General features: G+C 72.5%; 42 protein-coding genes and 1 riboswitch (2 of these 43 only partly in view). Of the genes, 27 read left to right on the top strand and 15 right to left on the bottom strand.

The features are described 5' to 3' along the window. The 8 genes from ACFY9S_RS09785 to ACFY9S_RS09820 form a co-directional block, all read left to right on the top strand. Window positions 1–271, top strand: the 3' end of a protein-coding gene (locus ACFY9S_RS09785; protein ID WP_391124999.1) for a protein kinase. 1,784 nt of this gene lie to the left of the window's left edge; only the last 271 of its 2,055 coding nucleotides appear in the window; its start codon lies off the left edge, out of view; it ends in the stop codon at window positions 269–271. A 153-nt stretch (window positions 272–424) separates the two neighbouring features. Further along, window positions 425–2,908, top strand: coding sequence for a protein kinase (locus tag ACFY9S_RS09790; protein ID WP_391125002.1), 2,484 nt, complete (start codon window positions 425–427; stop codon window positions 2,906–2,908). A 167-nt stretch (window positions 2,909–3,075) separates the two neighbouring features. Next, window positions 3,076–4,788, top strand: coding sequence for a protein kinase (locus ACFY9S_RS09795; RefSeq protein WP_391125005.1), 1,713 nt, complete (start codon window positions 3,076–3,078; stop codon window positions 4,786–4,788). A 93-nt stretch (window positions 4,789–4,881) separates the two neighbouring features. Continuing rightward, window positions 4,882–6,123, top strand: a complete 1,242-nt coding sequence (locus ACFY9S_RS09800) for a protein kinase (RefSeq protein ID WP_391125008.1) — start codon at window positions 4,882–4,884, stop codon at window positions 6,121–6,123. A 129-nt stretch (window positions 6,124–6,252) separates the two neighbouring features. After that, complete coding sequence (locus ACFY9S_RS09805; RefSeq protein WP_391125010.1) at window positions 6,253–7,908, top strand: protein kinase; 1,656 nt, start codon at window positions 6,253–6,255, stop codon at window positions 7,906–7,908. 71 nt (window positions 7,909–7,979) lie between these two features. After that, on the top strand, window positions 7,980–9,773 hold the full coding sequence (locus ACFY9S_RS09810) for a protein kinase (RefSeq protein WP_391125014.1): 1,794 nt from the start codon (window positions 7,980–7,982) through the stop codon (window positions 9,771–9,773). A 136-nt stretch (window positions 9,774–9,909) separates the two neighbouring features. After that, the gene (locus tag ACFY9S_RS09815) at window positions 9,910–11,547 is read left to right on the top strand and encodes a succinic semialdehyde dehydrogenase (RefSeq protein ID WP_391125017.1); all 1,638 of its coding nucleotides are present in this window, start codon (window positions 9,910–9,912) and stop codon (window positions 11,545–11,547) included. Between the two features lie 36 nt (window positions 11,548–11,583). Continuing rightward, on the top strand, window positions 11,584–13,371 hold the full coding sequence (locus tag ACFY9S_RS09820) for a GMC family oxidoreductase N-terminal domain-containing protein (protein ID WP_391125020.1): 1,788 nt from the start codon (window positions 11,584–11,586) through the stop codon (window positions 13,369–13,371). A gap of 94 nt (window positions 13,372–13,465) precedes the next feature. On the opposite strand, the gene ACFY9S_RS09825 is transcribed toward ACFY9S_RS09820, so the two are convergent. Continuing rightward, window positions 13,466–14,452, bottom strand: coding sequence for an LAETG motif-containing sortase-dependent surface protein (locus ACFY9S_RS09825; RefSeq protein ID WP_391125023.1), 987 nt, complete (start codon window positions 14,450–14,452; stop codon window positions 13,466–13,468). Between the two features lie 222 nt (window positions 14,453–14,674). On the opposite strand from ACFY9S_RS09825, the gene ACFY9S_RS09830 reads away from it, so the two are divergent. Beyond that, a complete protein-coding gene (locus ACFY9S_RS09830; RefSeq protein ID WP_391125025.1) occupies window positions 14,675–15,817 on the top strand; it encodes a hypothetical protein in 1,143 nt (380 codons plus the stop codon). A gap of 536 nt (window positions 15,818–16,353) precedes the next feature. Here ACFY9S_RS09830 and ACFY9S_RS09835 read toward each other — a convergent pair. Beyond that, a complete protein-coding gene (locus ACFY9S_RS09835; RefSeq protein WP_391125027.1) occupies window positions 16,354–17,043 on the bottom strand; it encodes a chorismate mutase in 690 nt (229 codons plus the stop codon). Here ACFY9S_RS09835 and guaA point away from each other — a divergent pair. After that, on the top strand, window positions 16,964–18,544 hold the full coding sequence (gene guaA, locus ACFY9S_RS09840; protein WP_391125030.1) for a glutamine-hydrolyzing GMP synthase: 1,581 nt from the start codon (window positions 16,964–16,966) through the stop codon (window positions 18,542–18,544). The two genes, ACFY9S_RS09835 and guaA, sit on opposite strands and share 80 nt — an antisense overlap. Before the next feature lie 9 nt (window positions 18,545–18,553). Here guaA and ACFY9S_RS09845 read toward each other — a convergent pair whose 3' ends face one another. Then, window positions 18,554–19,027: a pyridoxamine 5'-phosphate oxidase family protein gene (locus tag ACFY9S_RS09845; RefSeq protein WP_391125033.1), complete on the bottom strand. Its 474-nt coding sequence runs from the start codon at window positions 19,025–19,027 to the stop codon at window positions 18,554–18,556. Window positions 19,028–19,216: 189 nt separating this feature from the next. Here ACFY9S_RS09845 and ACFY9S_RS09850 point away from each other — a divergent pair, with 189 nt between their 5' ends. The 3 genes from ACFY9S_RS09850 (at window position 19,217) to ACFY9S_RS09860 (ending at window position 22,286) form a co-directional block, all read left to right on the top strand. Continuing rightward, window positions 19,217–20,011, top strand: coding sequence for a class II aldolase/adducin family protein (locus ACFY9S_RS09850; protein ID WP_391125036.1), 795 nt, complete (start codon window positions 19,217–19,219; stop codon window positions 20,009–20,011). A 242-nt stretch (window positions 20,012–20,253) separates the two neighbouring features. After that, entirely contained in the window at window positions 20,254–21,618 is a 1,365-nt protein-coding gene (locus ACFY9S_RS09855; protein ID WP_391125039.1) for a hypothetical protein, read from the top strand. 137 nt (window positions 21,619–21,755) lie between these two features. Then, the gene (locus ACFY9S_RS09860) at window positions 21,756–22,286 is read left to right on the top strand and encodes a DoxX family membrane protein (RefSeq protein WP_391125042.1); all 531 of its coding nucleotides are present in this window, start codon (window positions 21,756–21,758) and stop codon (window positions 22,284–22,286) included. 14 nt (window positions 22,287–22,300) lie between these two features. On the opposite strand, the gene ACFY9S_RS09865 is transcribed toward ACFY9S_RS09860, so the two are convergent. Beyond that, window positions 22,301–22,525: a hypothetical protein gene (locus ACFY9S_RS09865; protein WP_391125044.1), complete on the bottom strand. Its 225-nt coding sequence runs from the start codon at window positions 22,523–22,525 to the stop codon at window positions 22,301–22,303. Then, window positions 22,512–24,005 carry a PspC domain-containing protein gene (locus tag ACFY9S_RS09870; protein ID WP_391125047.1) on the bottom strand — a complete coding sequence of 498 codons (1,494 nt, stop codon included), beginning with the start codon at window positions 24,003–24,005 and terminating at the stop codon, window positions 22,512–22,514. Before ACFY9S_RS09870 ends, ACFY9S_RS09865 begins: the two co-directional genes overlap by 14 nt. Before the next feature lie 177 nt (window positions 24,006–24,182). Here ACFY9S_RS09870 and ACFY9S_RS09875 point away from each other — a divergent pair, with 177 nt between their 5' ends. Both ACFY9S_RS09875 and ACFY9S_RS09880 read left to right on the top strand, forming a co-directional pair. Further along, window positions 24,183–25,475: a PspC domain-containing protein gene (locus ACFY9S_RS09875; RefSeq protein WP_391125050.1), complete on the top strand. Its 1,293-nt coding sequence runs from the start codon at window positions 24,183–24,185 to the stop codon at window positions 25,473–25,475. Then, complete coding sequence (locus ACFY9S_RS09880; RefSeq protein WP_102910328.1) at window positions 25,472–26,212, top strand: response regulator transcription factor; 741 nt, start codon at window positions 25,472–25,474, stop codon at window positions 26,210–26,212. Before ACFY9S_RS09875 ends, ACFY9S_RS09880 begins: the two co-directional genes overlap by 4 nt. Before the next feature lie 9 nt (window positions 26,213–26,221). Here ACFY9S_RS09880 and ACFY9S_RS09885 read toward each other — a convergent pair whose 3' ends face one another. After that, window positions 26,222–27,280 (bottom strand): NlpC/P60 family protein, encoded by a 1,059-nt coding sequence (locus ACFY9S_RS09885; RefSeq protein ID WP_391125055.1) that lies wholly within the window; start codon window positions 27,278–27,280, stop codon window positions 26,222–26,224. A gap of 423 nt (window positions 27,281–27,703) precedes the next feature. Between ACFY9S_RS09885 and ACFY9S_RS09890 the strand changes: the two genes are divergently transcribed. Further along, window positions 27,704–28,057, top strand: coding sequence for a hypothetical protein (locus ACFY9S_RS09890; RefSeq protein ID WP_391125058.1), 354 nt, complete (start codon window positions 27,704–27,706; stop codon window positions 28,055–28,057). On the opposite strand, the gene ACFY9S_RS09895 is transcribed toward ACFY9S_RS09890, so the two are convergent. Continuing rightward, the gene (locus tag ACFY9S_RS09895; protein ID WP_391125061.1) at window positions 28,035–28,976 is read right to left on the bottom strand and encodes a hypothetical protein; all 942 of its coding nucleotides are present in this window, start codon (window positions 28,974–28,976) and stop codon (window positions 28,035–28,037) included. The genes ACFY9S_RS09890 and ACFY9S_RS09895 overlap by 23 nt on opposite strands. A gap of 95 nt (window positions 28,977–29,071) precedes the next feature. Further along, window positions 29,072–30,253: an NlpC/P60 family protein gene (locus ACFY9S_RS09900; protein WP_391125064.1), complete on the bottom strand. Its 1,182-nt coding sequence runs from the start codon at window positions 30,251–30,253 to the stop codon at window positions 29,072–29,074. A gap of 8 nt (window positions 30,254–30,261) precedes the next feature. Continuing rightward, window positions 30,262–30,434: riboswitch (cyclic di-AMP (ydaO/yuaA leader) on the bottom strand. Between the two features lie 313 nt (window positions 30,435–30,747). Here ACFY9S_RS09900 and pcrA point away from each other — a divergent pair. Further along, the gene (pcrA, locus tag ACFY9S_RS09905; RefSeq protein WP_391125067.1) at window positions 30,748–33,225 is read left to right on the top strand and encodes a DNA helicase PcrA; all 2,478 of its coding nucleotides are present in this window, start codon (window positions 30,748–30,750) and stop codon (window positions 33,223–33,225) included. 245 nt (window positions 33,226–33,470) lie between these two features. Continuing rightward, window positions 33,471–34,517 (top strand): DUF2332 family protein, encoded by a 1,047-nt coding sequence (locus tag ACFY9S_RS09910; protein ID WP_391125070.1) that lies wholly within the window; start codon window positions 33,471–33,473, stop codon window positions 34,515–34,517. A gap of 178 nt (window positions 34,518–34,695) precedes the next feature. Here ACFY9S_RS09910 and ACFY9S_RS09915 read toward each other — a convergent pair whose 3' ends face one another. Together ACFY9S_RS09915 and ACFY9S_RS09920 are read right to left on the bottom strand one after the other, a co-directional pair. Further along, window positions 34,696–36,366, bottom strand: a complete 1,671-nt coding sequence (locus ACFY9S_RS09915; protein WP_391125073.1) for a peptidoglycan DD-metalloendopeptidase family protein — start codon at window positions 36,364–36,366, stop codon at window positions 34,696–34,698. A gap of 105 nt (window positions 36,367–36,471) precedes the next feature. Next, the gene (locus tag ACFY9S_RS09920; RefSeq protein WP_391125076.1) at window positions 36,472–37,335 is read right to left on the bottom strand and encodes an alpha/beta fold hydrolase; all 864 of its coding nucleotides are present in this window, start codon (window positions 37,333–37,335) and stop codon (window positions 36,472–36,474) included. 524 nt (window positions 37,336–37,859) lie between these two features. Between ACFY9S_RS09920 and ACFY9S_RS09925 the strand changes: the two genes are divergently transcribed. Further along, window positions 37,860–38,276: a cobalamin-dependent protein gene (locus tag ACFY9S_RS09925; RefSeq protein WP_391125079.1), complete on the top strand. Its 417-nt coding sequence runs from the start codon at window positions 37,860–37,862 to the stop codon at window positions 38,274–38,276. 345 nt (window positions 38,277–38,621) lie between these two features. Here the strand turns inward: ACFY9S_RS09925 and ACFY9S_RS09930 are convergent, their stop codons facing one another. After that, complete coding sequence (locus ACFY9S_RS09930) at window positions 38,622–40,301, bottom strand: DUF5691 domain-containing protein (RefSeq protein ID WP_391125082.1); 1,680 nt, start codon at window positions 40,299–40,301, stop codon at window positions 38,622–38,624. A 136-nt stretch (window positions 40,302–40,437) separates the two neighbouring features. Continuing rightward, entirely contained in the window at window positions 40,438–41,793 is a 1,356-nt protein-coding gene (locus tag ACFY9S_RS09935) for an SWIM zinc finger family protein (protein WP_391125085.1), read from the bottom strand. A 145-nt stretch (window positions 41,794–41,938) separates the two neighbouring features. On the opposite strand from ACFY9S_RS09935, the gene ACFY9S_RS09940 reads away from it, so the two are divergent. From ACFY9S_RS09940 to sucD, 5 genes are all read left to right on the top strand, one after another. Next, on the top strand, window positions 41,939–43,069 hold the full coding sequence (locus tag ACFY9S_RS09940; RefSeq protein ID WP_391125088.1) for an AAA family ATPase: 1,131 nt from the start codon (window positions 41,939–41,941) through the stop codon (window positions 43,067–43,069). Between the two features lie 85 nt (window positions 43,070–43,154). Next, a complete protein-coding gene (locus ACFY9S_RS09945) occupies window positions 43,155–45,551 on the top strand; it encodes a DUF5682 family protein (protein WP_391125091.1) in 2,397 nt (798 codons plus the stop codon). 139 nt (window positions 45,552–45,690) lie between these two features. Then, window positions 45,691–46,857 (top strand): VWA domain-containing protein, encoded by a 1,167-nt coding sequence (locus ACFY9S_RS09950; protein ID WP_391125094.1) that lies wholly within the window; start codon window positions 45,691–45,693, stop codon window positions 46,855–46,857. 1,848 nt (window positions 46,858–48,705) lie between these two features. Further along, window positions 48,706–49,884, top strand: a complete 1,179-nt coding sequence (gene sucC / locus ACFY9S_RS09955) for an ADP-forming succinate--CoA ligase subunit beta (protein ID WP_102913453.1) — start codon at window positions 48,706–48,708, stop codon at window positions 49,882–49,884. A 21-nt stretch (window positions 49,885–49,905) separates the two neighbouring features. Beyond that, window positions 49,906–50,790, top strand: coding sequence for a succinate--CoA ligase subunit alpha (sucD, locus tag ACFY9S_RS09960; protein WP_391125097.1), 885 nt, complete (start codon window positions 49,906–49,908; stop codon window positions 50,788–50,790). 215 nt (window positions 50,791–51,005) lie between these two features. Here sucD and ACFY9S_RS09965 read toward each other — a convergent pair whose 3' ends face one another. Then, window positions 51,006–52,304 (bottom strand): helix-turn-helix domain-containing protein, encoded by a 1,299-nt coding sequence (locus ACFY9S_RS09965; protein ID WP_391125100.1) that lies wholly within the window; start codon window positions 52,302–52,304, stop codon window positions 51,006–51,008. A gap of 96 nt (window positions 52,305–52,400) precedes the next feature. Between ACFY9S_RS09965 and ACFY9S_RS09970 the strand changes: the two genes are divergently transcribed. After that, on the top strand, window positions 52,401–54,296 hold the full coding sequence (locus ACFY9S_RS09970; protein WP_391125103.1) for a DUF6350 family protein: 1,896 nt from the start codon (window positions 52,401–52,403) through the stop codon (window positions 54,294–54,296). A gap of 4 nt (window positions 54,297–54,300) precedes the next feature. Here ACFY9S_RS09970 and ACFY9S_RS09975 read toward each other — a convergent pair whose 3' ends face one another. Then, window positions 54,301–55,101 (bottom strand): hypothetical protein, encoded by an 801-nt coding sequence (locus ACFY9S_RS09975; protein WP_391125106.1) that lies wholly within the window; start codon window positions 55,099–55,101, stop codon window positions 54,301–54,303. Window positions 55,102–55,406: 305 nt separating this feature from the next. Between ACFY9S_RS09975 and purN the strand changes: the two genes are divergently transcribed. Both purN and purH read left to right on the top strand, forming a co-directional pair. Next, window positions 55,407–56,045, top strand: a complete 639-nt coding sequence (gene purN / locus ACFY9S_RS09980) for a phosphoribosylglycinamide formyltransferase (protein ID WP_391125109.1) — start codon at window positions 55,407–55,409, stop codon at window positions 56,043–56,045. Further along, on the top strand, window positions 56,042–57,607 hold the full coding sequence (gene purH, locus ACFY9S_RS09985; protein WP_391125112.1) for a bifunctional phosphoribosylaminoimidazolecarboxamide formyltransferase/IMP cyclohydrolase: 1,566 nt from the start codon (window positions 56,042–56,044) through the stop codon (window positions 57,605–57,607). The genes purN and purH overlap by 4 nt, the downstream gene beginning before the upstream one ends. 50 nt (window positions 57,608–57,657) lie before the next feature. On the opposite strand, the gene ACFY9S_RS09990 is transcribed toward purH, so the two are convergent. Then, window positions 57,658–57,671: the 3' portion of an ALF repeat-containing protein gene (locus tag ACFY9S_RS09990; protein WP_391125115.1), read on the bottom strand. 724 nt of this gene lie beyond the right edge of the window; the window shows 14 of its 738 coding nt (coding positions 725–738); the start codon falls outside the window, past its right edge — the gene reads right to left on this strand; it ends in the stop codon at window positions 57,658–57,660.

The raw sequence follows: 57,671 nt of genomic DNA on the forward strand, positions 1-57,671 counted from the left end.
GGACTGGAGGAGTCAGGAGCGCTACATGGTGCGCGCGCAGTACCAGAAGATCCGCATAGCGAAGGTGGACTACCGCGGCTGGAACACGGCCGACTGGGAGTTCACCTACACGGACGGCGGCACCAAGTACCGGACGATCGACCGGGGTTTCGTGGTCGACGACCGGCAGGGATACGCGCTGATGTACACGGCGAAGGCGGCCGGCTGGGACAGCGCGTCGCGCAAGGAGACCTGGCGGACGCTGACGAAAACCTTCGAACCCAAGTCCTGAGCATGGGGCGCCCCGGGTTTGGGGAGTGAGATCTGGCATCCCCCCGTTGCGGGTTGCCTGCGGCACGTATCGTGAATATTTGCGGACCGTGCGCAGCCGAAACGGACCGCGGGGCGAACGGATGTGACCGAACGGGCTGCCGGGGGAGGCAACGTGGACGACTACGCGGGCCGGGTACTCGCCGACCGCTACCGCCTGCCGCTGCCGCCCTCCGACGAGTACGAACTCACCGAGACCCGGGCCTTCGACACCTACAGCGGACAGGAAGTCCTGGTCCGTCAGGTGCCGTTGCCGGAAGTGGTCGAGGCCGAGGTCCTCGACGCGGAGGGGCTTCCCGACGGTTTCACGGCGCGTGACGGCGGTGGGCGGCGCTCCGGCGCCCGCGCGGGCACCCGGCGGCCCACGGACCCGGTGGTGCGGCGCGCGGTCGAGGCCGCGCAGGCCGCGGCGGCCATTCCCGACCACCCCCGACTCGACCAGGTCTTCGACGTGTTCGCCGAGGGCGGTTCGCTGTGGATCGTCAGCGAGCTGGTGGCCGCGCGCCCGTTGGCGGCGCTGCTCGCCGAGAAGCCGCTGACGCCCTACCGGGCCGCCGAGGTGGCCTCGGACGTCCTGATGGCCCTTCGGGTGCTGCACGCGCACGGCTGGGTGCACCGGAACATCACCGCGCGGACGGTGCTCGTCTGCGACGACGGCCGCGTGATGCTGACCGGGCTGGCCGTGGGCGCGGCGGAGGAGGCCCTGTGCGGGTACGACCCGGTTCCGGAACCGCCCTTCGAGGAGTCCGGGCAGCGGCCGGGGCAGGAGGGCGGCGCGGGGCCGGCCGGTGGCCTCCGTGGCGCGGGTGATCCCGAGGCCGCGCGGCGCGCTGCCATAGAGGCCCGGGAAGCCAGGGGACTGCCCTCCGCAGGGGGCGAGACCACGGGTGAGGCCCCGGTCGTACCGGTGCGCGGGCCGGTGCGGGAGAGCGGGGACCCCAGGGCGGCGCGGGCCGGGGCGATCGCGGCCTACCGGGCCGGTGCCCGGGCTGCCGCCCGGGTGCAGGAGGCGCAGCAGGGCGGGCCGGCGGCCCTGCCCGGAGCCCGCCCCGCACCGGACGGCGGGACCGCGCCCCACGGCGACGGGCCGGCACAGTCGCCGTACATCCCCGGGCAGGGCACCGCCCCCGGGGCCGTACCGCCCGGGCGGATCGCAGACCCCTACGGCGTGGGCGGCAGCCCACGGACCACGGCATGGCATGGCGCCACGCCCCGCGGCACGACCGGCGGGGCGTCGGTGCCGCAGGGCCGGGAGCAGGCGGCGCTCCCCCCGGCCACGGACACCGCGGTCCACGGCGAACCCACCCGCTGGGACGACCTGGTCGCCGACACCCCGGCTCCCCGGCGCGGTCCGGCCACGGCGCTGGCCGCGGAGCGGGCGCGGCAGGCGCGGATGGCCGTGGTCGGGCCCGTCACGGAACGCTGGGCGCCGGAGCAGGCCTATCCGGTGCACGAAAACTGGCAGTTGGCCGCCCCGATCGGTCCCGCGACCGACCTGTGGGCGCTCGGCGCCCTGCTCTTCAGGGCCGTGCAGGGGCACGCGCCCTACCCGGAGGAGTCCACGGCCGAGCTGGTGCAGATGGTGTGCGCGGAACCGCCCGCGTACGCCGAGGAGTGCGGGCCGGTGCGGCCGGTCGTGGAGTCGCTGCTGCGGCAGGACCCCACGGAACGCCTCGACTTCGAGGAGGTACGCGGCTGGCTGCGCTCGCTGGTGCGCTCCGCCCCCGAACCGGAGGCCGGGGTGCACGTAGTCCCGGCGCCGCCCGTGGACGCCCGCCGGCTGCCCGTCGTACGGCGCCGGGGCGAGCTCGTGCGCAGGCGGAAGGCCGGGCTGCCCGCACATCACGGGCGGCACAAACGGGCCCGGAAGGAGTCCGGTTCACCGCACCGCCTCGGCCGCACCCTGCTCCTGCTGGTCCTGCTCGCGATGGCAGCGGCGGTCGCCTACGCCATGCTCTTCATGCCCAAGTCGGGGACCGGCGGCGCGGACGGCGCGGACCGTACCGGTGCCGCCGGTGAGGTCAGCCAGGCCCCCGAGCCGGACGCCAGCAGTGAGCCCCGGCCCGACCAGACGTCTCCCGAGCCGGAGAAGAGCCCCTCTTCGTCGGCCGGCACCACCGAGACGCAGACCACCGGCCCGGACGTCGGCGACGGCTTCACCCTGCGCAAGGACTCGGCGGGCTTCCAGGTCGCCGTCGCCAAGGGCTGGGACCGCGCCGCGCGGAGCGGCAGCGGACAGGTCGTCTACTCCAAGGGTGACTTCGAGCTCATCGTCGTGGCGGGACGGGACAGCGCGTCGGAGTACGGCAACGACCCGATGGCCTACCAGCGGGAGAGGGAGCGCGAGCTGCAGCCGTACCGCGACTCCAGCTGGGCCACCTCCACCGGTCTGAAGACGATCGAGGTGGGCGGACGGACCATGGCCGAGGGCCAGTTCACCTGGACCGGCGGCGACGGGGGCGAACTGTACGTCCGCAACCTCGCGATGCTGGTCGACGGCCGCTACCACGTGGTCCAGGTGCGCGGCCCGGAGTCCGAACGCGACGAGGTGACGCGTCTGTACGAGCAGGCGGCTGCCACGTACAAGGCGACGGGGTGATCGACCGGCGCGCCGCCTGTACCCCGCGGTTCACGCTCTGGTTGCCTCCCGTCCCGGCAGTCGACAACCGTCACAGTGCGGTCACCGTGGTACCCCGCTTGTTCCCAGGGTGAGGGCGGGTCCTTACGCTGACCCTGTCAAGACCATTGCGGGGCAACGTGAATCAGATGCAGGGCCAGCTCGTCGCGGGCCGCTACCGGCTGGCCGAATCCATCGGCAGTGGCGGCATGGGCCGGGTCTGGCGCGCACATGACGAGGTGCTGCACCGGTCGGTCGCCATCAAGGAGTTGACGGCCGCCCTCTACGTCTCCGAGAGCGAGCAGGCGATCCTGCTGGCACGCACCCGGGCCGAGGCCAGGGCCGCCGCACGGATCAACCACTCCGCGGTCGTCACGGTGCACGACGTACTGGAGCACGACGGCCGCCCGTGGATCGTGATGGAGCTGGTCGAGGGCCGCTCCCTGGCCGACGCGGTCAAGGAGGAGGGGCGTGTCGAGCCGCGCGAGGCCGCCCGCATCGGTCTCTGGGTGCTGCGGGCCCTGCGCGCCGCGCACACCGCCGGGGTCCTGCACCGCGACATCAAGCCGGGCAACGTCCTCCTCGCCCGGGACGGACGCGTGCTGCTCACGGACTTCGGCATCGCGCAGATCGAGGGGGACACGACCATCACGCGCACCGGAGAGGTCGTCGGCTCGGTCGACTACCTGGCGCCCGAGCGGGTGCGCGGCCACGACCCGGGCCCGTCCTCGGACCTGTGGGCGCTCGGCGCGACGCTCTACACGGCGGTGGAGGGCCGGTCGCCGTTCCGCCGCACCACACCCCTGACCACCATGCAGGCCGTGGTCGAGGAGGAGGCCGCCGAGCTCCGGCACGCCGGCCCGCTCGTGCCCGTCATCACCGCCCTGCTGCGCAAGGACCCCGGCACCCGGCCCGGCATGCCCGAGGCCGAGCACATGCTCGCCGAGGCCGCGGAGGGGCGGCGACCGAACGGGGCGCAGGCCTATGTGCCGACGCAGTACGGGGGGCCGTCGCCGTACCGGGACGCACACAGCGGTACCGCCCCGGGGACGGCCACCCCGGGCACCGGCTACAGCACCGGTTCGGGTTCGCACACAGGCACACCCCTCCCGCCACTGGCCGGCAACCCGGCCCCCGGGACGTCCACGGCCGGTACCCCGCCCTACGGCCCGACCGGTCCGACCGTGCTGGGACCGGTGACGGGTTCGCAGCCGTCCGGTTCGGGTAAGCGCCGTCGGCTGCGCACCCTCGCCCTGGTCGTCGCGCTCGCGGCCATCATCGGCGGGGGCACGGCCGTGGTGCTCCAGCAGTGGAACGAGAGCCGGGCGTCGCAGGCCGGCGGATCCGGCTCGTCGACGTCCACCGGCACGAAGCGGCCCGGAGGATCGGTTCCGGCCAGCTGGATCCGCTACGACGATCCCGCGGGGTTCAGCCTCTACCTGCCGAAGGGGTGGAAGCGCAAGCCCTACGGCCCCCAGGGCGAGCTCAAGCAGATCGACTACTCACCGGACGGCGGCCGGCACTTCGTCCGCATCGCCGTCGACAGGTCACCGGACTTCGCCGACCCCTACGAGCACCAGCTCGACCTGGAGCAGCAGCTTCAGCGGCTGGTCGCCTACCAGCGGCAAGTGCTGAAGCGCAACGTCTACCGTGACCGGGACGGCGCCCTGTGGGAGTACACGTGGACCGCCCAGCCCAAGCAAACCCAGTTCCCCGGCCCGCGCCGGGCCATCGAGGAGACGTACGTCGCCCGCGACGGCACCGAGTACGCGCTCTACATGTCGGCCCCGGCCGCGGACTGGGCGACGGCGCGCAAGCAGTTCACCTCGCTGCTCCAGGGCTGGCGGGAGAAGACTTCCTGAGGTAGGGGCCACTTCTGACGGGGGGTTGCCTGTTTCGGCCACCCGCGCCTCGCCGTCCCGGAGTGGTTCCGTCCGTTGGGGCATGATGGCCGCATGGGGACCGAGGGGCACAACAGGCGTGTCATCGCGGGCCGTTACCGGCTCGAGGAGAAACTCGGTCGCGGCGGCATGGGCGTGGTCTGGCGGGCCACCGACCAGCTGCTCGGCCGGAGCGTGGCCGTCAAGGAGCTCCCCTACGACCCGACGCTCTCCGCGGCGCAGGCGCGCCGGCAGCGAGACCGTACGCTGCGCGAGGCCCGGGCCGTCGCCCAGTTGAGCCACCCGCACATCGTCGTCGTCCACGATGTCGTCGAGGACGACGAACGCCCCTACATCGTCATGGAGCTGATCGAGGGGGGTTCGCTCGCCGACCGGCTCGCCCAGCGGGGTCCCGTCGACGCCGCCGAAGCGGCTCGCATCGGAATCGCCCTGCTCGGCGCGCTGGGCGCCGCACACGCGGCCGGGGTACTGCACCGTGACCTCAAGCCGGACAATGTCCTGCTGGAGACCGGCACCGACCGGATCGTCCTCACCGACTTCGGCATCGCCCAGGTCGCGGGCGCCCCGACGCTCACCGAGAACGGGGCCTTCGTCGGCTCGCCCGAATACACCGCGCCCGAGCGGATGTCCGGGGTGCGGACCGGACCCGAGTCCGACCTGTGGTCACTGGGGGCGCTGCTGTGCGCTGCCCTCAGCGGGGAGTCGCCGTTCCACCGCGACTCGCTGGGCGGCATCCTGCACGCCGTCGTCGTGGGCGACATCCAGCCGCCCGCGCAGGCCGGGCCGCTTCTGCCCGTCGTACGCGGGCTGCTGGAACGCGATCCGGACCGGCGGCTGGACGCGGACCAGGCCGAGCGGATGCTCCAGGCCTTCCGCGACACGGGCCGTACACCGCTGTCGCCGCCCGGCTACGGACCGTCGCCCGGGTACGCGTCGGCGGCCGGGGACGTACCGCGCCGTCGGCCGCAGGATCCCGCCGGCCGGCAGCAGCCCGGGGCGTCGGCGGACCTGCACGGCCCGGACCGGCCGGAGGAGCCCTTCCTGCGCCAGCCCACGCGGCGCGTGCTCATCGCGGCGCTGCTGGTCGCCGCGATGGCGGGGGCGGGGGTGTCCGCGGCGGCGCTGCTGAGGGAGGAGGGCACCGGGGACGGCGGCCCCACGCCGACGAGTTCCGCGACGACGAAGCCGAGGACCACGCCGACGAAGCCGACGAAGCCGACGACGACGCCGACGAAGCCGACGACGACGCCGACACCCCGGTCGGCCGCCCCGAGCACGCCCGCGCCCGCCCCGTGACCGTCGAAACGCCCTAATCGCTCTAAGCTCCCTAAAAGGGGAGAACAACTCCCTTGTGAAGTCACGGGTCTGTGACCGGCTCGCGTCCTTTGTGGATCCGCGGGCGGTTGGCGCGATATGGATGAACCCATGAGCAGCAACGGGGGAGCCCGATCCGGGGCCGATGAGCCGACGAGTTTTGTACTGCAACCACCGCACCAGCAGGCGCCGGTGCCGGGCAATCCCTACGCGGCGCCGGCCGCGTCACCCACCCAGGTCGTGCCGTCCCAGTCATCCCAGGCGCCCGAGGACCCCGGCGCCGGGCGGCTCATCGCCGGGCGCTACCGGCTGCTGGCCAAGCTCGGGCACGGCGGCATGGGCACGGTGTGGCGGGCCAAGGACGAGACGGTGGACCGGGAGGTCGCCGTCAAGGAACCCCGCGTCCCGGAGCATCTTCCCGAACGGGAACGTGCCAACGCCTTCGAGCGGATGCGTCGCGAGGCCCGTGCGGCGGCCCGGCTCGACCACCCGGCGGTGGTCGACGTGTACGACGTCGCGGTCGTGGAGGACCAGCCCTGGATCGTGATGGAGCTGGTGCGGGGCCGCTCGCTGGGGGACGCCCTCCAGGAGGGCACCCTGTCCGCGCGCGAGGCCGCCCGGATCGGCCTGGAGGTGCTCGGCGCGCTGGAGGCCGCGCACGCTGCGGGCATCCTGCACCGGGACGTGAAACCGGACAACGTGCTGCTCGGCCGCTACGACCGGGTCGTCCTCACCGACTTCGGGATCGCCCAGATCGAGGGCGAGACCAATCTGACCGACACGGGCGGCTTCGTGGGCTCGCCCGAGTACATCGCGCCCGAGCGCGTGCTGGGACAGCGCCCGGGCCCGGCCAGCGACCTGTGGTCCCTCGGCGTGGTGCTGTACGCGGCGACGGAGGGCGTCTCGCCGTTCCGCCGCAGCAACACCCCGGCCACGCTCCAGTCCGTCCTCAACGCCACGCCCGCACCCTCGGCCTCCGCCCAGGGCCCCGTCGCCGAGACCATCAACGGCCTGCTGAACAAGGACCCGGCCCGCCGCCCGAACGCCGCGCAGGTGCGGGCATTGCTTGAGGCGGCCGCGAACCCGCCCACCGCCCAGACCACACAGGCCGTGCCGGCCACGGGCCAGGGCGGTGGCGGCCCGGGCGTCCGGCTCGGCCGCAAGGCCTGGACCGGACTGGGCGCCGCGGTCGTCGCGGCGGCGGTGACGGCGTACCTGGTGCTCGCGGACCCCTTCGCCGGGCCGCTGCCCGAGGGCTGGGAGATCAAGCAGGAGAAGGATCTCGCCGCGTCGCTCGCCGTCCCCGCCGGGTACCAGCGGACGGTGCCCGACCGGAAGTCCGACCAGAACCACTGGGTCGCGTACAGCGACTGGAGCGGCAGCATCTGGCTCCGCCTGATCCTGGAGAAGAAGGCCGAGGACACCGGCGGCAACATCGCCGGCTCGGCGGCCGCCGAGATGTACGACGACGACACCCGGTTCAAGGAGAGCGGCAGCTACGAACTGGACATGGACGAGGGTTCCAAGAAGACGGACCCCCGGACGACCACGTACAGGGACAGGAAGGCCGCCCAGAACACCGTCCCCTTCACGACCGACGACAGCGAGAACCCACGCCCCCGGGAGTGCCAGATCTTCTACTACCGGACCCCCGGCGGCGACATGTACAAACTCATCGTCAGCTACCCGGACGACAGCGACTTCACCGCCCGTGGACGCGAGGTGGCGAGCACGGCGATCGCGAACCTGGACATCGACAAGACCTGATTCCGCCCCTTCGCCGCGGTTGCGGACGACCCGCGTCGACAAGGACACGCCCCGCGGGGTACTGATGGGGCATGAGCAACGACGGGGGCGGGACGGACGACGCCCGGGGCCGGCTGGTCGGTGGGCGCTACCGGCTGGTCGAGCGCATCGGCTCCGGCCGGACGGGCACCGTCTGGCGGGCCCTCGACGAACTCGCGCAGCGCGAAGTCGCCGTCAGACAACCGCGGTTGCCGGGCACCCCGGAGGACGAGAGTCACCGGCGGGCGGCCCACCGGCTGCACCGCGAGGCCCGGGCCGCCGCCCGCGTCGACCATCCCGCCGCCGTCACCATCCACGACGTGGTCGTCGAGGCGGAGCAGCGCGGCGAACACCCGGGACCCGTGGGCCCCGACGAACTCGACGCGGCCGAGGCGCTCGACGGACTGCCGTGGATCGTCATGGAGATGGTGTCCGGCGAGTCCCTCCGCGACAGAATCCGGCGGGGCCCGGTCGACGTGCCCGAAGCCGCCCGGATCGGCCTCGCCGTGCTCGGTGCCCTGCGCGCCGCGCACTCGGTCGGCATCGTGCACCGGGACGTGAAGCCCGCCCATGTGCTGATCGGCCCGCACCGGCGCGTCGTCGTCACCGACTTCGGCCTCGCCCATGTGCAGGGCGAGGACCCGCTCACCGCGAGCGGGGAGGCCACCGCCGGTTCGCCGGAGTTCGTCGCCCCCGAGCGGATGTCCGGCCGCATCGCCGGACCCGCCTCCGACCTGTGGTCCCTGGGCGCCCTGCTGTACGCGGCCGTCGAGGGCTCGTCCCCGTTCCTGCGGGCCACACCGGAGGCCACGCTCGCCGCGATCCGCGCCGCCGAGCCACCCGAACCGACACGGGCCGGACCCCTCGGGCCACTGATCGCACGGCTGCTGGTGCCGGACCCGGAACAGCGGCCGGATGTCGAGGAGGTCGCGAAGGAACTGGAGGCGGTTGCGGGACCCGCACCGGCCGCGGCGACCCCGCGGACGACCGGCCCCGAACCGAAGCCGGACGACCGGACCGCATCCCGGCCCGACCTGATGCCTGCCGCCGTGCCCTGCGCCGCGCCGACTGCCGTGCCTGCCGCCGTGTCACCTGCCGCGCCTGCCGTCCAGCCCGCCCCCACGGTCCAGCCCGCCTCCGCCCCCGGGCCCGGGGCCGCCCCCACGGTCCAGCCCGCCTCCGCCTCCGCCTCCGCCCCCGCCTCCGCCCCTGGCCCCGCGTCCGCCTCCCCACCCAGCCCCCACACGCGGCAGGACCTCATACCCCCCAAACGCCAGAGCCTTCTCCGCCCCGGCCCCCTTGCCCTCCTCTCCGCGCTGCTCGCCGGTGGGATAGGGGCCGTCACGCAACTCGCCGAGACCAGCAGCGCAGAGAGCGCGGGGCAGGCCGCCGGCGCCACCGACGTCTGGAGCCCGCACCCCGAGCCGGACATGGCGGCCGTTGTCCATCTGCCGCGTCACTACCGCGCACTCGACCGGACCGGCAGCGCGACCGACCAGCCCCGCACGGTGCTCTACGGCGACGAGCGGACCGGCGCGATCCAGGTCCGTCTCCTGTTCTGGGACAGGGCTCCGGCCGCCCCGGCGGACCAGGCCGGGAAGGCACAGGGCACCGGGGGAGAAACCCGGTACGCGCGCACCAGCGTCCAGGGTCACGAAGCCGCCCTCGCCGACACCGCGTACCGCCGGGGCGAGACCCCCAGGCGGCTCATGCGGCTGGTCATCCGCACCGATGACGACCGCATGTACGAACTGCGCGTCGACATGCCCAGGGGCACGCCGGAAGAGGACGAGGGCATCTCGGTGTTCGAGGGGGCCCGGGAGCGGCTCGGGATCGTAAAAGGCTGAATCACACCCGCCGGTCACCCACAACGTCCTGATCAGCGCGTTTGTTGCCAGCAGTCACTGGCGTCGTGTGTGCACTCGGTGAAGCCGTATTACCGACGGGTACCCAAAGCCTCCGTCCCGGCATACCCTGCGCCTCATGACGGACGCGCAGGCCGCCGAGAAGACGGCAGAGACCGGCACGGCACAGACCGGCACGAACCCCCTCGCCCCCGCCCCGGAGGGCGCCCGCACCGCCGCGGACGTGGTCACGCCGGAGCTGGTCGCCCAGCTCACCAAGGGGGTGGCCGGCTCAGGCCGGACCGCCAACCACACGCCGTTCACCGGCGAGAAACTGGCGGACCTCCCCGAGTCGACGCCCGAGGACGTGGCACGGGCCTACGAACTGGCCCGCGCCGCCCAGGCCGTGTGGGCGCAGACCCCCGTACGGCAGCGCGCCGCCGTCCTGCTCCGCTTCCACGACCTGGTGCTGGAGCGTCAGGCCGAGGTGCTCGACCTCATACAGCTGGAGACCGGCAAGGCCCGGCTGCACGCCCACGAGGAGGTCCAGGCCGTCGCGGTCGCCGCCCGGCACTACGGCCGCAGGGCGTCCGCCTACCTCCGGCCCAAGCGGCACGCCGGCGCCATGCCGACCCTCACGAAGGTCACCGAACTGCGCCACCCGCGCGGTGTCGTGGGCCAGATCGCCCCCTGGAACTACCCCCTGGAGCTGTCGGTCGGCGACGCGCTCCCGGCCTTCGTCGCCGGCAACGCCGTCGTCATGAAGCCGGACACGGAAACCTGCCTGACCGCCCTGTGGGCCCGTGACCTGCTGATCGAGGCCGGGCTGCCCGCCGACGTCTTCCAGGTCGTCCTCGGCGACGGCCCGGTCGTCGGCCCCGAGGTCGTCCGGCACGCCGACTACGTCTCCTTCACCGGCTCCACCCGCACCGGCCGCGAGGTCGCCCAGGGCGCCGCCGCGCGGCTGGTCGGCGTCTCCCTCGAACTCGGCGGCAAGAACGCCATGCTGGTGCTGGAGGACGCCGACATCGACAAGGCCGCGGCCGGAGCGGTCCGCGCCTGCTTCTCCTCCGCGGGGCAGCTCTGCATCTCCATCGAGCGGCTCTACGTCCACGAGTCGATCGCGGACGCCTTCCTGGAGCGCTTCGCCGCCCGGACGAAGGCCATGCGCCTCGGCACGTCCCTGGCGTACGGCGCCGACATGGGCTCCCTCGTCGGGGAACGCCAGCTCGAAACGGTCACACGGCACGTGGAGGAGGCCGTCGCCAAGGGCGCGAAGGTCGTCGCCGGCGGTGTGGCACGCCCGGACATCGGCCCGTACTTCTTCGAGCCCACGATCCTCGACGGGGTCGCCACGGACATGTCCGTCTGCGGGGAGGAGACCTTCGGCCCGGTCGTGTCGGTCTACCGCTTCACCGACGAGGACGAGGTCATCGAACGCGCCAACGCCACGGCGTACGGCCTCAACTCCTCGGTGTGGACGAGGAACGGCCGCCGCGGCCAGGAGGTCGCCGCCCGCCTGCGCACCGGCACGGTCAACATCAACGAGGGCTACGCTCCCGCCTACGGCAGCGTCCAGTCCCCGATGGGCGGCATGAAGGACTCGGGCCTCGGCCGCCGCCACGGCTCCGAGGGCATCCTCAAGTACACCGAGGCCCAGACGGTCGCCCACCAGCGCGTGCTCCCCATGGCCCCCTCGCTGGGCATGGACGACGAGAAGTACGCCCAGTTCATGAGCAGGAGCCTGCGCCTGATGAAGGCGTTCAGGTTCCGGTAGACGATCCGCACCGCACACTCGAAGGGGAGACGGCACGTGCCTCAGGACGACTACGACTACGACGTCATCGTCGTGGGTTCCGGATTCGGCGGCTCGGTGACCGCCCTGCGCCTCACCGAGAAGGGCTACCGCGTAGGCGTCCTGGAGGCCGGCCGGCGCTTCACCCGCGAGACGCTCCCCAAGAACTCCTGGGACCTCAAGAATTACCTCTGGGCGCCGAAGCTCGGCATGTACGGCATCCAGCGCATCCACCTCCTCGGCAACGTCATGGTCCTGGCGGGCGCGGCCGTCGGCGGCGGTTCCCTCAACTACGCCAACACCCTCTACGTCCCGCCGAAGCCGTTCTTCGAGGACCCGCAGTGGCGTGACATCACCGACTGGCAGGAGGAGCTGAAGCCGTACTACGACCAGGCCCGCCGCATGCTGGGCGTACGGCTCAACCCCACCATGACGCCCTCGGACGTCCATCTGAAGGCCGCCGCGGAGCGGATGGGCTGCGCCGACTCCTTCCACATGGCTCCGGTCGGTGTCTTCTTCGGCGACGGCGAGGACGCCGACGGCACGGTGAAGGCCAAGCCCGGCCAGGAGGTGCCCGACCCGTACTTCGGCGGCGCGGGCCCGTCCCGCAGGGCGTGCGCGGAGTGCGGCGAGTGCATGACCGGCTGCCGCCACGGAGCGAAGAACACCCTCAACGAGAACTACCTGCACCTCGCCGAGAAGGCCGGTGCGGTCGTCCACCCGATGACGACGGTCGTGTCGCTCACCGACGACTCGCGCGGCGGCTACGCCGTCGCCACCCTGCCCACCGACGACCGGGGCAGGAAGAAGGGCCGCACCTTCACGGCCCGCCGGGTCGTCCTCGCCGCGGGCACCTACGGCACCCAGACCCTGCTGCACCGCATGAAGGCGGGCGGCCAGTTGCCGCACCTCTCCGACAAGCTGGGGGAGCTGACCCGCACCAACTCCGAGGCCCTGGTCGGCGCCCAGACCGACGACCGGCGCTACCGCAAGGCGCACGGCGCCCCGAAGGCCGACTTCACGCGGGGCGTGGCCATCACGTCCTCGATCCACCCCGACGCCAGCACCCACATCGAGCCGGTCCGCTACGGCAAGGGCTCCAACTCGATGGGCGGCCTGTCCATCCTCCAAGTGCCCTACGCCGGGACGAACTCGGGCGCCTCGCGGGTCCTGGGCTTCCTCGCCAACGCCGTGAAGCACCCGCTGCTGGTGCTGCGGTCGCTGTCGAACCGCCGCTGGTCGGAGCGGACCATCATCGGCCTGGTGATGCAGTCGCTGGACAACTCCCTGACGACGTACGTGAAACCGTCGGGCGTGGGCCGCGGCCTGCTCACCGCGAGGCAGGGCCACGGCGCTCCCAACCCCAAGCAGATCAAGGCCGCCACGGAGAGCGCTTCGGCACTCGCCGCCGAGATCAACGGCTTCGCGGGCTCCAACGTCGGCGAACTCATGGGCACCCCGCTCACGGCCCACTTCCTCGGCGGCTGCCCCATCGGCGACTCCCGCGAGTCCGGCGTGATCGACCCGTACCACCGCCTCTACGGCCACCCCGGCATCTCCGTCGTGGACGGCGCCGCGGTCTCCGCCAACCTGGGCGTCAATCCGTCCCTCACCATCACCGCCCAGGCCGAGCGGGCGATGTCGTACTGGCCCAACAAGGGGGAGCCCGACCCCCGCCCCCAGCAGGGCACGGCCTACGAGCGGCTCCAGCCGGTCGAGCCGAAGTCCCCGGCGGTCCCGGCGGAGGCGTTCGGCGCGCTGCGGCTGCCGTTCCTCGGCATGCCGGCCGTACCGCCGAAGAACTGAGCGACACCGGAACACAGAAGAAGGACCTGCGCCCCCCTCCGAGCGCAGGTCCCTCTTCTGCTTTGCTGCCGCGGCCTGTGCCGGCCGCCGCGGCTTACGCCTGCACGCCGGCCTTGCGGCGACGCACGACGAAGATCGCACCGGCACCGGCGACGACGGCGGCACCGCCGACGAGGCTGATCATCGGCAGGGCGGAGCTGGAGCCGGTCTCGGCGAGGCTGCCGGTGACCTCCGGCGTGTTGCCGCTCGGCTTCTCGTCGGTGACGGGCGCCTTGCCGCCTTCCTGCGGCTTGGTGCCGCCGGTGTCCGTACCGGAGGAGACGATCTGGAACTTGTACGACACGTCACCGAAGCCGGTGCACTCGGCGTCGTTGTCGCCGTAGATCGTCGCGCCGAGCGAGAAGCCGGCGCCGACCGGGGCGGACTTGCTGACGTTGAGACGCAGCGGGATGTTGACCTCGTACTCGGGCTTCAGCTCGTCGGTGTAGCCGACGTAACCGACCGCGTAGCCGCCCTCGTTGAGGCCGACCCAGATCTTGTCCTGGGGGTTCCAGGCCTGGAGCTGGACCTTCTTGCTGGAGAACAGCTCCTCCCAGTTCTTGTCGGCGGCGGCTCCGGCGAAGAAGTCGAGGTCGTTGAGCGTGGAGTCGGAGTTGTTGGCCACGTTCAGCGAGAACTTGTGCCAGCCGCTGCCCGCGGCGATCTTGCCGGGCAGGCCGGACATGCCCACGTCGACCTTGGTGTCCTCACAGATCGAGGGCTCGGGGTCCGGGGACTCCGACTCCTCGGGCTCGGACGCGCTGGGCGCCGGGGAGGACTCGCTCGCGGACGCGCTCGGCGAGCTGGACGTCTCGGGAGCCGACTCGCTCACGGAGGCGCTCGGGGTGGGAGTCGACTCGGGCGTGGACTCGCTCACGGACGCGCTCGGGGTGGGAGTCGACTCGGGCGTGGACTCGCTCACGGACGCGCTCGGCGTGGGCGTCGTCTCGTCGGTCGCGTACGCGGCCGGTGCCGCGAGCAGTGCCACCGGGGCTATGACCGCCGTAGCGGCCGCTGCTGCCATGGCGCGGCGAAGCTTCATGAAGACCTCGGAAAGTCCGGCGTACCGCGGGATGCGGCACGAACGTCGGGGGAGGCCTCCGCGTGTGGGGCGCGGGAGTGGCCCTTGTTCGCCTGTTTGATCAGTGAGAACTGTGAATGGTTGTGCAGGCATTCACAGAAACTTTATGTGGGCTGGGTCACATCGAAGACCTTCTGGTGAAGGCTTGTGAAGGCGCTTCCCGTCCGCTTAGATCTTGGCTTCGTGTCTGAAAAGCCGTCCGACGACCAGCCGTCGGGCTCGGAGATCCCCGACGACGTCTGGGAGCAGTTCACCCGTGACACCGAGCGGGACATCCGTACCTCCGCCCCGAAAGAGCCGTCCGCGCGAGCCCGTCTGGTGACCGAGCGGCTGCGTGAGCAGGACGCCCGGGGCGAGTCGCCTCCCGGGTGGCGCACCGGCCCGGCCTGGCAAGAGATGAACGGCCAGGCCGCCCGGCGCCGCAAGCTGTGGGGCTTCATCGGCGTTCCCCTCGCGGCCGCCGTCGCGCTGGTGGCACTGAAGCCCTCGCTGCTGCCCGGTGACCCCTTCGGTACCGGGGAGTCCCAGGCCGCCGAGGCCTCACCGCTGCCCGCCGAGTCGACGGCGCCCACCGCAGCGCCCGGCGCGTCCGACCCCGAGACCCCCACGCTGGACCGGCCGTTCGCCGGTTCCCCGGCCCTGCGCTGGGCCGACGGCGAGGCCGGCATCGTCCTGCCCGAGGCGAAGTCCGTCGGCGCGGTCTCCGCGGACCGGGTGGAACAGGCGCTGAAACTGACGAAGAAGCTGCTGGTCGGGGCCAACCTCGACCCGAAGACCGTACGCGGGGCCCGCCCCGAGGCCGCGCTTTCCGTGCTCGACCCCAAGCAGCCCGGGCTCCTCGACGATCTCGGCACCGGGCTGCGCTCCCCGAGCAGGAAGCACGACCCGGTGACGCTGTTCAGCCGCTTCGACCCCGACGAGGTGCGGCCGGTCGGCGACGTGATCAAGACCCGCGGGCGCATGACGTTCGAGAAGGGCACGCAAGGAGGCGTGGCGGTGCGCGCCGACTACACCTTCGTCTACCCCGTGGTCCGGGCGGGCGGTTCCACCGAGGTCACCCGCACCATCGTGCGACGGGTCCTCGACGTCGAACTCGCCGACGCCACCCGGTACCAGGTCACCCCCGGCCGCCTGCTCCTGATGAACTACGACCAGGAGATAGGCAACTCCTCCTGCTTCGTCAACGACGGCTACCTGCACCCGGAGTTCTCGTCCGACGCGTCCGCGGGGCCGTCCCCGAGCGGCCCGGCGACGGACCCGTACGACCGGAGCAGGGAGCTCGAACGCGGCGACGGTGGCGACTGCGGGACGGTGACCCGCACCTGAGCGGAGCGAAGAGGCCCGCAGGAAGGTGCTCGCGGAAGCAGAGCGAAGGGCCCCGCGGGGTGGAGCCGCGGGGCCCTTCTTCTCGTCAGCACCGACGGCAGGGCAGCGCCGGTGCCTGGAAGCGGCGCCGGGGGGTTGCGCCGCTTGGTCTGTACCTCTGGCAGTGGGGTAATGCGGATGCCCCCGGGGGGACTTGGGCCGTGTACGCATCGTGCTGGATGAACGCGGCGCCCGCAACCGTTTGACCCAGACTTGTGCATTTATGCAAGGTCCGCCGGTCGGCCCCGGGCGTCCCCGGAGCCGACCGTTCTCTTGGGTGACCGGGCTGCTGTCCCCTGCCGTCCGGTCACCTGCCTGGAGCGAGGTCCCACGACGCACGGCACGATCCGTGCGTCTCATCGCCCCAGTGAGCCACGCGTGGTTCTTTCGGGCCCGCGCCTGGCCGGCACGGACACCGGGACCAACGAGGCGGCTCCGGGACGGTCACGCGCCGTACGGGTGAGGAGGGGGCGTACGTCTGTCCCGCGCATGCGGTTTCAGATCTTGCCGCGGCACAGCTCCAGCAGGGTCATCGCGAGCGCGGTGCCCGGCTTGCCCAGCGCCTCCCTGTAGTGGCCGAGGACGTCCATCTCGCGGGACAGGTTCACGCGCCGGCCGCCGGACGCGATCCGCGCCTCCTGGATGACGGCCGAGACGGCCACCCGTTCCTGGATCAGGCCGATGATCCGGTCGTCGAGCGCGTCGATCCGCTCGCGCGCTCCGGTGATCACGCCGGCGGCCTCGGGGGTACGGGCGCCGGTCACGTCGATGGCGGTCATAGGGGGCTCCTCGTCGTCAGGGGCTGCCCCGGGGCGGCACGGCCCGGACGAACGCAGACGCCCCGGGCCTTGTCGGCCCGGGGCGCCTGGGAAGTCGCTCGTCAGTAGCTCAAGCAGCACGACCATGGCGTCCGGCGGGCCGGATGCCATAGGTAAAGACGAACGTCTGGTGCTTGAACATGGGGCAAGTATGCACCGCGCCCCGGGGGCGTCCAAGCCGGTTCGCATCCTGAGACGGGGCAGGTGCCCGGCACCCGGAAACAGTCGCACGGCCCCCCGGTAGAATCGGGTGGCACAAGACCCCCGCCCCACCGCCGGAAGGCACCCCGTGTCATCAGCGACTCCCGCTGCCAACGCCGCCGACACCGTCCTGGTCGTCGACTTCGGCGCGCAGTACGCCCAGCTCATCGCCCGTCGTGTCCGCGAGGCGCGGGTCTACAGCGAGATCGTGCCGAGCACCATGCCGGTCCAGGAGATGCTCGCCAAGAACCCCGCGGCGATCATCCTCTCCGGCGGCCCCTCGTCGGTCTACGAGGAGGGCGCGCCCACCCTGGACCGCGAGATCTTCGAGGCCGGCGTCCCCCTCTTCGGTATGTGCTACGGCTTCCAGCTGATGGCGCGCACCCTCGGCGGCACCGTCGACAACACCGGTGCCCGCGAGTACGGCCGCACCGACCTGCACGTCTCCAAGGTGTCCTCCACCCTGTTCGAGGGCACTCCCGCCGAGCAGCCCGTCTGGATGTCGCACGGCGACGCCTGCTCCGCCGCCCCCGAGGGCTTCTCCGTCACGGCCTCCACGGACGTCGTACCGGTCGCCGCCTTCGAGAACGACGAGAAGAAGCTCTACGGCGTCCAGTACCACCCCGAGGTGATGCACTCCACGCACGGGCAGCAGGTGCTGGAGCACTTCCTGTACCGGGGCGCGGGCCTGACCCCGTCCTGGACCACGGGCAGCGTCATCGAGGAGCAGGTCGCCGCCATCCGCGAGCAGGTCGGTGACCGGCGCGCCATCTGCGGCCTGTCCGGCGGCGTGGACTCCGCGGTCGCCGCGGCCCTCGTCCAGAAGGCCATCGGCTCCCAGCTGACCTGCGTGTACGTCGACCACGGCCTGATGCGCAAGGGCGAGACCGAGCAGGTCGAGAAGGACTTCGTGGCCGCGACCGGCGTGCAGCTGAAGGTCGTCGACGCCGAGGAGCGGTTCCTCAAGGCGCTCGCCGGGGTCTCCGACCCCGAGGAGAAGCGGAAGATCATCGGCCGGGAGTTCATCCGGGTCTTCGAGCAGGCCCAGGCCGAGATCATCGCCGACGAGGGCCCCGCCGTGGAGTTCCTCGTGCAGGGCACCCTCTACCCGGACGTCGTCGAGTCCGGCGGCGGCACGGGCACAGCGAACATCAAGTCCCACCACAACGTGGGCGGTCTGCCCGAGGACCTCGAGTTCCAGCTGATCGAGCCGCTGCGCAAGCTCTTCAAGGACGAGGTCCGCATGGTCGGCCAGGAGCTCGGCCTGCCGGAGGAGATCGTCCAGCGCCAGCCCTTCCCCGGCCCCGGCCTCGGCATCCGCATCGTCGGCGAGGTCACCAGGGAGCGCCTGGACCTGCTGCGCGAGGCCGACGCCATCGCCCGCGAGGAGCTGACGGCGGCCGCTCTCGACCGGGACATCTGGCAGTGCCCGGTGGTCCTGCTCGCGGACGTCCGCAGCGTCGGCGTCCAGGGCGACGGGCGGACGTACGGCCACCCCATCGTCCTGCGCCCCGTCTCGTCCGAGGACGCCATGACGGCCGACTGGTCGCGCCTGCCGTACGAGGTCCTCGCCCGGATCTCCACCCGGATCACCAACGAGGTCAAGGACGTCAACCGCGTCGTCCTCGACGTGACCTCGAAGCCGCCGGGCACCATCGAGTGGGAGTGACCTCCCTGCCTAGCTGCGCCTGATCGTGCGCAGGGGCTCGCCGGGCGTCCAGACCTGGACGACGAGGTACGCGTCGTCCTCGATGTAGGTCCGCACGACCTCCGTCAGCTCGGTGCGGAAGAGGTGGAACGGCTCCGGCGGCTCCACCTCTTCGACGTATCCGGCCTTGGTCTGGATGTCGTCGACCTCGATCGCCCGGCCGCTGATCCGGACGTCGCCGCCGCCCATGCCCGTGCCCTCCCCGGGGTTCGCCTGGAGTGCGAAGCGCGGGTCGCGGCGCAGATCGAGGGCCTTGAGCGAGTCCGGCATCATGCCGAGCCACAGTTCGCCGTTCAGGAACCGCACCTCCAGACCGCTGGTGCGGGGTGAACCGTCCTTACGGAGGGTGGCGAGAATGTGGTGGGTGTAGGCGCCGAAGCGCTTCTCGACGGTGCCGGCCAGATCCGGTTCGGCGGTGGCGAAAGCCGCCCAGTTCGCTGTCATGGGAAGAGTGTCGCGCCGAAATCCGACATCTTCTGTCGGCTATTCGTGGGGTTGGGGAGCCTGGGGGCACACGGAAGGGCACAGGGTGCTCACAGGGGCGCTCGTGTCATCTTCACGAATCGCTTCTGTTCTTCCCGGCCTCACGGACGGTAACTTCCGCCCGTACGCAGAACCAGTGCTGGAGGACCTATGCACGGGCCCACCCCGCCCCTGCCGCTGCCCACCGACCGGCTGCGGTTCGCCATGCCGCCGATGCACGAGTCGGTCGAGGACGAGCGCCGGCACCGCAAGGAACGGCTCGCGGGCGCCCTGAGGATCTTCGGCCGGCTCGGCTTCGAGGACGGCGTGTCCGGGCACATCACCGCCCGCGACCCGGAGTTCACCGACTGCTTCTGGGTCAACCCGTTCGGGATGCCCTTCCGGCACGTCACCGTGAGCGACCTCGTGCTCGCCAACCAGGACGGCCAGGTCGTCGAGGGCGGCTACCACGTCAACCAGGCGGCCTTCACCGTGCACGCCCAGGTCCACGCGGCCCGGCCGGACGTGGTCGCCGTCGCCCACTGCCACTCGGTGCACGGCCGGGCGCTCGCGGCCCTCGGCGAGCTGCTGGAGCCGATCACCCAGGAGAGCTGCGCCTTCTACGAGGACCAAGCCCTCTACGACACGTACACCGGCGTCTCCGTGGACGCCGAGGAGGGGCGGCGCATCGCCGCTGTGCTCGGCTCCCGCAAGGCGCTCGTGCTGCGCAACCACGGGCTGCTGACCGTCGGGGACTCGGTGGACGCGGCGGCCTGGTGGTTCGTGTCGATGGAGCGCTCCTGCCAGGTGCAGCTGACGGCCCAGGCGGCCGGGCGGCCGGTCCGGATCGACCACCGGATGGCGGTGGCGACGCGGGAGCAGCTGGGCGGCGACCTGGTGGCGTGGATCAACTACCAGCCCATGTGGGAGGACGTCAGCCGGAGCGAGCCGGGCCTGCTGGGCTAGGGGCTTCGGAAGCCCCGGAGCAGCACCGCCTGCGTCCTCACGAACTCTGATCCCGGCCGGGGGAAATCTCCCAGCCGGGTCAACACGGCACGCCGGACTTCACCCGTGCTGACCAGTCAGGGCGGACGCGAGCCGGATGGGGTAGGGCACAATTCGCTGTCGTCGCACGGGAGTTGCACAGCGGTGTTTCCGGGGTCCGGAAGGCCGACGGTGGTTGGGTCGCGGGAAGGCGGGCGTCGGGCGTGGCGGTGCGGGAGGCGGGACAGGGCGGCGCGGAGGCGGGCGGGTACGCAGGTGCGCGTGCGGGTGCTCATGCCGAGGGGTACGCCGCTGGTTACCCCGGTGGTCAAGCGGGTGGATCCGGCGGGGCCCACGGGGGCGGGTGCGCCTGCGGGGACTGTCCGCACGGTGCGCGCGAGGGGCATCGTCGGGCCGTCGCCGCGTTCCTGCGCCGACGAGACGAGTTCGCGGCCGGGCAGGGTCTGCCGGCCGCGGTGGCCCACTCCGCGTCGGCCTCCCGCCAGTGGGTCTCCGAGGAGCTGGCGCAGTCCGCCGAGCATGTCGCCGAGCGGGGGCGGGCCGAGGGGCAGGCCTGGCTGACGGGCGTGTGGCGGCGCACGGCGGGTGTCGTGTGGGCCGCCGTGGTGCTGTTGCTGCTCGGGCAGGCGCTCACGGCCGTCGGTGCGGGCTGGACGGCTGCGCGTACGGCCGGACTGGCCGCGGCGCTGGTGCTGGCCTCGTCGCTGACCGCCGCGTCGTGGTTCCACCGGGCGAAGGGCGGGGCGCTGGCGCCCGTGATCGGTGAGGACAACCGGCTGTCCACGTCCCGTACGGTCGCCGCTGCGTGGGTGCTCTTCGTGGCCTACTCGGTGCTCGTCCTCGCGGGGCGGCTGGCCGCCGCCTCCCGGCACCGGGAGCGGGACGCGCTGATCTCCGGGCTGGACCTCGCCCGGGGCGCCGGGATCGTGACCGTGCTCGCCGTGCTGTGCGGGATCGCCGTGCTCGTGCGGCGGGTGGTCGGGCTGCGGGTACTGGGGCAACGGCTGCAGAAGGTGCGTGCCGTCCGGCCCCGGGCCGCCGACCTGCTGACCGACGACGCCGGGCGGGGCACCTTCGCCGACATCCAGTACGTCGTGATCAGCGGGGTGGCCCTGGTCTACACGGCGGTACGGCTGGCCAGGCGGCCGGAGCAGCTGCCGGATCTGCCGTGGGGGCTGGCGGTGGTGGTGCTGGTCTCGGCGGCGACGTACCTGGCCGGCAAGTACGCGGAGGGCGGCCGGCCGGTCATCCTCTCCGTCGTCCGGGCCCGGGAGGCGGGGGACCTGGACGGGCCGATCCGCACGGGGGACGACATCGAGATCCGGGGTGCGGGATTCGTGCCGCCGGGGGCGCAGGGGGCCGACCGGCTGGCCCGGATGGTCGTGCGCGTGGGCGCGGTGCACGTCCATGTGCCGTTGATCCCGGTTCCCGGAGGGTTCCGCAACCCCACGGACGCCGTGCTGACGGTGCCGGTGCCGGCGGATGTCGAACCGGGGAGGGTGGAGGTGCAGGTCGTCACGGCGGCCGGGGTGGAGACGAACCGGTACGCGGTCGACGTGACGGAGTGAGCGATGGCGCTTCCCAGGCACCCCGCACCACCGGCATGACGAAATCAGCCCGGTGACACAGGATTGAGCACGGTCCGTTTGTCGTACGTATTGTCTGTTGAGGGGGTCTCGGCACCGGCGAGAGGCGGCTAGCAGCGATGACTCACAGTATGCGAACGGACACACACTCCCCCCATTTCGGCAACGGGGGAGGCTGGCGGGACAACGCCACCCGCTACGCCCTGCTGCCCCTCCGCATCTTCCTCGGCGTCACCTTCATCTACGCCGGTCTGGACAAACTCACCGACAGCGCCTTCATGAAGGACTCCGGTGCCGGGTCGGTCGGCGACATGATGCGTGCCGTACGCGACTCCTCCGCCATTCCCGCCCTGGTCGACCTCTCCCTCAAGAGCCCTGCCGGTTTCGGCTATGCCATCGCCTTCGGTGAACTGGCCGTCGGCATCGGAACGCTGCTCGGCCTCCTCGCCCGTCTGGCCGCACTCGGCGGCGCGCTGATCTCCCTCAGCCTGTGGCTGACCGTGAGCTGGGCCTCCGACCCGTACTACTACGGCAACGACCTCGCCTACCTCATGGCCTGGATCCCTCTGATCCTTGCGGGCGCCCCCCTGCTGTCCCTCGACGCCGCGCTACGGTCACGGCGACGGCAGCGCAGCGGCGGCTACCAGTAGCAGGCCGGTCACCGTCACGCCAGGTCCGCACCCGTACGGCCCCGCCGTCGGTGGCGCCGTACGCGGCCCGTCAGGAACGCCACCGCACCCGCCAGGCACAGCCCGCCCGTGACCAGGGGGATCACCACGAACCACGGGATCTCCCAGGCGCCGCCCGCGTCACCGGCGTAGAGGACGCCCGCCAGTACGAGGACGATGCCGGCGATCAGCTTGCCGGGCTGGAGTTCATGACGTAGCACGGGTCACCTCCGCCTGCCCCATGCCGACCTGGAGGTCCAGGTTGATGGTGCCGGCCTTCTCGACGCCTTCGGCGGGGGAGAGGGTGATCTCCTTGTACTGGTCCGGCTGCACGTCCACGTCCTTCGGGTCGTCGCCGGGCAGCTGGAGGTCGCCCACGCCCACCTCGACGTTCAGCCGCACGGTCACGTCCTCGGGCACGAGCACCTTGATCCGGCCCATGCCGACCTCCGCCCGGGTCGTGACCGTCTGCTTCCCGGACACGTCCAGCTTGCTCAGATCCAGGGTGCCGACGCCGGTGCCCAGGTCGTACCCGGGCCGTACGTCCGCCACCGTGGCGGGTTGCCAGGTGGTGCGCGCCCAGTGGGTGCCGATGTCCTTGGGCAGGGCCGCCGCGCCGGCGAGCAGGCCGGCCGTGATGATCGCCAGGAATACCGAGCCGGCGCCGGTCCGGCCCAGGAAGGCGCTGACGGCTATACCCAGGCCGAGGACGGCGAGCGCACAGGCAAGGCCCGTCTGCAGGCTGGTGCCGAGCGGGTGGCCGTCCCATGTGCGGCTCGTGCCCAGGGCTCCCGCGAGCAGGGCCAGCAGGAAGACCGAGCCGCCGATCGATCGCGGCCCGCGTGGCTGTGGCGGCCGGGGGTGCGGGGCGGGTATGTCCTCGCGGGCACCCGGCTGCGTACCGAGGCTGATGTTGAGGGCTGCGGCGATGTCCAGGTCATGCGGGTCTCGGGGACCCCACAGGTAGCCCGTGCCGCCGATGTGGGTGCCGTCCTTGACGATCGGGTCCCGCCACCAGGAGGGGGTGGTGAGGAACACCGGCGGCGCCTGGGGCTCCGGCGGGGCGTCGGCGACGGCCTGCGCTGCGATGGGGACTCCCCTGCTCGAGCGCAGCCGAGAGCTCGGGGAAGGATCGGGGCCGGGGGCGCCGCGCTGGCGCGACCAGTAGCCGGCGCCCGCGAGGAGGAGGGAGAGGACGACGGCGAAGGTCAGCACCCCGCCGTTGTTCAACATGGTCAGGAACACCCCGCAGCCGACCAGCGCGAACAGCACGGCCGTCAGGGCCTGGCCGTCGACGCGGCCGGTGAGCAGCTTGCGGACCTCGTTCTCCTCGTCGTCGTACGGGACGAACAGCCAGGCGAAGCCGTAGAAGAGCAGGCCGATGCCGCCGGTGGCGGAGAGCACCGCGAGGGTGATGCGGAAGATGACCGGGTCCATGTCGCACTGCCGCCCGAGTCCCGCGCAGACGCCGGCCAGGGTCTTGTGGCGGCGGTCGCGGCGGAACGCGTGGGGCGGCCCCGGCGGGACACCCTCTTCGGCGGGGGCGGCCGAGCCGGGAGCTCCTCCCCCCTGCTCTCCCGCGTCCGCGCGCCCGGGGGCGGGACCCGCGGCGGGCGCGGCATCCTGCTGCCCGGCGCCCGGGGCGGGGCGCGGGCCGGAGCCGGGTCCCGGACCCGCCGCGGCGTGCTCGTGATCGGTCATGGGTCCATGGTGACGGGCGCGACGCCCCGGCGGGAGTCGGAACGACCCTGGCCGGACCCTGATATCGGCCCTGAGAGTCGGCTCGGGAAGCGTTCGAGGACCGGCCCGGGGAGATCAGGGGAGCCTCAGGGGCCGACCCTGATGCTCCGGCCTCCCGCACGTGTGACCATCAATGGCATGTCGGAAGCCGCAGCAGCGCCACTCGCCGAACCGCGGCCGCCGCGCAAGCTCTACCGCAGCAGTGACGGACGCTGGCTCGGGGGCGCGGCGCGGGGCCTCGCCGGGCACCTCGGGCTGCCCGTGATCTGGGTGCGGCTCGTCTTCGTCGGCCTGTTCATGGCCGACGGTCTCGGTGCGCTGCTGTACGCCGCGTTCTGGTTCTTCGTCCCGCTCGGTGTCGGCGGTGTCGGGGAGCAGAAGCCGCCGTCGCCGCCGGCCGCGGAGACCTCGCCCGACGGCCGCCGCAGACGCGTCGCGCGCAGGCCCGACAAGGGCCAGATCGTGGCCCTGCTCCTCATGGTCGTGGTGGCCCTGGTCTTCGTGGGCAACGTGAACCTCAGCGGGGGAGCGAGGGCGTACCTCTGGCCGACGGTGCTCGTCGGCGCGGGCGTCGCCCTGGTCTGGCGGCAGGCCGACAACGCCCGCCGGGCCCGCTGGGTCGAGGTCGGCCGCCGCCGGCGCACTCTCACGCTGCTGCGCTCGGTGGGCGGGGTGCTGCTGGTGACGGCCGGCGTCTCCGGCATCTTCGTCCTGCAGGGCTCCGCCGCCCACCTCGGCTCCGTCCTCCAGGCGGCCCTCGCGGTCCTCGTCGGCATAACGCTCCTCGCCGGGCCGTATCTGGTGCGCATGACGCAGGACCTCTCCGAGGAGCGCCTGATGCGCATCCGCGCCCAGGAGCGCGCGGAGGTCGCCGCCCATGTGCATGACTCGGTGCTGCACACTCTCACCCTGATCCAGCGCAACGCGGAGAACGCGAGCGAGGTGCGCCGCCTGGCCCGCGCCCAGGAGCGCGACCTGCGCACCTGGCTGTACAAGCCGGAGGGCACCGGCAAGGACGAGGCCGACGAGCCCACCACCCTGGCCGACGCCGTGCGGCGCAACGCGGCAGAGGTGGAGGACAAGCACGGCGTGCCCATCGAGGTCGTGGTCGTGGGCGACTGCCCGCTCGACGAGAGAATCAGCGCGCAGATGCAGGCCGCGCGCGAAGCAGTGGTGAACGCCGCCAAGTACGGTGGCGAGGGCGGAGCCGTACAGGTCTTCGCCGAGGTCGAGGGGAAGACGGTCTTCGTGTCCGTCCGGGACCGCGGCCCCGGCTTCGACCTCGACTCGATACCCGCCGACCGGATGGGTGTCCGAGAATCGATCATCGGCCGCATGGAGCGCAACGGCGGTACGGCGCGGCTGCGCGCGGTGCCGGACGGCGGCACGGAGGTCGAGCTGGAGATGGAGAGGGCGGAGAAGACGTCATGAGCGACCCGACCGAGGCGAACGGTACGGCGGGACCGGCGGAGGCGGCAGGGCCCGCGGAGTCGGGCGGCGGCCCCGGGCGTCATGTGCGCGTGGTCCTCGTCGACGACCACCGCATGTTCCGTACGGGGGTCCAGGCCGAGATCGGGCAGACCGAGCAGACCGGCGTCGAGGTCGTCGGCGAGGCCGCGGACGTCGACCAGGCGGTCACGGTGATCACCGCGACCCGGCCCGAGGTGGTCCTCCTCGACGTGCACCTGCCGGGCGGCGGCGGTGTCGAAGTGCTGCGCCGCTGCGCCCCTTTGATGGGCGACGCCGAGCAGCCGGTCCGCTTCCTGGCGCTGTCCGTGTCGGACGCCGCGGAGGACGTGATCGGCGTGATCCGCGGCGGTGCCCGCGGGTACGTCACCAAGACGATCACCGGCACGGACCTCGTGAACTCCATCTTCCGTGTCCAGGAAGGTGACGCGGTCTTCTCGCCCCGGCTGGCCGGGTTCGTCCTGGACGCCTTCGCGTCCACGGACGCACCGCCGGTCGACGAGGACCTGGACCGCCTGACCCAGCGCGAACGCGAGGTGCTGCGGCTCATCGCCCGGGGCTACGCCTACAAGGAGATCGCCAAGCAGCTGTACATCTCCGTGAAGACCGTCGAGTCGCACGTCTCGGCGGTCCTGCGCAAGCTCCAGCTCTCCAACCGGCACGAGTTGACGCGCTGGGCGACGGCTCGCCGGCTCGTGTGACACCGGCGCTCACACCACCCGCGTCGCCCCCGCGTACGGCATCTCGTCGAGCGGGGCGACGCGTACCGGCGCCGACGGGTTCGGGGCGTGGATCATGCGGCCGTTGCCCACGTAGATGCCGACATGACTGATGCCCGCATAGAAGAAGACCAGGTCGCCGGGGAGGAGTTCGGAGCGGGAGACGCGGCGGCCCGCGGCGATCTGGGAGTAGGTCGTGCGGGGCAGGGAGACGCCCGCGGCGCGGTACGCGGCCTGCACGAGGCCCGAGCAGTCGAAGGCGTTCGGGCCGGTGGCGCCCCAGACGTAAGGGCTGCCGAGCTTCTGGTAGGCGTAGGAGACGGCGGCGGCCGCGCGGGAGCCGGTCGCCTGGGACGAGGCGGAGCCGGGGGCCCCGAGGGTGTCCCGTGCGCCCGTCGAGCGCGAGGCGCGGTCCCGCGACGCGTCCTGCAGGGAACGTTCCTGCGGGCCGAGCCCGGAGAGCAACTGCCGTGCCGAGCCCAGCTTGCCGGTGATCGTCTTCTTGTGCTGCTTCAGCTCCGCCCGGCGTGACTTCAGGGACGTCAGCTCGATGTGGGCGGCCCCGCGCAGTTGCTCGATCTCCCGCAACTGCTTGCGTACACCCGCGACGGCGGCGTTCTGCCGGCTGCCGGCCCGCTCGACGAACTCGGCGTTGTCGAGGTACCGGTCGGGATCGTCGGAGAGGGCGAGCTGCACCGCGGGGTCGAGGCCGCCGGCGCGGTACTGCGCGGCGGCGACCGAACCCAGGGCGTCACGGGCGGAGTTGAGCCGCTCCTCCTTGCGCGCCGCCTGGTCCTGGAGGTTCTTCAGCCGCTGCCCGGCCGCTTCGGCCTTCTCCTTCGCGCCGTTGTACTTCTCGGTGGCGACCTCCGCCTCCTGGTACAGCTTGTCCACCTTGGCCTTGACCTGGCCGGGGGTGAGCTGTGGTTCGGCGTGCCCGGTTCCGTCGAAGCCCGTCGCCGTCGCCGCGCTCGCGAGGGCGATCGTGGCGGCCGTACGGGCCGTGCCGGCACCCGTCGAGCGCTGTCGGGGCTTGCGGTGCGCTGCCACCTGGAGGCCACGTCCTTTCCTCGACCGCCGAGGGGTGCATGCGGGCGCCCGGGGGGAGCGGACGGGCGGCCTGCGCGGTCCGGCGACGGCCCGCACAGGGGGAGCGGATCGCCGCCGGACCTCTTCGGCGGTGGTGTCCGACTGCCGCCCCTGGCCCGGGCGGCGGTGGGGAGCCGGGCACCTGGTGGAGGACGCTAGGCGTCGCCGTGACGGGCCGGTGGCAGGTGTGCGGAAGTGTCTTGAGAGGACCGGCGGTGACCGTATGCGACCGTGGTCCGGCCTGGACGCCGTCGACTTAACTCAGCGTGATGATCGATGCGCCGAATCGTGAGCGAGTGACCGTGATCGGGTGCTATGGGGTGCATATGTGCATCACTGGGCCGGTGTCGGGCGGTCTCGGGACCCTGATTAGGCTCCGGCCTCATGGACGTACTCATCCACCTCTTCGTCGGCCTCCACATCATCGGCATCGCCTCGCTCCTGGGCGGCTTCCTCACCCAGATGAAGGCGATGGGCGAGGGCAGCGCCCGCTACACCCCCGCGATGCTGCACGGCGCGCTCACGATGCTGGTCACCGGTGTGATCCTGGTCGGCCTCAACCAGGCCGACGACCAGTCCGTGAACAACATCAAGATCGGCGTGAAGCTGGCCCTGCTGATCGTGATCCTCGGCCTGGTGTACGTGAAGCGGGACGACGAGAAGGTGGACAAGGGCCTCTTCGGCCTGGTCGGTCTGCTGACCACGGCGAACATCTTCATCGCCGTGCTCTGGACCTGACCCCGGAGCGCCGGGCGCCGGTCCGGGCCGAGGTGATCGCCCAGGCGGTGCACCCGAGCCACGCCGCCACCGCCATCCACAGCAGCACCTCCCCGGCGGCGTCGAGCCAGGGGACGTCCAGGGCGGCGGCGACCGCCAGGGCGGCCGCGGCCGTCACGACCGCGGCGAACACGGTCGCCCAGCGCCGCGCGTCGTAGTGGTGGCGGGGCCAGAAGAGCTCGGCGAGGAGCAGGGCGACGCAGGCGATCAGCGCGAGCACGAGCAGCGTGACGGCCGTCGTGCGCAGCGCGTCGGCGTTCTCCTCGTTCCACAGATACAGGCGCGCGCTGTCGGCGCTGAGGAGTTTCGCCCCCGCCAGTGCGGAGACGGCGAGGGCGCCGGCCGCGAGCCAGTGGTCGCCGCGCCCCTCCTCCACCTGCCGGGGCTGGAAGCGGAAGAGGGCGAAGCCGTAGAGCGCGAGGCCCAGCCAGAACAGCACCAGGGCCGCGTGGGCGAGCCAGGGCGACGTGTCGGCCGCGGCGAGCGTGGCGCCGAGCACCGCGAGCCCCTGGGTGGCCACACAGCGCAGGAACACCGTGCCGCGCCGCCCCCCGGCCTCCGCGGTGAGCAGTACCGCCCAGAGCAGCATCGCGAGAGCCAGCAGTGCCTCGGCGAGGGACTGCCGGCCCGCCGCGGAGAAGCCGGTACCCAGGACGGCGGTCGCCGCCACGGCCGTGAGCGCGGCCGGCGTCTCCGCCCGCCATCCGCCGTGTGCCCGCTGGACGAGACCCGTGGCCGCCGCCAGCCAGGCCGCGCAGGCCAGGGCGAGGGCGATGCGGGAAAGGGTTTCGTACCCCGCTGAGTCGAGACCGACCGACACGATGCCGGTCGCCAGCGCATACGTCGACCACCAGGTGGCAAACGGGGAGGGACCGGACATAGCGCCGATGCTAGAGAGCGCCGCACTCGTTCAGAGAGGGGCACGCGCGCGTGCCCCTCAAAGGTGTTGCCTCTCAAGAAGTGTGACGAGGCCTCTCAGGCCGGCCGCACCACGCTGTGGATGGCCGACTCGCCGTCGTAGTAGACCGACTCCTCGCGCACGTACGTGCCGGGCTTCGGGGCGTGGATCATCATGCCGTTGCCGATGTAGATCCCGACGTGGGTGACGTCGTCGTAGAAGAAGACCAGGTCACCGGGACGGGCCTGGGAGAGCGGGACCGTGGTGCCGGCGTTCACCTGGTCGTAGGTGGTGCGCGGCAGGGTGACGCCCGCGGCCTTCCACGCGGCCTGGGTGAGGCCGGAGCAGTCGTAGGAGCCGGGGCCGACGGCGCCCCACACGTACGGCTTGCCGATCTGGGCACGGGCGAAGGCGAGCGCCTTGTCGGCCTTGGTGGCGTAAGAGGAGTCGGCCGGGGCCGTCGCAGAGGACGAGCCGGAGCCCGCCGAACCCGACGACGAGGATCCGCTGTCCTGCTGCCGAGCGGCCTCGTCCTGCGCCTGCTGCTGGGCGGCGGCCTGCTGCCGGGCGAGCTCGTCGGCCTTGCGGGCGGCCTCCTCGCGCTTCTCCTTCTCGATCGCCGCGAGCCGGGCCTTCTCCTCGGCGGTCAGCTTCGACATCAGCTCGCGCGCGTCGGCGAGCTTGCGCTGGACGGTCGCCTTGGCGGTCTTCAGGGCGCCCTGCGACTCGGTGAGCGTCTCGAGGCTCTCGGTGGCCTCCTGGCGCTTCTTCATCGTCTCGGACTGCTGCGTGACGTAGTCGTCGACCGCGACCTTCTGACGACCGGTCATCCGGTCCATCAGCTGGGTCTGGTCGAAGTAGTCCTGCGGGGTGTCCGCGAGCAGGAACGTCGCCGTGTCCGGGGCGGCGGCACCGGTGCGGTACTGGGCGGAGGCGAAGGACCCCAGCTGCTCGCGCGCCTCGTTGAGCTTCTGGGTGCGCTTCGCGACGTCGTCGATGAGGGCGTCGGCGCGCTTGCGCTCCTTCGCCGTCTTCTCCTTGGCCGCGTTGTACTTCTCGGTCGCCGACCCCGCCTGGCGGTACAGGTCGTCGACCTTCTTCTCGACTTCCTCCAGGCTGGGCTTGTCGTCGGCCTCGGGGGCGGCGTTGGCCGACTGGGACAGCAGGGCCACGGAGGTGAGGGCCGCCGTTGCGAGGGCGGGGGTCCGTATGCCTGCCACGCGCGTACCCGTAGGACGCGACTTGCGGTGCGACGCCAAGGGAGGCGACTCCTTCCATGTTCCGCCTACCGGGTTAGCTGTCGGGTTCGGGCGGGTGGTTCGGAAGGTTTGCCCTACGGCCGTCTCCGCACAGGGAGTCGGGCCGATTCACCCCAGGTTCACGGTTGGGTCCCCGGCTCCGGCTGCCGCTGCGGCACACCGGACTCGGCGGAGGCCGCGCGGCCCGGCGACGTTCGCCGGTGGGGGTCATGCGGCCTGGTCGCACGGTAGCCAACTCGTGTGGCCCCTGTGAAGGTTGATGGGTGATATGCCCGATACATTTTCGTGACCTTGGTCATGAGTGTTGCCGAGAGTGAACGATCGGGGCGGCCTGGTCACGCTTTGTCCGCAATTACGAAGTGTGTAGCGGGGCGTGATCAAGCCGTCATGGAGGGCGACAACGCGCCGTCGGCCGGTCGGTGGGGCCCGGGCGCCCGGCGATGTTCTCAGGGCGGCGGCGGGCTGTCAGTGGGGCGCCCTAGACTCGGAGAGCGATGAGCAGCCTCTTTGACGACAGCTTCCTGGCGAACCTCCAGGCCCAGCGGGGCCCCGCGGACGAGCCCCCGCCGCCACCCGAGGACGATCACGTACCGGAGCCGATTCCGGACGATCTGTTCGGCGGGAAGTTCGACGCACCCCCGGACCGGGACGCCTACTACCGGGACGGCGCCCCGCGCCCCCCGGTGGACACCGCCGCGCTCCTGGAGGGTCTGAACGACAACCAGCGCGCCGCCGTCGTCCACTCCGGCTCCCCCCTGCTCATCGTGGCCGGTGCCGGTTCCGGCAAGACCCGGGTGCTCACGCACCGCATCGCCCACCTGCTCGCCGAGCGCGGCGTGCACCCGGGCCAGATCCTCGCGATCACCTTCACCAACAAGGCCGCCGGCGAGATGAAGGAACGCGTCGAGCAGCTCGTCGGCCCGCGCGCGAACGCCATGTGGGTCATGACGTTCCACAGCGCGTGCGTGCGCATCCTCCGCCGCGAGAGCAAGAAGCTCGGCTTCACGTCGAGCTTCTCGATCTACGACGCCGCCGATTCCAAGCGCCTGATGGCCCTGGTCTGCCGCGACCTGGACCTCGACCCCAAGCGCTTCCCGCCGAAGTCCTTCAGCGCCAAGATCAGCAACCTGAAGAACGAGCTGATCGACGAGGAGGACTTCGCCGCCCAGGCCGGCGACGGCTTCGAGAAGACCCTCGCCCAGGCCTACGCCATGTACCAGTCGCGGCTGCGCGAGGCGAACGCCCTCGACTTCGACGACCTGATCATGACGACGGTCAATCTCCTGCGCGCCTTCCCGGACGTGGCCGAGCACTACCGCCGCCGCTTCCGGCACGTGCTGGTCGACGAGTACCAGGACACCAACCACGCCCAGTACGCCCTGGTCCGCGAGCTGGTCGGCACGTCCGAGCACCCCGTCGACGTGCCGCCCGAGGCCGAGGTCCCGCCCGCCGAGCTGTGTGTCGTGGGCGACGCCGACCAGTCGATCTACGCCTTCCGCGGCGCGACGATCCGCAACATCCTCCAGTTCGAGGAGGACTACCCGGACGCGACGACCATCCTGCTCGAACAGAACTACCGCTCCACGCAGACGATCCTCAGCGCCGCCAACGCGGTCATCGAGCGCAACGAGTCCCGCCGTCCCAAGAACCTGTGGACCAAGGCCGGCTCCGGTGCCCGGATCACCGGCTACGTCGCCGACACCGAGCACGACGAGGCGCAGTTCGTCGCCGACGAGATAGACCGCCTCACGGACGCCGGCGAGGCCAAGGCCGGCGACGTCGCCGTCTTCTACCGGACCAACGCCCAGTCCCGTGTCTTCGAAGAGGTCTTCATCCGCGTCGGCCTGCCCTACAAGGTCGTCGGTGGCGTCCGCTTCTACGAGCGCAAGGAGGTCCGGGACGTCCTGGCCTACCTGCGCGTCCTGGCCAACCCGGAGGACTCCGTGCCGCTGCGCCGGATCCTCAACGTCCCCAAGCGGGGCATCGGCGACCGGGCCGAGGCGATGATCGACGCCCTGTCCCAGCGGGAGAAGATCAGCTTCCCGCAGGCGCTCAAGCGCGTCGACGAGGCGTACGGCATGGCCGCGCGCTCCACCAACGCCGTCAAGCGGTTCAACACGCTGATGGAGGACCTCCGCACGGTCGTCGAGTCCGGCGCCGGACCGGCCACGGTTCTGGAAGCAGTGCTGGAGCGCACCGGATACCTCGCCGAGCTGCAGGCCTCCACCGACCCGCAGGACGAGACCCGGATCGAGAACCTCCAGGAACTCGCCGCCGTCGCCATGGAATTCGAGCAGGAGCGCGGCGAGGACGAGCAGACCACCCTCTCGGACTTCCTGGAGCAGGTCGCGCTGGTCGCCGACTCCGACCAGATCCCCGACGAGGAGGACGGCGACGGCGTCATCACCCTGATGACCCTGCACACCGCCAAGGGCCTGGAGTTCCCGGTCGTCTTCCTGACCGGTATGGAGGACGGCGTCTTCCCGCACATGCGCGCCCTCGGGCAGGCCAAGGAGCTGGAGGAGGAACGGCGCCTGGCCTACGTCGGCATCACCCGCGCGCGGGAGCGGCTGTATCTGACGCGGTCAACCCTGCGCAGCGCCTGGGGCCAGCCGTCGTACAACCCGCCCTCCCGGTTCCTGGAGGAGATCCCGCCGGCTCACGTGGAGTGGAAGCGGACCGGGGCGACCGCGCCCGCGTCCTCCGGGCCGGTCTCGGCGGTGGCGGCCTCGCTGTCCTCGTCGCGTTCGCGCTCGTCGGCCTCGGGCGCCTCCGGTTTCGCCACGCGCCGCAGCGCCGAGAAGCCGGTCGTGGCACTGGCGGTCGGCGACCGCGTCACACACGACCAGTTCGGGCTCGGAACCGTCGTCGCGGTCAAGGGCACGGGCGGGAACGCCGAGGCGACGATCGACTTCGGCGAGGCCAAGCCGAAGCGGCTGCTGCTGCGGTACGCGCCGGTGGAGAAGCTGTAGTGCCGTGAGATGAGCCCCCGGGACGGCCCGGGAAGTCGTCACCGCCCTGCGCGACCACGACGTCGAACAGCTGAGTCCGGATCCTGCTTCGCGAAGTCGGCGTGCGCGGATTCCGTCACCGCCCTTCGTCTGCCGGCTCGTGGAGGACGTTCACGGGGTTCCCTGCGGATGGCTAGGATCGTCGGATGCCCAGGCCGACCGCAGAAAGAGCCCTGCCCGTGGGCAGAGCCCGCACACTCGCTCAGGTGTACCGACACTTCGGTGAGGTCGAGGCCGCCGAAAGGTCGCCGCTGTACGAGCGTGTCGCCGTCGCCCTGAGTGAATCCGACGAGGCCCTGCGTGCCATCGAGGCGGCGCCCGCGCGCAAGCGGCACCCCGCCTTGATCCTTGCCGCGCTGCACGACCTCGCCCTCGCCGGACGCGCCCCGGCACTCGCCGCGGCCTATGCCGCCGCGGACGGCGACGCTGCCGCCGCCGCGGCGATCGACACGCTGCTGCGCATGACCGACTCCGTCGTGGCCACCGCCGCGCACCGGCAGACGCGGACCAACGAGACCGGACGCTGCGCCGTGCTGTATCCGGCCATCGCCGAGGCTGCGCGCCGGGTGGGCGCGCATGCGGTGGGGCTGATCGACGTGGGCTGCTCGGCTGGACTCAACCTCAATGTCGATCGCGTCGGCATCACGTACAGCAACGGACAATCGCTGGGAGACCCGTCATCTCCCGTGCAGATGACGTCTTCGACCGTGGGAGACCGGCCCGTCCCGACCCGGGCCCTGCCCGAGGTCGTCGCCCGGGTCGGCATCGACCTCGATCCGGTCGACGTGACCGACGCTGACCACGCCCGATGGTTGCGCGCCTGCCTGTGGCCGGACGCGTCCGGTCATCCGGAGCAGGCCGCAAGGCTCGACGCGGAGATGGCGTTGTCGGCGACAGTCCCTCCGCTGCTGCTGCGAGGTGACGCCGTCGAGGTGCTGCCCGAGGCTTTCGCCCGTGTGCCCGCCGACGCTCTGCCTGTCGTCACCACGACGTGGGCGCTGTCGCGCTTCCCGCTCGAGCGCCGCCTGCGCTTCCTGCACCGCCTCGACGAGGCGGCGGCCGGCCGGACCGTGGCGTGGGTGTCAGCGGAGGGGGTCGGAGTCGCGCCGGCGATACCGACACTCGGCGACCGCCGCGCCTCCGGCCACAGCATCATCGGCCTGGCGGTGTTCGGCCAGTCGGCTCTGCGCGCCGAGGCCGTCGGCCGCTGCTGGTCGCAGGGCCGCCTACTGGCGTGGCTCGCAGACTCCTAGGCCCTTCTTGGCCGTGTCCGCGCCTGGGGTTCTGTTACGCACAGTTCGTGAGGGATCCGACGTCTCGCCTCGGGCAGCGGCCACCTGCCGGCTGACCGGTATCAACGCCCAGGGTGCGAAGGGCCTGCCGGACTTGGTTCGGAGCCCTGTCGTCGGACCGGCGGGGGCTGCCGGGACGTTACGCCGGGTCGATGCCGTGGCTGCGCAGCCACGGCAGCGGGTCGATCGCCGAGCCGCCGGCCGGGCGCACCTCGAAGTGCAGGTGAGGACCGGTGGAGTTGCCGGAGTTGCCCGAGCGGGCGATCGGATCGCCCGCCTTCACGGTCGTACCCGAGGGGACCGTGTAGGTGGAGAGGTGGCAGTACCACGTCTCCGTGCCGTCCTTGGCGGTCACGATCATCATGTTGCCGTACGCGCTGTTCCACTGGGTGCGCACGGTGCCGTCGGTCGCGGCCATCACGGTCGTGCCGTACGAGACGGGGAAATCGATGCCGGTGTGGAGGGACATCCAGTTGATGCCGGACTGGCCGTAGTAGGCGCTGAGTCCGTGCCGGGCGACCGGCAGCGCGAACTTGGGGCGCAGCCGCTCCTTGCGGGCCGCTTCCTCCGCCGCGCGCTTCTTCTCGGCCGCCTGCTGGGCCTTGAGGTCGATGCGCTCCTGTGTACGGCTGGCCCGGTCGGCGAAGTCGTCTGCACCGGCGGAAAGGCTCTGCAGCTGAGTGTCGAGCTTGTTGTTGGCGGCAGCCGGCTTGACCGGTTGTGCGTCCGCCGCGGTCGTCTGCGCCTCGGCGGCACTGTCGTCGGCGAAACTGCCCACGGAGGCGGCGGCGATCCCGGCGACACCCATCACGCAGGCCGAGGGCACCGCGATGGTCATCAGCGCCGAGCGCTTGGGCGGTGTGCGGCGGCGGGAACGGGAACCGGCGCGCGAGGCCGCCCGCGACGACGGGGCGACGGGGACGACGTCCTCCTGGCCGTCCAGGAGCGGGGTGACGACGGGCAGTTCACCGGTGGCGGCCGGCTCGTCTCCGTCCGCGGCGGGGTCGTGGAAACCGGCCCCGGCGGATTCGTCGTAGGCGACCTGCTCGAACGTCGCGGTCTCGTGCTGCCCGAAGGTTTCGGCGGGGTGCTCGTACGCGTCGGGATCCGGTGCGGCGGTGCCGTCGGAGTTCCACTGCGTGGCGTCGTAGGCGCCTGTGTCGAAGGCCTGCGTGCCCCACTCCCACTGCTGGGTGTGGTCGGCGGGGTTGCCTGACTGATCCGGCTGGAGCCAGGCGCCGGACTCCCACTGCCCTGTGGCGTCGGGGGAGGGGGCCTGGGACGGGATGGCCGGCATCGGCTGCTGCTCGGCCGTCCAGGAGGTCGTGTCGTAGACGCCGGTGTCGTAGGCGCCGTGGTGCTGGGCCGCGTATCCGTCGTAGTGCACGTTCTCGTGCGTGCCGGTGGGCCAGTGGCCGGTGTCGTAGCTGCCCGTGTCCTGGCCACTGCCCGGCATGTCGCCGAAGAGGGGGTCGGTCGCGAAGCTCGCGGTGGTGTGCCCGGTGGCGTCGAAACCGACGCCGTCGGTACCGGCCGTGGTGGCCCCGGTGGCGTCGAATCCGGTGGCGGCGTAGTCGCCGTACGTGGTGAAGTCGCCGTACTGGGCTTCCTGGGTGCCGTACGACGCGTAGTGCGCGGAGGCGGCGTCGGAAGCCGGAGCCGGGGTCATGGTCCCCGACGGGTGACGGTCGTTCACCAACTTCTCTTTCGCCTCGACAACAGGGGCTGCCAGAGCAGTGCGGCGACTGTACCCGGCGGTACGCGGGCACGACAATCTTCTGCAGGTTTCGCGCGCGCAGGAAACGGGCATTCGGCCGTGTTTTGGCGGACGGCGGGCACGGGTTTGGTTCTGTGTTCGAAGTTTGTTCGAGGTTGATCGGTGCTTCGGCGCTGAGTGATCGCTGTATGACGATTCTCAGGCGACCGTCAGACCGCCGGTTTGTTCGGCCGAGGGTTCACCCGCGTGTGCCGTGTCCAGGACCTGCCGTATGCCGTTGGCGACGGCGGGGTGAACGGGCAGGGCGAGATGGCCGATGCCGGTCACGCGCACGTTCTGCGCCGTCAGATCGGGATGGTCGACGCAGGCCGTCTCCAGCGGGTCCATCACATGGTCCAGGTCGCTCCAGAAGCTGACGAAGTGCGTACGGCAGTCAGGGGCGGGCAGAGCGAGCTCCTTGAGCACCGGTGAGCCGGGGCGCATCTGGCGCACGATGGGGTGCGCGTCGGCGAAGGGCGCCACTCGGGTTCCCGAGTGCGGCGTGCCGAGCGTGACCAATGTCCGTACGCGCGTGTCGCCGCCGAGCCGCTGCACGTAATAGCGCGCTATCAGTCCGCCGAGGCTGTGTCCGACGACATCGACCCGGTCGGCCCCCGTGCGCTCACAGATCTCCTCGATGTGCCGGCCGAGCAGTTCGGCGGCGGCCCGTATGTCACAGGTCAGCGGCGAGTAGTTGAGCGACTCGATCTGCTGCCTGCCGTGCTGGGCGAGGCTGCGGCGCAGCAGGACGAAGACCGAGCGGTTGTCGATGAATCCGTGCAGGAGCAGGACCGGCGGCTTGGCCTCCGTGGGCAGTTGGGCGGCACCGTCCGAGGGCAGCGCCGGGACGGGAGCCCGGCGCTCCTGGGTGATGCCGGACGGGTAGAGGAGGAGATGCCCGGCCAGGATCGCGATCTCCAGGGCGGTGGCTTTCAGGAGAGCCAGGGAGAGTCCCGCCAGTCTGCCCGGCAGCAGGCGCTCGCAGAACGGAAGAAAGGGCAGAGCCGCCCTGGTGACCTTCATGGCCGACCTCCTGTCGGCACGCGGGAGGACGCCTCCGACCCCCGTGTGCCCTCGTGGAAAGCAGCCGCGAAGACGGCCGGCGATGACCGCGAGAGCCGCGTGAGCCGTGAGGGTAGAGCGCGGCGTGTGGCGCATGTGACGCCGGTGGTGCGGCGGAGGTCCCCGATCGGTGGGGTGACGAGGCTCCCCGCCGGTGCGCCGTGTCTGCCCTGCGTGCGGTGCGTGCTGTGCGTGCTGTGCTTGCCCTGCGTGCCTTCGCCGAAGTGCCGTGCTGTCGCGGTCCGTCGTGGACGGTGCGGCGGTACGGCTACCTCGATGCAACTCCCCTTGCGCTTGTCTCATCGTGTGATTTCCCCCTCGGCATCCACCGTGAAACTGCCGGTTGCGGGATGCTGGAGATAACGTCCGTTCACTTGCCCGGAAGGTTCGGGGCGGGGCGTCCGTGCGGTGCGGCGTGTACGGCTTGCCCGATGTGTGCGGTACTTGTCGGTACGGATGGATGTAGTCGCTTCATGGAGGCAGTGATGGGTGTGGCAGCCGGTCCGATCCGCGTGGTGGTGGCCAAGCCGGGGCTCGACGGCCACGACCGCGGGGCCAAGGTGATCGCGCGTGCCCTGCGCGACGCCGGTATGGAAGTCATCTACACCGGGCTTCACCAGACCCCCGAGCAAATCGTCGACACGGCGCTCCAGGAGGACGCCGACGCGATCGGGCTGTCCATCCTCTCCGGAGCGCACAACACGCTCTTCACGGCCGTGATCGAGCTGCTCAGGGAGCGAGACGCGGAGGACATCCTGGTCTTCGGCGGAGGGATCATCCCCGAGGCGGACATCCCCCTGCTGAAGGAGAAGGGCGTCGCGGAGATCTTCACGCCGGGCGCGACGACGGCCTCGATCGTGAACTGGGTCCGGACGAACGCCCGTCAGCCCGCGGAGGCCTGAGCCTCCGGCGGACCGGCCCGGGTGCCTCGGTCCGGGCGGAACCGGTGGGGCCTCGGTCGGGTGGGGCCGCTTCGCCGGGCGGCCGGACGCCCGCGCCGTCGTCGGCACCCCCGGCAGCGGGCCGGCCGTGCGGGGCCCCGGCTCCACCAGAGGATGGTTCAGGGCCCCCCGTCGACTCTGGCCCTACCCAACCGGCCAGGTCGCAAGGGAACTGGCCTCCCGGGCTTGGACCACGCACAGGATGCGTGTCGCCACCCGGGGTCGAGTGCGCCGGGGACCGGCTCGCCCAAGACCGTCCGGGGCGCGCGGCTGAACGGACCCACTCCGCTCAGTCCACAGGAACGGTCAGGCCACTCCCAGCTCCTCGGCCATCGCAGCACGCAGACGCAGGGTCGTCACCAGGCGCTGGAAGGCCTCCGCCCAGTAGCCCCCGGCTCCCGGCGACGCATTCTCCGGTTCGTCGGGTACGGCCAGCAGCGCGTCGAGCCGGGAGGCCTCGGACGGGTCGAGGCAGCGCTCGGCCAGGCCCATGACCCCGCTGAAACTCCATGGATAACTCCCTGCGTCCCGAGCGATGTTGAGTGCGTCCACCACCGCCCGCCCGAGCGGCGCCGCCCAGGGCACCGCGCACACACCGAGCAGCTGGAAGGCCTCCGACAGGCCGTGCGCGGAGATGAAGCCGGCCACCCACTCGGCCCGCTCGCCGGAGCTCAGCGTGCCGAGCAGCTTGGCGCGTTCGGCCAGGGACACCGCACCCGGACCGCCCGCATCCGGCGCCGACGGCTCCCCGAGCAGCGCGCGTGACCACGCGGCGTCCCGCTGGCGCACCGCCGCCCGGCACCACGCCGCGTGCAACTCGCCCTGCCAGCCGTCCGCCACCGGCAGCGCCACGATTTCCCGGGGAGTGCGCCCGCCGAGCCGCCGCGACCACGTCCCGAGCGGTGCCGCCTCCACCAGCTGACCGAGCCACCAGGACCGCTCTCCGCGCCCTGCGGGGGCCTTCGCCAGGACGCCGTCGCGTTCCATGCCCGGATCACACTCGTGCGGTGCTTCGACGGCGATCGTCGGAGCGGTCTGCGTGATCCCTCGGGCCGCTTCACCCGGGGCTCCGGTCCCTAGGGGCCGGGCGGACTGTGTGTGGTCGATGGCGACGCACGCCTCCGCCCTGACCGCCATCCGCGCGGCGAGCCCCGAACCGGGCAGGGCCGACAGCAATTCCGCGGCCGTCGCCCGGACATTGCGACTGCGATCGGCCAGGGCTTGTTCCAGGAACGGCTCGTCGTCCGGGCCGAGGCCGTCGCGCAGCGAGTCGAGGAACATCAGACGGTCCTCGGCCCGTTCCGTCACCCACGTCGTCGCGAGCAGGTCGCGTGCGGCGGCAGGGTCGCGAGAACGCAGCGCGGACAGCAGGGCGACGCGCTCGGCGAACAGTCCCTCCTCCCACAACTGCCGGATCCTGTCGTCGTCCTCCAGGTGCGGCAGGGCCGCTCCGCCGCCCGGGGTCGCGCGCAGGGCGAACCGCCAGTCCGGGTTCAGCCGGGCCAGCCACAGGGCTCGCGGCCCCGCGAACTCCAGCGCCGCCGGACGCAGGTCCGTACGCCCCCGGGCCGCGTCCAGCAACGCCGGGAGCACCTGCGGAGGCGGTGCAAATCCACCGGCGTTCGCCACCGCGAGCCACTGCGGCAGCAGCTCCGTCAGGTCGGGTGCGGTGCCCCGCCGGCCGCCGCCGGACGGGCCGGGGCGGTCGGCCAGCAGCATGGCGAGCCTGCGGGCCGCCGCCGGCGGCAGCGCGGGACGCGTGTCCTCCGGAGCCGCCTGCGGACGCTCGGCCGCCCGCGCCGGGCGCAGACCGGCCCGTCGTCGTACGGTCTCCACGGCCGCCGCGTCCAGCAGGGCCAGGGGTGCGTCCGGGCCCGGGGCGGTGCCCGGCGGGGTGCGCCGGTCGGTGCCCAGCAGCGCGGTGGTGACGAGCCTCTCCCAGGTGTCCGCGCCGGGCGCGCCCACAGGGGTGGAGGTCCTGGTCATGAGCTTCCTTTCCGCGGGGCGCCCGGTAGTTGAAGGCTCGCCCTTACCTGTTGTCCCGTGCTGCCTGAACAATGTGTGGATCCGTGTGGTGGGAAAGGCCGGTCCACGTACCGTGGGCGGGGCCGCTGCCGCCGGGTCAGCACAGCGCGACCGCGTCGCCCGGGCCCTCGGGCCAGGCCGTCAGCGGAGTGAAGCCCTGGTGGCCGCACTCGCCGAAGACCCTGACCGGTGCCCCGCCCGACAGGGCCACGAGCCGCCACAGGCCCGGCCGGGAGCGGGCGGCCGGAGTGAGCGGCAACGCCGCGTCCTCGTCGGCGTCCGCCAGTTGCCAGGAGTCGCCGTCCGGCGTCGGAACGACCCGGTCCAGCGTCACCGGGACGGACTCCAGCCACGGGTCGTCGCGCAGGGCGTCGCCGTAACGGGCGGCCGCCTGGGTCGTGGTCAGCCCCGGCGGACGTATCGCCGCGGGCGCGGGCGGGGCGAACTGCTCGCCCAGGGCCACTCGTGGTTGCCCGGTGCCCGGGTACGCGGATACCTCCGCCTCCAGAGTCAGGCCCACCGGCAGCGCCGGCTCCGGGGCGCGGCCGGCCGCACCGTAGGAGAGGAGCAGCACGGTGCGGCGGGAGTCGGCGCCGTGCAGCCAGATCCGGCGGGTCGTCAGGCGCGGGTCCGTCGTGTCGTACTGGGCGAGGACCAGCCAGCGGTCGCGCAGCGGCGGGCCGTCCGCGGAGGCCGGGAGGCCCATGCGGGAGCGGACCGTGGCGGCGAGGCCGGCCGGTAGCCGCTCGCGGCGCAGCCAGCCCCGCCCCAGCAGGTGCAGCAGCGCGCACTCCTCCAGCAGCCGCACCGGCCAGCCCGGGCCGGTCGACGGGATCGCCCCCAACTCCCGCACCCGGCCCGCCAGACCCTGCGCCTGGGCGTCGACCATGCGGGCCGCCGTCTCCTCCCAGAGGCCGTACCCCGACTGCTCCGCGGTCGCCAGGCCTGTGCGCAGCAGGTCGACCAGGCGCTGCTCCAGCTCCACCGCGCCCGCCGAGACCCGCTCGGCCCGGCGCTCCGCCCGCCGTCGCGCCGCCTCGGGGTCAGCGGCCCCGGACGGCGCACCGGAGCCGGCGTCCGTCTTCTTCGCCTCCGCTCGCTCGCGCCGCCCAGCTGTCCACTGCGCGGCCCACTCCGGCGCCTGCCCCGGCGGCACCGCCGCGTCGTCGGCGGCCCAGAGCAGCAACAGCCCCAGCGCGTGCTTGCACGGGAACTTGCGGCTCGGGCAACTGCACTTGTACGCGGGCCCGGCGGCGTCCGCCATGTCCACGACTGTTTGATACGGCTTGCTTCCGCTGCCCTTGCACAGCCCCCACACCGTCCCCTCGCCGGAACTCCCCGCCTCGGACCACGGCCCCGCCGCCCCGAGTTTGCTTCCCGCTTTGCGTGATGCCGCGTCAGGCGCCAGTGCCAGCACCTGGTCCGCGGTCCAGCGCGCCCCCTGCTGAGTCATGTCACCGAAGGTAGATCCCGCCACTGACAATCGGGTCCGCCAGCGGCTCCGGCAGGGCATTTCCGCAGGTCGGAACGCATTGTCAGTGGTGTGGTGCAACGTTGGCGACAGATCCGAACCGGCCGAGCTGGAGGGGGACTTTGCCATGACCGTGTCCGTGGAGCCGACGTCCGTCGAAGCGGGGGAGACGGCACCGACCCAGGCGTTGCGACCGCACGCCGAGGTCGCCTTCGCCCGTGAACTCGCCGCGCTGGCAGCTCAGGACGACCGGCCGCGCCCGGCCCGCTGGAGGATGTCGCCCTGGGCCGTCGCCACGTACCTGCTCGGCGGCACCCTGCCGGACGGCACGGTGATCAGTCCCAAGTACGTCGGCCCGCGTCGCCTCGTCGAGGTCGCGGTCACCACGCTCGCCACCGACCGCGCCCTGCTCCTGCTCGGCGTCCCGGGCACGGCGAAGACCTGGGTGTCCGAGCACCTGGCCGCCGCGGTCAGCGGCGACTCCACGCTGCTGGTGCAGGGCACCGCCGGCACCCCGGAGGAGGCCATCCGCTACGGCTGGAACTACGCGCAGCTGCTCGCCCACGGCCCGAGCCGCGACGCCCTCGTGCCCAGCCCCGTCATGCGGGCCATGGCCGACGGCATGACGGCCCGCGTCGAGGAACTGACGCGTATCCCGGCCGACGTGCAGGACACGCTCATCACGATCCTGTCGGAGAAGACGCTGCCGATACCGGAGCTGGGCCAGGAGGTGCAGGCGGTCCGCGGATTCAACCTGATCGCCACGGCCAACGATCGCGACCGCGGGGTCAACGACCTGTCCAGCGCCCTGCGCCGCCGTTTCAACACGGTGGTGCTGCCGCTGCCGGAGAGCCCCGAGGCCGAGGTCGACATCGTCTCGCGGCGCGTCGACCAGATCGGCCGCTCCCTCGACCTGCCGGCCGCCCCCGACGGGCTCCACGAGATCCGCCGGGTCGTCACGGTCTTCCGCGAGCTGCGCGACGGGGTCACCTCCGACGGGCGGACGAAGCTGAAGTCCCCCAGCGGCACGCTGTCCACGGCCGAGGCGATCTCCGTCGTCACCAACGGGTTGGCCCTGGCGGCCCACTTCGGCGACGGCGTGCTGCGGCCGGCCGACGTCGCCGCGGGCATCCTCGGCGCGGTGGTCCGCGACCCGGCGGCGGACCGCGTCATCTGGCAGGAGTACCTGGAGACGGTGGTCCGCGAGCGTGACGGCTGGAAGGACTTCTACCGGGCCTGCCGCGAGGTGAGCGTGTGAGGAACACGGGGCGGTGGCCCCGGGCGACGGGACGGTGGTCGCCCGCGGGATCGGGCGGGGACGTGCGGGACGGGAGGGGGACGAGATGACCGGTGTGGAACAGGCCGCGGGCCGGGGGGCCGGGGCGGGGCCGGTGCTGCTCGGGGTGCGGCATCACGGACCGGGGTCGGCGCGGGCGGTGCGGACGGCGCTGGAGGAGGTCCGGCCGCGGGTCGTGCTGATCGAGGGGCCACCCGAGGCCGACGCCCTGATCCCGCTCGCCGCCGACGAGGAGATGCGGCCACCCGTCGCCCTGCTCGCCCACGCCGTGGACGAGCCCGGCCGCTCGGCGTTCTGGCCGCTGGCCGGGTTCTCCCCGGAGTGGGTCGCCCTCCGCTGGGCCCTGGAACACGACGTCCCGGCCCGCTTCATCGACCTGCCGGCCACGCACACGCTGGCCTGGGGGTTGCAGGAGGACGCGGCGGGAACAGAGGGCGAACGACCGCCGCCGGACGGGACGACGGCGGACGGGGACACCGGTCCCGGCCCCGCCGAGCTCCGGATCGACCCGCTCGGAGTGCTCGCCGACGCCGCCGGCTACGACGACCCGGAGCGGTGGTGGGAGGACGTCGTCGAGCACCGGGGCGCGGAGGAGGGCGACGCGCTCGCGCCGTTCACCGCGCTGGAGGAGGCCATGGCCGCGCTGCGGGAGACCTACGGCAGCGGGGGCCACGACCGGGACCTGGTACGGGAGGCGTACATGCGGCTCCAGGTGCGGGCCGCGCAGCGGGAGTTCGAGGACGGTGTGGCGGTGGTCTGCGGGGCGTGGCACGTGCCCGCGCTGCGGCAGAAGACCACCGTCGCCGCCGACAAGGCGCTGCTGAAGGGGTTGCCCAAGGTCAAGACGGACATGACCTGGGTGCCGTGGACCCACCGCCGACTCGCCCGGACCAGCGGATACGGGGCCGGCATCGACTCACCGGGCTGGTACGGGCACCTGTTCAGCGCCCCGGACCGGCCGGTGGAGCGATGGCTGACCAAGGTGGCGGGGCTGCTGCGCGCCGAGGACCGGATCGTCTCCTCCGCACACGTCATCGAGGCGGTGCGGCTGGCCGAGACGCTCGCCGCGATGCGCGGCCGTCCGCTGCCCGGCCTGAGCGAGACGACCGACGCCGTGCGAGCGGTGATGTGCGAGGGCTCGGACGTGCCGCTGGCGCTGGTGCGGGACCGGCTGGTCGTGGGGGACGTGCTGGGGGAGGTGCCGCCCTCGGCGCCGGCCGTGCCGTTGCAGCGGGACCTCACCCGGCTGCATCGCCGGCTGCGGCTGAAGCCGGAGGCGCTGGAGAGGGAGCTGGAGCTCGACCTGCGCAAGGAGAACGACGCCGCCCGCAGCAGGCTGCTGCACCGGCTGCGACTGCTCGGTATCGCGTGGGGCGAACCGGCCGCATCGCGGGGCAGCACGGGCACGTTCCGGGAGACATGGCGGCTGCGCTGGGAGCCCGAGCTGTCCGTACGGGTCGCCGAGGCCGGCGTGTGGGGGACGACCGTCCTGTCCGCCGCGACCGCCAAGGCCGAGGCGGACGCCGTCGGCGCGGAGGGCCTCGCCGGCGTCACCGGGCTCGCCGAGCGCTGCCTGCTGGCCGAACTGCCCGACGCGCTCCCCACGGTGATGCGGATCCTCGCCGACCGCGCGGCCCTCGACACCGACGTCGGCCATCTCGCCCAGGCGCTCCCGGCCCTGGTCCGCTCCCTGCGCTACGGAGACGTGCGCGGCACGGACACCGGAGCCCTGGCGGAGGTCGCCGCCGGACTGGCCGAACGGGTCTTCGTCGGTCTTCCCCCGGCTTGCGCCGCGCTCGACGCCGACGCCGCCGAGGAGATGCGGGGCCACGTGGACGCGGTGCACGGGGCAGTGGCCCTGCTGGGCGACTCCCCCGCCGCGGGGCACGGCCGTCTGAGGGGCCGTTGGCAGTCGGTGCTGCGGGTGCTGTCCGGGCGGGACACCGTGCCCGGGGTCGTCCGGGGGCGGGCCGTCCGGCTGCTGCTCGACGACGGGGAGCTGGCCCAGGACGAGGCGGCACTGCTGATGGGACTCGTCCTGTCACCGGGCACACCGCCGGCGGACGCGGCCGCGTGGATCGAGGGCTTCGTGGGAGGGACCTCCGGGGGCGGGATGCTCCTGGTGCACGACGAGCGGCTGCTCGGACTGGTCGACGCGTGGCTGACCGGGGTGCCGGCCGAGGCGTTCACGGACGTACTGCCCCTGCTGCGGCGGACGTTCTCGGCGTACGAGCCCGGAGTGCGCCGGACTCTCGGCGAACTGGTCCGGCGCGGGCCGGGAACCGGGGGCGGCGCGACAGCCGCCGGCACCGGAACGCCCGGCTTCGCGGCCGACCTCGACACGCTGCGCGCGGACGCGGTCCTGCCGGTCGTGCGGCTGCTGCTCGGACTGGACGAAGTGGACGAGAACACCGACAACGACCTGGCGGGGGTGACGGGATGACGACCGAGGCACTGAGAGAGCGGACGACGGCACCGGAAACGGGAGCCACCGTGGCGGGCGGGTTCCGGGCGGAAGGGCGGCCGTCGACGACCGTACCGGTGATCCCGCTGTGGGAACGGCCTCGTGAGGAAGGGCGGGCATGACGTCCGAGACGACGGACCCGGCGCAGGAGCGGCTGCGGCGCTGGCGGCTCGTCCTCGGGGGCGACGCGGCGGACGGCACCGGCTGCGCGCTGTCGGGACGGGACGCGGCGATGGACGGGGCGCTCACCGCGCTCTACGGCAGGAAGGACGGCAGGTCACAGGGAGGCCGGGACCGTTCCGCGGGACTCGGGGCGTCGGCGCCGTCCGTGACGCGCTGGCTCGGGGACATCCGGACGTACTTCCCCTCCTCCGTCGTGCAGGTCATGCAGCGCGACGCCATCGACCGGCTCGGTCTCGCCACGCTGCTGCTGGAGCCGGAGATGCTGGAGGCGGTCGAGGCCGACGTGCACCTCGTCGGCACGCTGCTGTCGCTCAACAAGGCGATGCCGGAGACGACGAAGGAGACGGCCCGGGCCGTTGTGCGCAAGGTCGTCGAGGACCTGGAGAAGCGGCTCGCCACCCGCACCCGGGCCACCCTCACCGGCGCCCTCGACCGAAGCGCCCGGATCAACCGGCCCCGCCACCACGACATCGACTGGAACCGCACCATCGCGGCCAACCTCAAGCACTACCTGCCCGAGTACCGAACGATCGTGCCGGAGCGGCTCATCGGGTTCGGGCGGGCCGCCCAGTCCACGAAGAAGGAGGTCATCCTCTGTATCGACCAGTCGGGATCCATGGCGGCATCCGTTGTCTACGCATCGGTGTTCGGGGCGGTGCTCGCCTCGATGCGGACGATCTCCACGCGACTCGTCGTCTTCGACACGGCGGTAGTCGATCTCACGGACCAGCTGGACGACCCGGTCGACGTGCTGTTCGGTACCCAGCTCGGCGGTGGCACGGACATCAACCGGGCGCTCGCGTACTGCCAGTCGCAGATCACCCGCCCCGCGGAGACGGTGGTCGTGCTGATCAGCGACCTCTACGAAGGCGGCATACGCAACGAGATGCTCAAGCGGGTGTCCGCGATGAAGGCGTCGGGCGTGCAGTTCGTGACGCTGCTCGCCCTCTCGGACGAAGGGGCACCGGCGTACGACCGGGAGCACGCGGCCGCCCTCGCGGCGTTGGGGGCACCGGCGTTCGCCTGCACGCCCGACCTGTTCCCGGAGGTGATGGCGGCGGCGATCGAGAAGCGGCCGTTGCCGATACCGGATGCGGCGTGACGGGTGCTGTGAAGTGGCCCTGCCTGAGGGGGCGGATGCCGATGTGTCGATGGGTCATCGTCCGACTTGGAGCAGCAAAAAGGACATGACGGACCATCGGTAAGCAAGGGCTTGCGCAACCTCCGCACTCCCGTGCGAGGATCGGCGCCTGCTCGGCCGTGCGGGGTGTCGGCCGGGCGGTACCGCTTCCGTCGCACGGGAGGAAGCTCCCCCTCTTGAGCTGCTCAACAGCCCTGCCCGAAGCCGCGTTGCGCACGCTGCGCCCAGCGGCCGGGCGGCGTGCGCTCCAAGTGACGCTGTTGGTCGGCGGGTTGCTGGTCATCGGACTGCTGTGGGGGGAGCAGGCTCATGCGGAGAACGGTGCAAACGGCGTGAGGGTGCGGCCGGAGGCCCGGGCCGGGGAGGTCATCAGCGGCCAGAGGCTCGTTCGGGTCGTCGGTGAGGTGGGGGGACCCGAGAGCGAGAGATCGGCCTCACCCGCACATCCGGGCCTTTCAAACCTGCCGGGCCTGGCGGACTTGCCGAAGGTGGCGGGTCTGCCGGACCTGCCGGACCTGCCGGACCTGCAGGGCCTGGCGGACCTGCCGAACGTGGCGGACCTGCCCGCACCACCCGACGCCCACGCCGTGGAGGTCCCGGGCGCGCCCGCTCCACCCACTCCTCCCACCCTGCCCGCTACTCCCACCTTGCCCAGTCCTGCCACCCTGCCCGCTAGTCCCGCCTTCCCCGCTCCTCCTGCCCTCCCCGCCTCCATCACGGCCGACCCGCAGCCGGGCGGGGCGTCGGCATGGGCCCCGGCCCCGGCGTCGGCGTGGGCCCCGGCGTCGGTGCCCGCGAACGAAGGCGACCCCTCACGACAAGCCGGTAAGCCGGACGCCGCGGCCTCCGGCCCCGAACCCCACGTCGCCCGGCCAGGCCCAGGAACCCCCGACGTTCACGCCCACCACCTGAGACCCGCCGCGCCCATCAGCCACGCGGATCGCCTAGGCCACGTGGATCGCCTCAGTAGCTCCCCTCACTCAGGTCACCACCGCCACTCCAGCCACTCCGGACCCTCCCCGCACGCCGGCCGTACCCCGGCTGCCGCCCACTCGTCCGGCGGTCGTCCTGACGGCGTGCTCGGCAACCGGTCCATGGCCGACAGCGGCACGTCGCGTCACGGCGATGCCCACGCCGTCACCCTGAGCCCCGCGGCGCCGCTCGCGCTCGTGTCCGCTGACTGGGCCCCCGCATCCGGGGCCGGTACCCGGTGCGGTCACCGGGACATCCCCCTCTCGCCCGGCTAGCACGGACGTCCGCCGAGGTCTCCCCGCCGCAGGCCCGCCCCCGGGGCGGGGGGCTCCTCGGCCGGCCGACCCCGCCACCCGGGGTGCCCCGCGGCACCCCTCCCGCATCCCCGTGCTTCACGAGGCGTCACGCCCGGACGGCCGAAAGCCGTCGGTGGTCCGAGGCCGCAACCTCGTGGATGGGCCGGGTGGCCCCCATTGGGGTGGGGGCCACCCGGCCAGGCGCCCCGGGAGAGCCGGGCCCTGAACAGGGCCTCGTGCTCCTTCCGGGGTGTCCGGCGGGCCTCACCGGGTCAACCCCATCCCGGTGAGGCCCCTCACCCGCTCCTCACACCCGGCACGCCGTGCCAGAGAGCGCGGCATCATGTGACAGGTATCACCGCTCAGGTGTGACCCTCGATTTAGAGGCCTCCCGGAAGCAGCGATAACCTGCGAGACGGACATGCCGCGCGCTCGGACACCGTGTGCGCCTCCCTTGTGACAGACAGCGGACGTCACGTTGCCCTCGCGGCACGCCCACGCAGACAACGAACCGCGAGATCACTGATAGGGACGGAAGCGCGTGGACCTGTTCGAGTACCAGGCGAGGGACCTCTTCGCCAAGCACGATGTACCGGTGCTGGCCGGTGAAGTCATCGACACGCCTGAGGCGGCCCGCGCAGCCACCGAGCGCCTCGGTGGCAAGTCCGTCGTCAAGGCCCAGGTGAAGGTCGGCGGCCGTGGCAAGGCCGGCGGCGTGAAGCTTGCCGCCACCCCCGACGAGGCGGTCGAGCACGCGACCAACATCCTCGGCATGGACATCAAGGGCCACACGGTCCACAAGGTGATGATCGCCGAGACGGCCCCGGAGATCGTGGAGGAGTACTACGTCTCCTTCCTCCTGGACCGTGCCAACCGCACCTTCCTCTCCATCGCGTCCGTCGAGGGCGGCATGGAGATCGAGGAAGTGGCGGCCACCCGCCCCGACGCCGTCGCCAAGACGCCGATCGACGCCAACGAGGGTGTCACCGAGGCGAAGGCCCGCGAGATCGTCGCGGCCGCCAAGTTCCCGGCCGAGGTCGCCGACAAGGTCGTGAACGTCCTCGTCAAGCTGTGGGACACCTTCCTCAAGGAGGACGCCCTCCTGGTCGAGGTCAACCCGCTGGCCAAGGTGGCCTCCGGTGAGGTCATCGCCCTGGACGGCAAGGTCTCCCTGGACGAGAACGCCGAGTTCCGTCAGCCGGAGCACGAGGCCCTCCAGGACAAGGAGGCGGCCAACCCGCTCGAGGCCGCCGCCAAGGAGAAGAACCTCAACTACGTCAAGCTCGACGGCGAGGTCGGCATCATCGGCAACGGCGCGGGTCTCGTCATGAGCACCCTGGACGTCGTCGCGTACGCCGGTGAGGCGCACGGCGGCGTGAAGCCGGCCAACTTCCTCGACATCGGTGGTGGCGCCTCCGCCGCCGTCATGGCGAACGGCCTGGAGATCATCCTCGGCGACCCGGACGTCAAGTCCGTCTTCGTCAACGTCTTCGGTGGCATCACCGCCTGTGACGAGGTCGCCAACGGCATCGTCCAGGCGCTGCAGCTGCTCAAGGACAAGGGCGAGGACGTCACCAAGCCCCTCGTCGTCCGTCTGGACGGCAACAACGCGGAGCTCGGGCGCAAGATCCTCTCCGACGCCAACCACCCGCTGGTGCAGCGTGTGGACACCATGGACGGAGCGGCCGACAAGGCCGCCGAGCTCGCGGCTGCGAAGTAAGGGACGAGGGACTAAACAGCCATGGCTATCTTCCTCAACAAGGACTCCAAGGTCATCGTCCAGGGCATGACCGGTGCCACGGGCATGAAGCACACCAAGCTCATGCTGGCCGACGGCACGAACATCGTCGGTGGCGTGAACCCCCGCAAGGCGGGCACGTCCGTCGACATCGACGGCAACGACATCCCGGTCTTCGGCACGGTCGCCGAGGCGATCGAGAAGACGGGCGCGAACGTATCCGTCCTCTTCGTCCCGCCGGCCTTCGCCAAGGCCGCCGTCGTCGAGGCCATCGACGCCGAGATCCCGCTCGCGGTCGTCATCACCGAGGGCATCGCGGTCCACGACTCGGCCGCGTTCTACGCGTACGCCGGGTCCAAGGGCAACAAGACCCGCATCATCGGCCCGAACTGCCCCGGCCTCATCACGCCGGGCCAGTCGAACGCCGGCATCATCCCGGGCGACATCACCAAGCCGGGCCGCATCGGCCTGGTGTCGAAGTCCGGCACGCTGACGTACCAGATGATGTACGAGCTGCGGGACATCGGCTTCTCCTCCGCCGTCGGCATCGGTGGCGACCCGGTCATCGGGACGACCCACATCGACGCCCTCGCCGCGTTCGAGGCCGACCCCGACACCGATCTGATCGTCATGATCGGTGAGATCGGCGGCGACGCCGAGGAGCGGGCGGCGGCCTTCATCAAGGAGAACGTGAAGAAGCCGGTCGTCGGCTACGTCGCGGGCTTCACCGCGCCCGAGGGCAAGACCATGGGCCACGCCGGTGCCATCGTCTCCGGCTCCTCCGGTACGGCCGCCGCGAAGAAGGAGGCCCTCGAGGCCGCCGGCGTCAAGGTCGGCAAGACGCCGACCGAGACGGCCAAGCTGGCGCGCGCCATCCTCGCCGGCTGAGCAGCGCCTCACGGCTCACAGACGGGCCCGCTCCCTGCACGGGGGCGGGCCCGTCGCCGTTTCAGGGGGCCCCGGACTCCGTTTCCACCCCCGGCTTCCACCCTCCGTTTCCACCCCCGCCTTCCACCGTCCGTTTCCACCCCCGCCTTCCACCGTCCGTTTCCACCCCCGCCTTCCACCTCCTGCTTCCACGGCCCGTCTCCCGCAGGCCGGCGTCACCACGGCTGCGGCCGCAGCCGGTCCGGCCCCTTCTGCTCCTCCTTGCGCAGCTTCGCCCGCAGCTCCCGCTCCGACTCCGACAGCGGCCCGGGCGCCATCCGCGGCGGTACGCCCTGGACCGTCTCCCCCTCGGGCACCGGCGGCTCGTAGTGCGTCGGCGCCGTGCGCACGGTGAGGGCCGTCGTGCCGATCAGGGCGATCGTGAAGGCGATGGCGGCCCGGGTCCAGAAGCGGGCCCGGCGTTCCCCGACCTTGCGCACGACCGACGGTTTGGCGGCGCGCAGCCGCTCGACGGAGGCCAGTTCGACCAGCCTCCAGTGCAGGGTCTCCGGATCCGCCAGCTCCGGCAGCCGCTCGGCGACCGCCTCGCGCGCGTGCGCCAGCCGGTTCACTGCCGCGCGGGTGCTCGCCTCCGTCTCCGCCGCCGTCTCGGGCAGGCCCAGCCCGACCCCGTCGTAGAGCACCAGTGTGCGGCGGTAGGGCGGCGGGAGCTCCAGCAGGGAATCCATCAGCGTGCGGTCGAACGCGTCGGGCGGCGGCGGCTCGGGGTGCCGGTGGCGCGGCCGGAACCGGTGCCACGGGGAGAGCGCGCACTCGTACGCCATCGCGCGCACCCAACCCGCCGGGTCGCGGTCCCGGGCCACCTCGGGCCAGCGCTGCCAGGCGATCTGGAAGGCCCGCTCCACCGACTCCCGGGCCAGTTCACGGCGGCCGGTCAGCAGATAGGTCTGCCGGACGAGGGCGGGGGCGCAGAAGGCGTACAGCGCGTCGAAGGCCTGATCGGGGGTCAGGGCGGCGATGGCGTCGTCCGGCCGGCGCGGTGGCGTCGTCCGCGGGCGCTCGGTGAGGATGACGCGGTGCCCGTGCGGGGCGGGGGCGCGGCTCCGGTCGGGGACGGTGACGGGGCCGTGGCCCCGGTCTTTCGCGGCGGGGCGTTTCCGGTCGGGGGTGGCGGTCTTGCGCCGGGCCCGGGCGGATCTGCGCGAGAGGACCGCCCCGGGCGCCGGTTCCGGGTCGTCGGAGTCGGCGGCGCCGTCCTGAGGCGGCGTCATTCCCGCCTCGTCGCCGAGGGGGTCGGCTCCCTCGACTCCCTCGTCGCCGAGGGAGTCGAGCAGCTTCGCGTACTTCTCTCCCTTGCGGCCGCGCGGCGTGGAGCGGCCGGTCTCCCACCCGCGCACCGTCTCGCTGGTGACGCCCACCCGGGAGGCCAGCTGAGCCCGCGTCAGCGAGGCGGCCTCGCGCAGGCGTCGGCGCTCCTTGGGTGGGGGGAGCGGGATGGCAGGGCTCTGTGTCACAGGGCACGCCTCCGTCCGGAAAAGAACATAAGCGTATTTTTAGCGACACAGCGAGGGTTCGCCTGTTACGCCGGTGAAGCGCGTGTCGTTGGGAGCATGTCGGTCGTGATCGAGATGACCGCTCGCCGACGTTCGCCGGAGCCCCTGCTCGCCCGGATGCGCGATCGTTCGCCCGGGCTGCTCGGCGGCCTCATGGGGGGTGCGCTCGCGGCGGGCCTCGGACTGGCGTCGTTCGCCGTGCTCGTGATGCTGCTGTGGATCAGCTCGCCCTACCCGGACAGCGGGCCCGGCGGCGCCATGCACGTGGCGGCGGCGCTGTGGCTGCTGGCGCACGGCGCCGAGCTGGTCCGCACCGACACGCTCTCCGGCGTCCCTGCCCCCCTCGGCCTGCCGCCCCTGCTGCTGCTCGCGCTGCCGGGGTGGCTGCTGCACCGGGCGGCGCGGGACGCCACGGACGGCGGGGCAGGAGACGAGGACGACGCCTTCGAGGAGGACACCGAGGCGGTCGTCGGTCCGCCCTTGGTCGCACCCGGCATCGCGTGGACGGGCGTCGTCCTCGGCTACCTCGCCGTCGCCGTGCCCGCCGCCCTGTACGCCGCGGGCGGTGTGCTGCGGCCGTCGTGGGTGTGGACGGGCCTGTGCGTCCCGCTGTTCGCCGTCGTGGCGGCGGGGGCGGGCGTGTGGTCGGCGTACGGCCGTCCTGGCCGGCCGTTGCGGCGACTCCTGGGCCTGCTGCCGACGGGAGTACGCCCGCTGCTGCTCGACCCGGACGGGCGCCCTGGTGTCGCGGCCCGGGCCGCGGCGGCCGGGGCGGTGGTGCTCCTCGGGGGCGGTGCGCTGCTGGTGCTGGTGTCGATGGTGTGCCATGGAGCGGCAACGCAGGCGTCGTTGCTCCGGCTGACCGAGGGATGGTCGGGGCGGTTCGCCGTCCTCCTGCTGTGCGCGGCCCTGGTGCCGAACGCGGCGGTGTGGGGCGCCGCCTATGCCCTCGGCCCGGGCTTCGCCCTCGGCGCCGGTCATTCGGTCGGCCCGCTGGCCTCGGCGCCGGCCCCGTTCCTGCCACCGTTTCCGCTGCTGGCGGCGGTGCCGGAGGCGGGGGAGGGGGCGCCGGCGCACTGGGCGGCCGGGGTGGTCCCGCTGGCTGCCGCGCTGGTCGTGGGCTGGACGGTGGCCAAGGGCGAGGCAGCCGCGGAGCGCGGTGGGACGAAACGGGTCACGGCAGCCGCGGAGCGCGGTGGGACGAAACCGGTCACGGCGGCCGCGGAGCGCGGTGGGGCGAAACCGGGCGACGCGCGGGCCGCGGCCTGGTCGGCCGGCGCCACCACCCGTGCCGCCGCGTTGGCGTCGCTGCTCTGCGCGACTCTGCTCGCGGGGTTGGCCGCGATGTCGGGCGGCCCCATCGGTTCCGCCGTGCTGTCCCGCTTCGGACCGGTGTGGTGGCAGGTCGCCGCCGCGACGCTGGCCTGGCTGGGGCTGCTGGCGATCCCGACGGCGGTGGCGGTACGGGCCTGGCTGCGCCGCTCGTCCCGGGCGCGGGAGCCGAAGATCGGCAGACAGCGGGAGACGGCGGCCGAAGGCGCCCGCGGGCAGCGGCGACTGCCGAATCACGGCCGCGGTTGGTTCACGCGCACCGGCGTCGCCGGCATGGCCGGGGTGACCGGAGTCGCCGAGGACGCCCGGGGCGCCGGACGGGCGGGGCGGGACGAGGTCACCGGAGGCGTCTGGGGCCTCGGAGATCCCGGCGACGCCTGGGGGGCGGCGAGCGGCGGACGCACCGCGCGCGACGCCTCACCGGCCGACGGGACGCCCTCGCCCCAGCACCCCACAAACCCCGCGCCGGACGCGCCCGGCCTCGCCCGGGCGCCGGGCCTGCGCGACCGGCCCGACGAGACGGACTTCGGCGTCTACGACTTCCTGCCGCCCGACTCCGCCCCCGAGCCCTACGACGCCCCGGCCCCTCCCGGCCGGTTCTTCCCGCCGGAAACCCCCTGAAGTGTCAGCCGTCCGTCTCCAGCAGCCCGCGGAGCTGCTCCGGGAGAAGCTCGGAGCAGGACTGCTTCGCCTCGTTCGTGAGGGCGTCGGTGGTGCACGTGTAGTAGTCGCGGTAGACCAGCTGTGCCGTGAAGGACGCGGCGACCAGGGCGATGGCCAGCGACGCCGTGACCAGGCCGCTCACAGCCGCCGTCGTCTGGGGACGGCCGCCCTGCTGTTCCGGTGCCGGGGTGTCCGGGTCGGCGGTCCTGCGGGGCTTGGCACGCAGGGCGCTGATGGCCCAGTAGAGGGCGAGCGCGCCGAGCAGCAGGGCCACGTACGGCCAGCTGAAGAGGGCGAAGAAGAAGGCCCACATGCCCGACAACAGGGCGTAGCGCGCCCGGCGCTGCGCAGGGTCCGTCGGGTCCCAGCGCCCGTTCTGACCGCCGCCCTGGGGGCCGCCCTGGCCGTCGGGCCCGCTGCGGGGACGATCACCGAAGCCGCCGGAGGAGCGGCCGGGCTGCCGGTCGCTCCACCGGCTGCCCCAGGGGGAGCGACCGGGCCCGCCGCCCCGGGAATCCTGGGAGTCCTGGGCGTCGTCGCCCGACGGGCGCCGCGGCTGCCAGGGCCGGTCCGGTGTGCCCTCGGGCGGCGGGGCGAAGGGGTTGTCCTCCTGGGACCCACGGCCCCGCTCCTCCCCGCCGTCGCCGCCCGAAGGCGCGTCGGGCGGTGAGCTGGGGCGCTCCCGCAGCAGCACGGCGCCGCGCTCCCCTCCCTGCGGCGACAGCTGGGGGAACGTGAGGAGTCGCAGGCTGCGGTCCGGCATCAGGTGAGCGTCTTCCCGTTGGTGAGGAGGAATGAGTGGACAGAACGGAGCGGCGTCGGACCCGGGTCCGTCATCTCCTGAACGCACCACGTCCGGACGTCGTTCCCGAACCGGCTCCGTCCAGACGCTACCTTCCGGCCCCGCCCCCGTCCCGTGGGGGCCGCCCGGTGTGCCGGTATCGTTGCTGACGGTCGACCGGTTCGTAGGCTTCCCCGTATCCGGGGACGCAAAGCATTCGTATGAATGTACAAAACGCTGAGTGCCGGCCGCCTTGGACAGACGCTCCCCCGAGAAAGGCCCCCACCGTGGCCGCCAAGCCCGTGGCCCCGCGCGCCAAGCGCCTCGTCGTGCTGGTCTCCGGATCCGGCACCAACCTGCAGGCGCTCCTCGACGAGATCGCCGCCGTCGGTGCGCAGGCGTACGGGGCCGAGGTCGTGGCCGTCGGGGCGGACCGCGAGGGCATCGAGGGGCTGGCGCGTGCCGAGCGCGCGGGCCTGCCGACCTTCGTGTGCCGGGTCAAGGACCACGGCAGCCGCGAGGAGTGGGACGCCGCCCTCGCCGAGGCCGTCGCCGCCCACGAGCCCGACCTCGTCGTCTCCGCCGGGTTCATGAAGATCGTCGGCAAGGAGTTCCTCGCGCGGTTCGGGGGGCGGTTCGTCAACACGCACCCCGCCCTGCTGCCCAGTTTCCCGGGAGCCCACGGCGTGCGGGACGCGCTCGCGTACGGCGCCAAGGTCACCGGCTGCACCGTCCACTTCGTCGACGACGGCGTCGACACCGGGCCGATCATCGCGCAGGGCGTGGTGGAGATCCGGGACGAGGACGACGAAGGCGCTCTCCACGAGCGCATCAAGGAAGTCGAGCGAAGGCTGCTCGTCGAGGTCGTGGGGCGCCTCGCCCGCAACGGCCATCGCATTGAGGGACGAAAGGTAGTTATCCAGTGACCGCCGACAGCAATAAGCGGCCCCTTCGCCGGGCGCTCGTCAGCGTCTACGACAAGACCGGGCTCGAGGACCTCGCGCGCGGGCTCCACGAGGCCGGGGTCGAGCTCGTCTCCACCGGCTCCACCGCCGCGAAGATCGCCGCTGCCGGCGTCCCCGTCACCAAGGTCGAGGAGCTCACCGGCTTTCCCGAGTGCCTGGACGGCCGGGTGAAGACCCTGCACCCGCGCGTGCACGCCGGCATCCTCGCCGACCTGCGCCTGGAGGACCACCGGCGGCAGCTCGCCGAGCTGGGTGTCGAGCCGTTCGACCTCGTCGTCGTCAACCTCTACCCGTTCCGCGAGACCGTCGCCTCCGGTGCCTCGCCCGACGAGTGCGTGGAGCAGATCGACATCGGTGGTCCCTCGATGGTCCGCGCCGCCGCCAAGAACCACCCCTCGGTAGCGGTCGTCACCAGCCCCGCCCGCTACGCCGACGTGCTCAAGGCCGTCCAGGGCGGCGGTTTCGACCTCACCACCCGCAAGCGGCTCGCCGCCGAGGCCTTCCAGCACACGGCCGCCTACGACGTCGCCGTCGCCTCCTGGTTCGCCTCCTCCTACGCGCCCGTCGACGAGTCGCGGTTCCCCGACTTCCTCGGCGCCACCTGGGAGCGCGAGCACACCCTGCGCTACGGCGAGAACCCGCACCAGCCCGCCGCGCTCTACGTCTCCCCGGAGGGCGGCGGCCTCGCCCAGGCCGAGCAGCTGCACGGCAAGGAGATGTCGTACAACAACTACACGGACACGGACGCCGCCCGCCGTGCCGCGTACGACCACGCCGAGCCGTGTGTCGCGATCATCAAGCACGCCAACCCCTGCGGCATCGCCGTCGGCGCGGACGTCGCCGAGGCGCACCGCAAGGCGCACGCCTGTGACCCGCTGTCGGCGTTCGGCGGTGTGATCGCGGTCAACCGCCCGGTCAGCAAGGAGATGGCCGAGCAGGTCGCGGAGATCTTCACCGAGGTCATCGTCGCGCCCGGCTACGAGGACGGGGCCCTTGAGGCCCTCACCAAGAAGAAGAACATCCGCGTGCTGCGCTGCCCCGACGGCCCCTCGGCCCCGGTCGAGGTCAAGCCGATCGACGGCGGCGCGCTGCTCCAGGTCACCGACCGCCTCCAGGCCGACGGTGACGACCCGGCCGACTGGACGCTGGCGACCGGCGATGCGCTGAGCGCCGACGAGCTGGCCGAGCTGGCCTTCGCGTGGAAGGCCTGCCGCGCGGTGAAGTCCAACGCGATCCTGCTCGCCAAGGACGGTGCCTCGGTCGGCGTCGGCATGGGGCAGGTCAACCGGGTGGACTCCGCGAAGCTGGCCGTCGAGCGGGCGGGTGCCGAGCGCGCCGCGGGCGCGTACGCCGCGTCCGACGCGTTCTTCCCCTTCCCTGACGGCCTGGAGATCCTCACCGAGGCCGGGGTGAAGGCCGTGGTCCAGCCCGGCGGTTCCGTCCGCGACGAGCTGGTCGTCGAGGCCGCGCAGAAGGCCGGCGTCACGATGTACTTCACCGGCACGCGGCACTTCTTCCACTGAGAGCGGTGACCGGAGCGGGCCGGCGGTACAGTCGGCCCGCTCCTGTCGTCTCAGCCGTCCACCT

The organism is Streptomyces sp. NPDC012474, assembly GCF_042955185.1.
In the GTDB taxonomy this organism is placed as follows: Bacteria; Actinomycetota; Actinomycetes; order Streptomycetales; family Streptomycetaceae; genus Streptomyces; species Streptomyces cahuitamycinicus.

Excerpts from the sequence above, each read along its gene's own strand:
- ACFY9S_RS09795 (WP_391125005.1), top strand. The coding sequence starts at position 3,076 with ATGCAGGGCCAGCTCGTCGCGGGCCGCTACCGGCTGGCCGAATCCATC.
- ACFY9S_RS09800 (WP_391125008.1), top strand. The coding sequence starts at position 4,882 with ATGGGGACCGAGGGGCACAACAGGCGTGTCATCGCGGGCCGTTACCGG.
- ACFY9S_RS09805 (WP_391125010.1), top strand. The coding sequence starts at position 6,253 with ATGAGCAGCAACGGGGGAGCCCGATCCGGGGCCGATGAGCCGACGAGT.
- ACFY9S_RS09810 (WP_391125014.1), top strand. The coding sequence starts at position 7,980 with ATGAGCAACGACGGGGGCGGGACGGACGACGCCCGGGGCCGGCTGGTC.
- ACFY9S_RS09815 (WP_391125017.1), top strand. The coding sequence starts at position 9,910 with ATGACGGACGCGCAGGCCGCCGAGAAGACGGCAGAGACCGGCACGGCA.
- ACFY9S_RS09825 (WP_391125023.1), bottom strand. The coding sequence starts at position 14,452 with ATGAAGCTTCGCCGCGCCATGGCAGCAGCGGCCGCTACGGCGGTCATA.
- ACFY9S_RS09835 (WP_391125027.1), bottom strand. The coding sequence starts at position 17,043 with ATGAGCTGGGCGTACTGCGCGCCGAAGTCGACGACCAGGACGGTGTCG.
- ACFY9S_RS09845 (WP_391125033.1), bottom strand. The coding sequence starts at position 19,027 with ATGACAGCGAACTGGGCGGCTTTCGCCACCGCCGAACCGGATCTGGCC.
- ACFY9S_RS09850 (WP_391125036.1), top strand. The coding sequence starts at position 19,217 with ATGCACGGGCCCACCCCGCCCCTGCCGCTGCCCACCGACCGGCTGCGG.
- ACFY9S_RS09860 (WP_391125042.1), top strand. The coding sequence starts at position 21,756 with ATGACTCACAGTATGCGAACGGACACACACTCCCCCCATTTCGGCAAC.
- ACFY9S_RS09870 (WP_391125047.1), bottom strand. The coding sequence starts at position 24,005 with ATGACCGATCACGAGCACGCCGCGGCGGGTCCGGGACCCGGCTCCGGC.
- ACFY9S_RS09875 (WP_391125050.1), top strand. The coding sequence starts at position 24,183 with ATGTCGGAAGCCGCAGCAGCGCCACTCGCCGAACCGCGGCCGCCGCGC.
- ACFY9S_RS09880 (WP_102910328.1), top strand. The coding sequence starts at position 25,472 with ATGAGCGACCCGACCGAGGCGAACGGTACGGCGGGACCGGCGGAGGCG.
- ACFY9S_RS09890 (WP_391125058.1), top strand. The coding sequence starts at position 27,704 with ATGGACGTACTCATCCACCTCTTCGTCGGCCTCCACATCATCGGCATC.
- ACFY9S_RS09895 (WP_391125061.1), bottom strand. The coding sequence starts at position 28,976 with ATGTCCGGTCCCTCCCCGTTTGCCACCTGGTGGTCGACGTATGCGCTG.
- pcrA (WP_391125067.1), top strand. The coding sequence starts at position 30,748 with ATGAGCAGCCTCTTTGACGACAGCTTCCTGGCGAACCTCCAGGCCCAG.
- ACFY9S_RS09915 (WP_391125073.1), bottom strand. The coding sequence starts at position 36,366 with ATGCCCGTTTCCTGCGCGCGCGAAACCTGCAGAAGATTGTCGTGCCCG.
- ACFY9S_RS09920 (WP_391125076.1), bottom strand. The coding sequence starts at position 37,335 with ATGAAGGTCACCAGGGCGGCTCTGCCCTTTCTTCCGTTCTGCGAGCGC.
- ACFY9S_RS09925 (WP_391125079.1), top strand. The coding sequence starts at position 37,860 with ATGGGTGTGGCAGCCGGTCCGATCCGCGTGGTGGTGGCCAAGCCGGGG.
- ACFY9S_RS09930 (WP_391125082.1), bottom strand. The coding sequence starts at position 40,301 with ATGACCAGGACCTCCACCCCTGTGGGCGCGCCCGGCGCGGACACCTGG.
- ACFY9S_RS09935 (WP_391125085.1), bottom strand. The coding sequence starts at position 41,793 with ATGACTCAGCAGGGGGCGCGCTGGACCGCGGACCAGGTGCTGGCACTG.
- ACFY9S_RS09940 (WP_391125088.1), top strand. The coding sequence starts at position 41,939 with ATGACCGTGTCCGTGGAGCCGACGTCCGTCGAAGCGGGGGAGACGGCA.
- ACFY9S_RS09945 (WP_391125091.1), top strand. The coding sequence starts at position 43,155 with ATGACCGGTGTGGAACAGGCCGCGGGCCGGGGGGCCGGGGCGGGGCCG.
- ACFY9S_RS09950 (WP_391125094.1), top strand. The coding sequence starts at position 45,691 with ATGACGTCCGAGACGACGGACCCGGCGCAGGAGCGGCTGCGGCGCTGG.
- sucD (WP_391125097.1), top strand. The coding sequence starts at position 49,906 with ATGGCTATCTTCCTCAACAAGGACTCCAAGGTCATCGTCCAGGGCATG.
- ACFY9S_RS09970 (WP_391125103.1), top strand. The coding sequence starts at position 52,401 with ATGTCGGTCGTGATCGAGATGACCGCTCGCCGACGTTCGCCGGAGCCC.
- ACFY9S_RS09975 (WP_391125106.1), bottom strand. The coding sequence starts at position 55,101 with ATGCCGGACCGCAGCCTGCGACTCCTCACGTTCCCCCAGCTGTCGCCG.